Genomic DNA, 57671 nt, shown 5'->3' with positions numbered 1-57671 from the left:
TCGCCCGGGCGCGTCGCGGACCTCGCCGCGGCGAGCACGGCGGCGGGCGCACGGGTGCGGTCCGGTCGGCCCGACGACGTCACGTCGGTCGATGCCGTGATCGTCGCCCACCGCGCGGGCCGGCTCCACCGCACGGCGGCCCTGCCCTTCGTCCGGGCGGGGCTGCCCGTGCTGGTCGACAAGCCGTTCACCGCCTCGGTCGCGGACGCCGAGGAGCTCGTGGCCGCGGCACGCGCGAGCGGGGCGGTGCTGTTCTCGTGCTCGGCCCTGCGCTTCGTGCCCGGCGTCGCGCGGCTGCGCGCCGAGGCGGCCGGGCTCGGGGAGGTCACGGACCTGACGGTCACCGGCCCCGCCGACCCCGGGTCGGCGCACGACGGCTTGTTCTTCCTGGGCATCCACCTCGTCGAGACGGCCCGCGCCCTGCTGGGCGGCGACGCCGGCCTCGCGTGGGGGGAACCCGCCGTCGGGCGGGACGAGGACGGCGTGACCGCGACCGTGAGGGTGACCGCGGACGGGCGCGACGTCGTCGTGCGCCTGCGGTTCGTGGACCCGGCCCTGCACCCCGCGCAACCGTTCCACGCGGCGGTGACCACGACGGGCGGGTCCGTCGAGGGCGAGCTGGAGGTCGGGCCGGACTACCTCGAGCCGGTCCTCGCGCACTTCCTGGCGCAGGTCACCGGGACGGCAGCGTCCGAGGCGGCGGACGGGCTCGTCGGGCCTGTCGCGCTGCTCGCCGCGATCACCGCGGGACTCGAGGGGCCTGCCCATCTCGTGCCGGGCGAGCCCGCCGCGCCTACCGTGAGGGGATGACGACCCCCACCAGCGACGCGACCGCCTACGACCACGACGACGTCCAGGCCTTCCTCAACTCGTACGGCGTGGCGCTCGCGGCCGGCGACCTCGACACGATCGCGGAGACGTACGCGTTCCCTGCGCTGGTCGTGACCGACGAGGCCTCGGTCCTCATCAGCGACGCCGAGACCGTGCGCGAGTCGTTCCGCGGTGCGGCAGAGAGCTACCGCGAACGCGGACTCGTCGGCGCGGTCGCGCAGATCCGGTCGTTGGGGACCACGAGCGCCGGCCTCGTGTGGGTCGACGTGCGCTGGAGCTACCGCGACGAGTGGGCGGGCGAGGCCGACACCGAGAGCTTTCGCTACCTGCTGCGGCGCGGCCGGGACACGTTCCAGATCTGCGTCGTCGTGCCCGTGGACCCGTTAGCGTGAGGGCTGCGTCGTGCGGTGAGGCGCGGAAGGACGGGGCCGGGCCGGGAGGTGCCGGGCCGGGAGCAGTGCTGACGAGCGAGGTCGGCTGAGCGGGAACGGTGTGCGCTGAGCGGGAGCCGATCCCGCTCAGCGCACACCCCTCGTCGGCGATCCCGCTACGGACGGACGGAGAAGCCCGAGAGGTCCGGGACCACCCACCGTCCGTCGGCGCGTCCGAGCTCGACGACCGCCGGGACCGTCCGACCGTCCATCGGGAACGCACCGAGGATCCGCGGGACCGGGGCGCCGGCTCCGTCGGCCGGTACCCACGCGACCTCGATGCCCTCGTCCGCGAGGGAGTCCTCGTCGATCACGGCCAGGACCAGCGGGATCGAGGCGTCGGCGTACGGGCCGTGCAGGACCGACGGCAGGCCGGACAGGGTCGTCGCATGCACGAACCCCGCGACCTCGTACAACGTGTTGCGCGTGGCGACGTTGTACTCGCCGAAGCGCTCGCAGGCCTCCCAGTCGTCGCTGAAGGCGACGTGCAGCACTCTGTGTCCAACCACCGGCGTTCTCCTTGCGTGCGATAAATGAAACGTGACCGTATCATTAACGCATGACGACGACGGACGACGGATCGACGAGACCTCCCGCGACGCGCGGCCCTGGGCGCCCACGCAAGGGCGAGCAGGCAGCCCGCCGCGCCGAGCTGCTCGACGTCGCGACGCGGCTCTTCGGCGCTCGCGGGTTCGACGCCACGACGATCGAGGCCGTCGCGAAGGAGGCCGGCGTGACCAAGCGGACGATCTACCAGCAGTTCACGGACAAGGCCGGGCTCTTCGTCGCAGCGGTCGAGAGCCTGCACGCGCACGAGCGCGAGGCCCAGCCCGGCGGCGAGGACCTGGAGGCGCTCGCGACCCGGATCGTCCACACGCTGCACAGCGACCAGGCCGTCACGCTGCACCGGCTCGTCATCGCCGAGGCACCCCAGTTCCCCGACCTCGCCGCGACGTTCTACGCCCGGGGGCCGGCCGGCTCGATCGAGGCGCTCGCCGCGGCGCTGGCCGGACCGCTCGGCGACGGCTCGGCCAGCAGGGTCGCTCGGTCCCGGGCAGAGGCCCTGTACACGCTCCTCCTCGGCGAACCCCACCGGCGACGGCTGCTCGGACTCCAGGGAGCCCCGACGCTCGCGCAGGCACGCGAGCACGCCCAGAGAGCGATCCAGGTGGTGAGGGGTCCTGAACCCCCTGCGCCCTGACCTCCCGCCCCGGCCCGCGACGTGCACCGAGCCCGTCGGGGATCGCGACGCGTCTCGATCCCCGGACTCTGCGGAGCCTGGAGGTCGACACGGGGCCTGTCGGCGATAGGGTCGACCAGCACCCCGCCGGCGACCGCCCCGCACGGAGCGAGGCCCGCCGGAGCTTCCCCCACCGAGAGCGAGATGCAGGACACCCATGACCCGCCGACGACTCCTCTGGCTGGCTGCCATGAGCCCCTTCGTGCTCGCCTCGGGCGGCGCGGCCGTCTACGCCCTCGTCGTGCTGCTCACGCAGGGCCCAGACGCCGAGGTCTGGGTACCGAGCCGGGGCGACGCGTCCGCTGCCTCGTGGATCGCCCTGATCATGTACTCCGTCCTCACTGCACTCACCGTGAGCATGGTGTGGTCGCTGTCGGCGGGTGCGGACCGCGCACGACCGGGCGCGTCTGCGGGCTAGGCTCGACGCCATGATCCTGCGCGCCTACGACGAGTCCGACGCGGAAGCGACGCTCCGCGTGTTCCTGCGCGCGGTGCGTGTCACGGCGAGCAAGGACTACTCGCCCGAGCAGATCGCGGCCTGGGGCTCGGACGACATCTCGCTCGACGTCTGGGCGGTCAAGCGCCTGCAGACCGACACGGTCGTCGCGGTCGAGGGCGACGAGGTCCTCGGGTTCAGCGACGTCGACGACCGCGGGTACGTCGACATGATGTTCGTCGACCCCACGGTGACCCGCCGCGGCGTCGCCTCGGCGCTGCTCGACCACGTGACGCGCATGGCCCGCGAGCACGGCGCCGTCGAGCTCACGACGTACGCGAGCCTCACGGCCCGCCCCTTCTTCGAGAAGCACGGGTTCGTCGTGGTCGAGGAGCGCCAACCCGTGCTCCGCGGGGTCTCGCTGACGAACTTCCGCATGCGCAAGCCGCTCGCCTGACGGTCACGGCCTGCGGTTGGCTGCCGAGCACGAGGTTGTGGCCGTTCTGGCGCCCAGAGCGACCACAACCTCGTGCTCGGCCTCGCGGGCTCGCTCGAGACGCCGGCCTCCCACTGGGAAGGGGGGCGCCGGGGCCGTGTTCCTGGACGGTGCGCACGGCAGGACCCTGGAGATCGGGGCCAAGCGGGGTGGGCCGCGTCCGGCCGATCGAGATGCGGCCATTGGGGGTTCTTCCGGCGAGACGACCCCCGTCAGCCGCATCTCGATGGCCCGGACCCGCGTCACAGCACCCTGAGCCACGCCCGGTCCTCGACGGTGCGGTCCACGGCTCCTCGCCGGACCTTCACCGTCTCGAGATCCGTCAGCTCGTCCAAGACATGGGCGTTGTCCAGGGTGCCGCTCCGGTGAAGGACGAGTCGCCGCAGCCTCGAGCACGCAGCCAGGGACCTCAGGTCGAGGTGCTGCTCGAGCCCCGCGTCCTCCCGCGGGAGGATGGTGAGCCCGCGGAGCCTCGGCAGGGCTGCGATACCGTCGAGGCTACGGGCCCCTCCGTCCATCAGGGTGAGCCTTTCCAGAGGGAACTCACCCTGGGCCGAGAAGTCCCAGCCGGGGTTGGCCGCCCGATTGTCGGCGGTGACGAACGCGCTCCGCAGCGTGGCGCACCCCTCGAAGATGCTTGACGAGAACCTCGTCGCACTTTCCAGACCACAGTGCTCGAGCACCGGCGCGGACGACAGGGCCTCTACCTGGTCCTGTGCGAGCGTGAGGCTGCGCAGTCGTTGCGCCCGAGCCAGGTCGAGCTCTGCGTGGAGTCGCCCCTGCACGTGAAGGATCTCGAGCCCGCCGACGATGCTCGCCGGGACCGCCCCGACGGGCCGAGGGCTCACGATCTCCAGGTACCGCAGCGGTCCGAGGCCTCCACCCAGTTCAGCGGAAAGACCCGGCGCGTACCTCGCGGGGGCCTGATCGAGAGTCCGTCGACGTCTCGGGCCCGCATCCACGCGAGGTCTTCGGTCGTCGGTTCGTCGTGGACCTCGCCAATCCGACAGGGGCGCTGCCCGTCCTACGCGGCCGCGGTGCGCAGCGACGGCACCCCTGTCAGCCCGCCTGCTCGACCAGCACCGACATCGCCACGGCCGCCCCCGTGTCCGCCTCGACGGTGACGCCATGGCCGAGGCGCAGGTCCATCTCGTCCCCGGTCGTCAGTGCGACGTACCCCGTGTCACCGCGCCGAAACCCGCACGAGACCGTCCCGAGGGGGACACCGTCGACCGCGACGTGCGCGTCGCCGTCGCCCTCGCACGTGACCGCCACGGTGAGCGGCGCAGCGCTCGGTGCGTCCGCCCCGTCCGCGAGCGCGCCGGGCTCGACCGTCAGATCGATCGCGGAGCGCCCGATCGAGGACACGAACGCGACGCCCGACGTCAGGTCGCCCTGCGCCTCCAGGAGATCGTCGGGCGCGACGGGGGTCGCCCCGCACCCGGTCAGCAGGACGAGGGTGGCGACGGTCCCGGTCAGGAGCGCGGGCATCGATCGACGGCGGGTGCGTGCAGGTCCGGTCCTCATGGGCCCCGAGTATGCCAGCGAAGGTCTACTGGAAGTCCCGCGACCGGGACGCGACCTGCAACGACAGCGGCGTGAGGTGCTCCGCGAGGAGGTTCGTGGCGCCGTCTGCCCGTTCGAGGCGCCCCCGCACCACGAGCGCGGGCGACGACCGCGCGACCCGCCGGAACCGCTGCCACAGGCCGGGCGTGCAGATGACGTTGAGCAGACCCGTCTCGTCCTCGATCGACAGGAACGTCACGCCGCCCGCCGTCCCGGGGCGCTGGCGGTGGGTCACGACTCCCCCGACCGCGACCTGCCGACCTGCCTCGTGCTCGACCGCCTCCGCAACCGTGATGACCCCGGCCCTGCGCAGCCCGGGGCGCACGTACTGGGTCGGGTACGAGTCGGTCGAGACGCCCGTGGCCCACACGTCCGCGACCGCGGTCTCGACCTCGCTCATGCCCGGCAGCGTGGGCGCCTCGACCCCGACCGAGACCCCCGGCAGCGTGTCCGGGCCCTCCTGGGCGAGCGCTCCCGCGGCCCACAGCGCCTCGCGCCGGGCCACGCCCAGGGGTTCGAGCGCGCCGCCCGTCGCGAGCGCCTCGAGCTGGGCCGTGGTCAGGTCGACGCGACGCACCAGGTCGCGCAGGTCCGTGAACGGTCCGTCCGCACGCGCCGCGACGATCGCCTCCGCGACCGGGTCCCCCACCCCGCGCACGCTCCCCAGCCCCATGCGCACCGCGAGGGACAGGTCGGGGTGCGGGGCGCCGTCGGGCGGGGCGGGAGAGCGCGGGGCGAGGGGACCGCGTCGGGGCGCGGCGCCGTCGGGCCGCACGTCTCCGCCCGACGGCGTCCCCTCCCCGGCCGCCCGGCTCGCCGACACCCCGGGCAGGCGCTCGACCCCTGCCTTCACGCCCGACGCGTTGACGTCCGGGCGCAGCGCCGTGACCCCGTGACGACGCGCGTCCGCGACGAGCGACTGCGGCGAGTAGAACCCCATGGGCTGCGCCGCGAGCAGGCCAGCGTAGAACGCGGCCGGGTGGTGCACCTTGAGCCACGCGCTCGCGTACACGAGGTACGCGAACGAGTAGGCGTGCGACTCGGGGAACCCGAAGTCCGCGAACGCCTTGAGCTTGTCGAAGATCTGCTCGGCGACGTCCGGGGCGACCCCGTTCCTCGCCATGCCCGCCAGGAGCCGCCCGTGCAGCGCCTCCATGCGCTCGACCGACCGCTTGGAGCCCATCGCGCGGCGCAGCTGGTCGGCCTCGGCCGCGCTGAAGCTCGCGACGTCGATCGCCATCTGCATGAGCTGCTCCTGGAACAGCGGCACGCCCAAGGTCTTGGCGAGCGACTTCTCGAGCAGCGGGTGCAGGTACGTGACCTTCTCCCGTCCGCGCGCCCGGTTGATGTACGGGTGCACCGAGCCGCCCTGGATGGGGCCGGGGCGGATGAGCGCGACCTCGATCACGATGTCGTAGAACGTGCGCGGCTGCAGGCGCGGCAGCGTCGCCATCTGGGCGCGTGACTCGACCTGGAACACCCCGACCGTGTCCGCCGCGCACAGCAGGTCGTAGACCGCGGGGTCCTCGTCGGGCAGCGAGTGCAGCTCGAGGTCCAGGCCCTCGTGCTCGGCGATCAGCTCGAACGCCACCCGGATCGCCGTGAGCATCCCCAGGCCCAGGAGGTCGAACTTCACGAGCCCCGCGTCCGCGCAGTCCTCCTTGTCCCACTGCAGGACCGTGCGCCCCTCCATGCGCGCCCACTCGACCGGGCACACCTCGATCACGGGCCGGTCGCACATGACCATGCCGCCCGAGTGGATGCCGAGGTGCCGGGGCAGACGCAGCATGCGCTCCGCGAGGCTCAGCACCGGGGCCGGGATCTCGCCCTCCTCGGCGGCCGACGGCGGCCGGTGGGCGGGCACGACGTCGTGCGGGTCGTCGGAGCGCAGCGTGGGGTCGTCCCGCCGGTCCGCGTCGTCGTGAGCCAGCGGGTCGACGACGCGACCCGACAGGTCCGGGGTCCAGTCGGGGTGACCAGCGTGCGGGCGGTCCGGGCGCTGCTGTGACGGGCCCTGCCGGCCCTGCTGACGTGGCCGGGGTTCGCCGGTCCCCCAGACCTCGGCCATGCGGGCGTCCTTGGCCGCGGTGCGGGTCACGACGACGGGCGGGCCGGCGGGCGTCGAGGCCGCCCCTGCGGGGGCCTTGGTCGAGGCCCCCGCCGGGGCTCCAGCCGGGGCCGCCCCGTGCGCACCGCGCCGGGCGATGGCACGCTCCCGGGCCGCGCGGTCCGCCGCGGGGCTCGACGGGTCCGGCCCCCGCAGCGACCCCCACCGCTCGATCGACTTGCTCCACGCGTCCTGCTGCCCGACGTCGTGCCCGAGGGCCCGCGCGGCGTCCCGCACCGCGGACTTCGGTCGGTAGGAGATGACGTTCGCGACCTGCGCCGCGTGCGTGCGCCCGAACCGCTCGTACACGTACTGGATGACCTCCTCGCGGCGCACCGACTCGATGTCGACGTCGATGTCCGGCGGCCCGTCGCGCTCGGGCGCGAGGAAGCGCTCGAACAGCAGACCGTGCTTCACGGCGTCCACGGCCGTGATGCCGAGCGCGTAGCAGACGGCCGAGTTCGCGGCCGAGCCGCGCCCCTGGGCGAGGATGCCGCGCGCGCGGCAGAACTCCACGAGGTCGTAGACGATGAGGAAGTACCCGGGGAACCCGAGCTGCTCGATGATCCCGAGCTCGTGGTCGATCTGGTGCCAGGCACCGGGCTCGTGCTCGGCGTCGCGCGGGCCGTAGCGGTCGGTGGCCCCCCTCTCCACGAGCACGCGCAGCCACGACCTCTCGTCATGCCCGTCCGGGACCGGGTACGGCGGCAGCTCGGGGGCCACCAGGCGCAGGTCGAACTGGCACTCGGCGCCCAGCTCCGCGGCCGTGGCCACGGCCTGCGGGTGGCGGCGGTGCCGGTCGAGCATCTCGGCTGCCGAGCGCAGGTGCGCGGTGGGGGCTCCCGGCAGCCAGCCGTCCATGTCGTCGAGCGACGACCGGGCGCGCACGGCCGCGAGCGCCCCCGCGAGGGGTGCGTCGCGGGGACGTGCGTAGTGGACGTTGCCGGTCGCGACGAGCGGCAGGCGGGCGTCCGCGGCCAGCCCGGCGAGCGCGTCGCACAGGTCGCTGTCGCGGGGGTCGCCCGAGTCGGTGATCTCCACGGCCACGTTGTCCGGGCCGAAGACCTGGACGAGCCGGTCGAGCTCACGGCGAGCGGCCTGCGGCCCCTCGGTGAGCAGCGCCGAGCGCACCGCGCCCTTGCGGCAGCCCGTGAGGACCAGCCACTGGCCGCCCGACTGCTCCCCGAGCTGGTCGAGCCGGTAGTCGGCCGCGCCCTTGCGACCCGTCGCGAGGTGCGCGGTCGCGATCGCGCTCGACAGGTTGCGGTACCCGTCCGGGCCGCGGGCCAGGACGAGCAGGTGGGACGCCCGCGGGTCCGGCACGCCCGTGGGCGCGTCCAGGACGGGGGCCGCGCCGGGGGTCGGCGCGACGGGCAGGTGCAGCTCGGCACCGAACACGGTCGGCAAGGACACCGCGCGCGCCGCGGTCGCGAAGCGGACCACGCCGTACAGGCCGTCGTGGTCCGTCACGGCGAGCGCCGACAGGCCCAGGTGCGCCGCCTCGGCCGCGAGCTCCTCGGGGTGGCTCGCGCCGTCGAGGAAGCTGAACGCCGAGTGCGCGTGCAGCTCGGCGTAGCGGGGCGCCCCGCCCGCACGGGCACCCGAGCCGGTGGGCCTAGTCATAGACCGCCTCCACGGTCCAGCGCCCCTGGGCGCTCGCGAGCAGCACGCCCCGGCCGTCGTCGAGCAGCACCTGCAGGTACGCCCGCCGGCGCGGCGCCTGGCTCCACCACCGTTCGGCGAGCGGCCACGGCCCGGCCCAGCCGAGCACGCGGGCCGAGCGCGGACGTCCCGACTCCCACCGCACGGTCGCGGGCGGTGCGCTCATCGCGAGGCGCACGTCCACGCGGACGGGCGCTCCGCCGTCGTCCAGGACGCTGACGTCCTCCGGGACGTCCAGCACGAGGGCCGGCGCGGGCTCGGGCAGGCGCCCCGGCCACGGCAGGTCCGCGCGCCGCGGCGCAGGGGCCGCGTCGCCCCACGGGGCGAGGTGCACCTGGTCGTGGACGTCGCGCCCGCCCTGCGTGACGACGCTCAGCACACCGTCCCCGCCCAGGAGGCCCTGGACACGGCCCAGCGCGCGCTGGGCGCGCGCGTCCTCGCCGCTCGACGCGCCCCACAGGCGCGGCTGCTCGACCCCCGCGGCCACGACCTCCTCCGCCGTGATCGCGAGCCGCACGAGCGGCGAGGGCCGGTCCTCGGGCAGGTCCGGCGGGTCGTCGTACGCCACGTCGCCGTCCGGCCCGGTCCCCCGAGCCCCCCGCCGCGGACCTCGTCGTCGCTGCTGCTCCTGGCGCTGCCGCTGCCCCAGTGCGACGCGCGACGCCGTGAGCCACCCCTCGAGCTGCCAGCGCACGCGGTCGGTGATCCGGGCCGCGGTGAGCCCGCCCATGGCCCCGTCGTCACAGCGCCAGGTCCGTTCGAGCTCGCGCCCGTCCTCGGTGCGGGCCGTGATGCGCAGCCGACCGCACGACGACGACCGCTCGACGAGCTGGGCGTGCAGGTCCTCGGCGAGGCGCCGGGCCGCGAAGGTCGCGACGTCGACGCGCTCGGCGGGCGGGTCGAGCTCGCACTCGACGGCCACGTCCGCCTCGACGCGGCGCCTCGCGGGCGGGCGCAGGTCCTCGCCCTGGGCCAGGCGCTGGGCCCACGCACCCAGGTCGCCGAAGCGGGACAGCACGCTCGCGGCGGGCAGGGCCGCGAGGTCCGCGAAGGTCCGCAGCCCGAGCCGTCCCAGGAGGTCGACGAGCTGCGCGACGGGCTGGGCGTCACCCACGACGACGTGCGCGAGCTCGCCCAGCGGGCGCGGGGCGAGGTAGGCGCGCGAGGTCCCGGCGGGCACGACCGACGAGGCCCGCGCCGCGAGCACGGCCGCGAGGATCCCGTCGGCGACGCCGACCTGGCTCTCGTGACCCGTGTCCCGCGCGACCCGCTCGACGAGCACCTGGGCGAGGCGCTCCTCGGTGCCGTGGTAGCGCGCGGGGCCGCCCGAGGGCAGGAGCAGCAGTCCCGGGCGCGCGACCTCGATGCCCGCGACCACGGTCTCGGCCGCGAGCGCGACGGGCTCGAACTCGCGCGCGTCGCGGCCGTCGTCGGCGTCGAGCAGCTCGATCTCGGGGCAGCACTCCTGCGCCCGACGGCGTCGCATCCCCCGGCGCACGCCCTGCGCCCGGGCGGTGGCCGAGACCGCGAGGACCCGACGGCCGTCGTGCGTGGCCGCCGGCACGTGCGCGGGGACCTGGGCCGACCCCATGGCCGCGACGACCGGCCAGTCCGGCACCCACAGGACCGCGGTGCGGGTGGCCGTGGCCTCGGTGCTCATCCGACGAGCCGGAGGCCGGGCGGGGTCTTCTCGACCTGCCGCGGGTTCTTCACGGCGTGCGCGCGCAGCGGCAGCTCGACCTGGCGCTCGATGCTGCGGGCCGCCCCGGCCCGCCCGCTGCGCTCGACCGTCAGCCGGCGCCGGCGCAGGTACCCGGCGCCCTGGTCCATGCCCGACCACGTCCCCGCGCGGACCGTGAGGACCACGTGCGCACCGGCCCAGGGCTGCGCCGCGACGAGCAGGTTGCCGCGCTCGCGGGCACGCGAGGTCAGGCGACGGCGGTCGGCGTCGGTCAGTGCGGCCTGCGGCCCGACCACGACGACGTCGATCCCGTCGAGCAGGGCCGCGACGGCGGCCGCGGCGTCCGGTCCCGGGGACGGGACGAGCGCGACGCGGCCGAGGTCGATCCCGGCCTCGGCCGCCGCGAGGACGCCGAGGCGGGGGAAGCCGACCATCGCGGTCCAGGCCCCCGTGCGCGAGGCCTCGGACAGCAGCGCGAGCAGGAGCGAGGTGGAGCCGTCGACCACCACGGCGGTACCGCGCTGGAGCCCGCCGAAGGGCAGCAGGCCGGACAGCTCCTCCGGGACCGGCAGGAGCTTCTCCTCCCCCGTGGCCCCTGGCGCCCGCCGGGCAGAGAGCTCGGCGCGGCGCAGCACCGACCGGGCGAGCAGGGCCCGCTCCGCGTGCGTGGAACCTGCGGGACGTGCGGGCGTGAAGGAATCGGGGACCTCGGTCGCCGCGCGCGCAGCGGTGACCGCGGAGCGGCCCAGGGCCTCCAGGAGGGCGTCGTCGACCAGGGTCATGACACCTCCTGCACGCTCGAAAGACATTCGAACAGGTGTTCGAACACTTCCAGTACACGCCCTCCTCGAGGGGGTGTCAACTCGCCCGGGCCGCTCCGCACAGGGGGTCAAGTGGTGGTTGATAGTTCGACGAGCATGCAACTATCGACCGGACATCCGGGCATTCCGGAAGCCTCACTCGCCACCTCAGCCTTGGTCGGGGATCGGCGCCGTTCCAACGATTCCAGCCCTTCGCGCACGGCATGGACGAGGCCAGACCCTCAAGCAGCGCTCGAGAGAACGACGACCGACGTCACTCGGGGCGCGGAAGGGCCCGGATCGCGAGCATCGCATAGACCCCGACCGCGACGAGGCCGGCGAGGACCCCCAGGACCGTGAGCACGGTCGGCCCCTCGTCGAACGTCCGCCAGCCCCCGAGCACGGCCCCCACCGCCGTGAACACCCCCAGGAGGACGAACGCGGCCCGCTCCCCGAAGAGCGGTCCCCCACGGCGCACCGTGATCGCGATGCCGAGCGCTGCCACGAGGGCCAGGGCACCGAACAGCTCCACGGCGATCGTGGTGTCGTGGATGAAGTACCCCCTGCCTCGCCGCTGACTCATCAGCACGATGGGGGCGATGACCGCCAGGATGATCAGGACGACGCTCTGCGTCGTCCCCTTGCGTCGCTTGTGCACCCGCACATGGTGGCAGACGTCGCACCGACGGCACCCTCGTGTCCTCTGAGCCCGCCCGGCGGCTCTCGGCGGACCTGGGCGGACGGCACGACGACCGAGGGGTCCGGCCCGTGCGGGCCGGACCCCTCGGTCGTCGTGCTCGGCAGGCGTCAGCCGCAGTCGGCACCGGTGAACGGGACCTCGACGGGCACGGCCTGCTCGGACGCTCCCGTCGGGGCCACCTCGACGACGGCCGTGCCGCCCTCGACACCCACGGCACGCGTGCTGAACGCCGCGTGCGCGCGCTTCTCGGGCGAGAGCGCGGAGAAGCTCCGGCTGCCGTACGGCGTCGAGACCACGAGGTCGACGGGCACCACGTCGTCGTTGACGACGTCGACCGAGACCTGGGCCCGCCCTGCCACGCACCGCACGGTCGCGGTGGCGGTGACCTGTGCCTCCTCGGCAGGCGCCGCCCCCCGCACCTCGAGGTCGTAGAGCGACAGGTACGGGCTGAGGCTCTTGGTCGTCGTCGTCACCCTGACGTACCGCGCGGTGGTCGCCGCGACGGTCAGGACGTCGGTGCGCGCACCACCTGCGAGCCCGGTCCTGGTCACCAGAGGCGACCAGGACGCGCCGTCCTGCGACACCTCGACGCGGTAGGCCGTCGCGGACGCGGCCTCCCAGCGCAGCGTGATCTCGTCGACCGTGCGGGCCGTGCCGAGGTCGACCTGGACCCACGGCTGTGCGCCGTAGTCGGCCGACCAGCGCGTCGAGGGGTCACCGTCGACGACGTTGGCCGCCGTCATGGTCGTCCCCGCCTCGACGCCCGAGGCCGTCGCGACGGCACCCAGGGCAAGGTCCGGACGGCCGAGGACGCTCAGCCGCCACGCACCGACCCCGTCAGGACCGCCGACGACCGCGCTCAGCCGGACGTACCGGGCCTCCTGGGCGGCGAACGTCGCCCGGTCCACCCCCGCCCCGGTCGCGTTGCGGTGCCGGGACGCCCGCGTCCAGGTCGACCCGTCGACCGAGACCTCGACCGTGTAGCTCGCCGCTGCCGCCGCAGTCCAGTCGGCCTCCACGGCGCCGACCGTCTGCACCGACCCCAGGTCCACGGTGAGCGAGGCGGGCTCGGTCGACCGGGTGCTCCAGCGCGTGGTCGTCTGGCCGTCCGTGAGGTGCTCGGGACCGTTGCCCTCGTCCGAGGACGAGGCCGTCACGGTCGCACCGTGGCTCAGCTCGCCCGCGAGCTGGCCGCCCCGCGTGAAGTCGACCACCTCGATGCCGGGACCCAGGCCCAGGGTGCGGGTGAGGGCAGAGAACTGCGCGAACGTGAGCTCGGGCGTCGCCCCGTCCCAGGTCTTCTGCGCGATCGTCGGGAAGGACAGCTCGACCAGGCCGTGCACGTCCTGCTGCGAGTAGTCGGCGTGCACGAGGTCGTTCCAGACCGCGAACATGGCTCCCTCCGCGGCCCCCTCGGGCACGGTCTTGTTCCCGGTCCTGTTGGGCGCCCAGGACGAGTAGAGCCACTGGTTGTTCAGCCCGTTGCCGTGGTAATAGCTCGCGAACGGGACGACGTACAGCGTCGAGTCGTCGGTGTTGAGGAACCGGTAGCCGTCGGCGTACGCCGACTCGATCGAGTACCAGCCGCCGTTCCAGGAGTTGATCGTGACGTCACGGTCGTACCCGTTCGCGTTGCCGTGCATCTGGGTGAAGCTGCCCCACGCGCGCGGATGCTTGCCGAGGCTGCGGACGTGGGCAGCCATGGTGTTGAAGTAGTCCCGGAAGAGCGCGGGCGACGCGTAGTACTCGTCGACGCCCATGTGCACGTCGGGTCCCTCGAACCACGGTGCGAACTCGGTGAAGATCGACTTCATGACGGCCGTCGCCTCGGGCTTGCTCAGGTCCAGGTGGTCGGAGTTGCCGCCGTTCGTCCCGAGCTCGGGCTTCCACCGGACGACCGAGCGCGCATGGGCCGGCCCCTCGATCTCGGGGATGATCGTCACCGCGTGAGCCGCCGCGGTGTCCTCGAAGGACTGCCAGTCCGCGCGGTCGTAGGCGCCGTCGGTCGAGGCGAGGCCCGCGAACGCGGGGTTGTCCGACTCGAGCCGGAAGCCCGCCTGGGCGTTGGCCCAGTTGCCGCCCGCCGGGCTGATCTCGTTGTCCATGAGGTGGATCTGGAACTCGTTGAGCTTGAACCAGCTCATCATCGAGATGTAGTCGCGGACGAACTCGGGCGTGAAGAAGCGCCGCCCCACGTCGAGCATGAACCCGCGCGAGGCGTAGTCGGGCCAGTCGACCGACTCCCCGACGGGCACGCTGCCGCGACCCGGGCTCTGGACGAGCACCTGCAGGAAGCTCCGGGTCCCGTAGAAGGCACCCTGCTCGGTCGGTGCGGTCACGGTGAGACGCTCGGGGTCGACGTCGAGGACGTACCCCTCCTCGGCGAAGCGCTCGCCGCCCGCGGCATGGACGAGCCCGGGATCGACGACGAGGACGATGTCACCGTCGTCCGGCGCCGCGTCCAGGGCGACGGGGACGGTGCGGGCGGTGAGCTCGGCGATGTCCGTCGCGACCTGCCGGCCCATCTCCTCGAGCGCGGCGGGGACGACGATCCGGGTCGAGGCGTCGAGATCGAACGAGCCGCTGCCTCCCGTCCACTCCTTGAGCGTGGGGACGACCGCGGGCTTGGCGTTGGTGGCGTCGGCCGCGGCGGGAGCCGTCAGGGCGACGCTCCCGGCAGCCGTGCCGAGCGCGAGGGCGAGGGCGGTGGCCGAGGCGACCGTCCGCCGTCGGGCAGCGGACGGCCGGCGTCCGGGCAGGAGCCCCCTGGCGAGGCTCACGGGTGGTGGAACTGCGTGCATGGCGACCTTCTCTCTGGTCGGCGATGCGCCCGGGGTCTGCCGGGACCGGCGGCGATCGACGCTCGTGACATGGCATCTGTGGCACTCACTGCGTGGCCCGAGGATCGCCCGGGCAGTCCTCAGATTTGCGGGTGGTGACGGAGTTTGTCAATAGCGGGGCCTAAACGCGCACAAACCTGCAACATGTGATTTCCTGGGGCGGACAAGCGGGACGCATCACCGGCCGGCGCCCGCCCGTGCCGGCCCCACCACCCCTGGCTCCTCGCCGTCCCACCGGGCACGATGGGACGATGAACCTCGCCGACCGCCCCCTCGCCCCCGACCCCTACTCGCTCCTGCCCCAGGTGCCGCGCTTCACGGTCACGAGCGACGACGTCGTCGACGGCGAACCCCTGGCGCGCACGCACGCGGCCGACGGCGACAACCGGTCGCCCGAGCTCTCCTGGAACCACTTCCCCGCGGCCACGCGCTCGTTCCTCGTGAGCTGCTTCGACATGGACGCGCCGACCCCGGCGGGCTACTGGCACTGGACCGTCGTCAACGTGCCCGTGTCCACCGTGACCCTCGCGCAGGGCGCCGGGTCACCCGGGGGCGGCTACCTCCCGCCGGGAGCCGTGCAGACCCGGCACGACGGCGGAGGGCCGGGCTACCTGGGTGCCGCACCCCCGCGCGGCGACAGACCGCACCGGTACGTGTTCGCGGTGCACGCGCTCGACGTCGAGACGCTCGACGTCACCCCCTCGACGACCGCGACCGCGGTCGCCATGAACGCCGTGTTCCACACGATCGGGCGCGCGACCATCACGCCGACCTACCAGGTCCTGGTCGACGCATGAGCCGCCCCACGAGCGGCCCGCTCGCCCTCCCGACGCTCGGCGACCTCGACTGGGTCCCGGCGACGAGCCGGCCCGAGCTCCTCGCCCCCTCGGTCGCCGCGGCGCTCGCCCGGTGGGCCGAGCAGGACCCGCGCGTCGCCGAGCAGGTCGCGGTCGTCGAGATCGACCCGGACCTCGCCGACACCGCGACGCTCAACGCCGCCCACGACCTTCCCCCGGCGGCCTCCGCGAACTGCGTCCTGGTCGCCGGACGACGCGGGGGCGACGAGAGGATCGCCGCAGCGGTCGTGCGAGCCACGACCCGGGCCGACGTGAACACGCGCGTGCGGTCGCTGCTCGACGTGCGCAAGGCGTCGTTCCTGCCCATGGACCGCGCGGTCGCCGAGTCCGGCATGGAGCACGGCGGGATCACCCCGATCGGGCTCCCCGACGGGTGGCGCGTGCTGCTCGACGCGGCTGTCGCCACGGACGGCGAACCCGCGCTGATCGGCAGCGGGCTGCGCCGCTCCAAGCTGCTGCTGCCGGGCGCGCTGCTCGCACTGCTGCCCGGGATCGAGCTGGTCGAGGGGCTGGGCGTGCCGGTGGGGTGAGCGAGGACGCGGGTTCCCGCGGCGAGGGGGTGCGGGCGCTCGGCCCGGCGGCGCGGCGCCCTCGAGCCTCAGCCCTCGGCGCGGCCCTCTCGCCAGTACCCCATGAACGCGACCGACCGGCGGTCCACACCGCGCTCGGACACGAGGTAGCGCCGCAGCGTCTTGATGACCGACGCCTCGCCCGCGAGCCACGCGTAGAGCTCGGCGCACGCGACGAGGGGCGCGCCGTCGTCGTCCACGGGGACCTCCCAGAGGATGCCGGTGTCGATGTCGACGTCCTCGAGCTCGGCCACGTCGCCGGCCCCGTCGGCGCGCCGCTCGAGCCCGCGCGCGGCGCACGTGAGCGAGTGGGTCGCCCCGCACACGTTGCGCTCGAGCAGACGGTCTGCCGCCTCACGGACCGCGGGGACGAGCAGGTCGCCGTGGGCGCGCCCCTCGCGGGCGAGCCAGGTGACGTTCACGCCGGCGGGCGCCGTGACGGGCAGGACGTCGCCCGCGTGCGGGACCTCGAGGAAGACCTCGCCGACCTCGTCCGCAGGCAGGGCCCCCAGGATCGAGGCGATCGCGGGGACAGCGGTCTCGTCGCCCGCGAGGAGCAGCGCGTGGCTGCGGACGGGGCGCGAGAACTCGACCCCGCCGTGCGCGCCCGTCCACAGCCCGTTGGGGCCCAGCAGGACGACCTCGGTGCCGGGGCGCGCCGCGAGCGCCCACCGGGACGCGGGGCCGGCGTCGCCGTGCAGGACCAGGTCGACGTCCACCTCGGCGAGCTCGGGGCGCACCGCGCGCACGGTGTAGGTGCGCAGCGGGTTGCGACGCTCCTCGGGCTGGGCACGCCAGGCGGCATACCACTCGCCCGTGCGGTCGAGGTGCTCGTAGCCGCCGTCGGCCGCGGGCAGGACGAGCTTGATGCGCTGGTCCAGGCCGTTGTCGGCGAACTCGTGCAGGTCGTGGCCCGTGAAGGTCACGCGCAGGAAGCTGGGAGCCAGACGCTCGACCCGTCGCACCTGCACGTCGAACATGCGGAACGGGGAGATCTCCTGCTCGGTCACGACACTGGTCTGGCTCACGTAGGCGAGCCTAACCAAACATCGGGCCCGGGTGAACCCCCGGACCCTCACCTGTGGCCGGGATCACTCTCACGCCTCGCGGCCTCGGCTGCGCCACAGGAGCCACACGAAGTACGGCGCACCGATGAGCGCGGTCGTCAGGCCCGCGGGGATCTGGGCGGGCGCGATGACCGTGCGTCCCACGGTGTCGGCGACGCTCACGAGGACGGCCCCGAGCAGCATCGAGACCGGGATGACGCGACCGTTGCGGGAACCGACGAGGGCACGCGCGGCATGCGGGGCGACGAGCCCCACGAAGCCCACGACGCCGACGGCGCAGACCGCCGCCGCGGTCAGGACCGCGCTCGCGCCCAGGAGCAGCAGGCGCGTGCGGTCGAGCGGCAGGCCCAGGACCCGCGGGGTGTCCTCGTCGAGCGCCAGGACGTCCATCTCGCGCCGGTGGAGGACCGCCACGGGCACGACCACGAGCAGCGCGAGCACGACGGGGACCACGTGCTCGAGCGTGCGCCCGTACGTGGACCCGGACAGCCAGGTGAGCGCGAGGTTGAGGTTCCACGGCGCCACCACGACGATCACGAGCGTCGTCAGGGCCGTGGCCCCCGCGCTCATGCCGATGCCGATGAGCACGAGGCGGTCCGAGCTCAGCCCGCCCCGGTAGGCCAGGCGGTAGACGATCGCGAACGTCCCGAGCGCGCCGACCACGGCCGCCGCGGACATGCCCATGATGCCGACGCCGGGCACGAGCAGGACGACCGCGACGGCCCCCAGGCCCGCACCCGCGGTCACGCCGAGCAGCCCCGGTTCGGCCAGCGGGTTGCGGCACACGGCCTGCACCACGGTTCCCGCCAGTCCCAGGGCGGCACCCGCGAGGATCGCCGCGAGCGCACGCGGGAAGCGCTGGTCGAGCACGAAGGAGACCTGCTTGCCCGCCCGGTCGGCGGCCCAGTTGAGGACGTCGCCCGTGAGCAGGAGCCGGTCGCCCAGCAGGAGCGCGGCGATCGTGGCCGTGACCAGGAGCGCGACCAGGACGGTCGTCACGACCAGGGTCCGACGCGCGGTGCGCGGCCGGACGTGCGTGGCCCGGGTCCCCGCGGCGGGGCCCGAGTCCTTGAGGCGGCGCGCGAGCCACACGAGCGTCGCGGCGCCGAACACGGTCGTGATGACGCCCGTCGGGACCGCGACACCGTAGGTGCCGGGAAGCACCAGCCGCAGCAGGACGTCGGCACCCAGGATGACGATCACGCCCGCGATCCCCGAGAGGGGGATGAGCACGCGGTGCCGGTTGAGCCCCGGCACCTTGCGCGCCACGAGGCGCACGATCACCGGGGCGCACAGGCCGACGAACCCGACCGGGCCCGCGACCGTGACCGCCGTCGCGGACAGCAGGACCGCGAGCAGGATCGTCACGACGCGCGTGGCGCGCACGTCGATCCCGAGGACGGTCGCGGTGTCGTCCCCCAGCGCCAGGAGGTCCAGGCGGTGGGCCACGAGGATCAGGCCGCCGAGGCCCACGACCACGAGCGGGGCAGCGAGGGCGACCTGCGACGTGCCGGACTGGACGATCGAGCCGCTCCCCCACGCGAAGAGCCCCATGGTCTCCTGCTGGAACAGCACGAGCAGCACGGTCGTCAGGGAGTGCAGGGCCAGGGTGATCGCGGAGCCCGCGAGGATCAGCCGGGTCGGCCCGGCGGCACCACCGCGGGCCAGGACGAGCACGAGGCCCGAGGCCGCGAGGCCACCGACCAGCGCGAGGGTCCCCGAGAGGTAGAACGGCAGCGTCACGCCGATCACGGCCGCGCCCACGACCGCGACGTAGGCGCCCGCGTTGACCGCGAGCGTGTCGGGCGAGGCGAGCGGGTTGCGCGCCACGGACTGCAGCGCGGCTCCGGCCGCACCGAGCGAGACGCCCACGAGCAGGCCCGCGAGCAGGCGGGGCAGTCGCGAGGCGACCAGGACGGCCGCGACGGTCCGGTCCGTGTCGCCGCCGGCCTCGCCGCCCACGACGAGCCTCAGCAGGTCGCCGAGCCCGACGTCGGCCGTCCCCTGCGTGAGGTGGATCGCGGCCAGCACCAGGACGACGAGGATCGCGACGACGAACGCCGAGGCGACCGTCAGGCGGAACCGGACGCGCGAGCGCCCCGGGGGAACCGGCGGGGCCAGGAGTCCCGAGGCGTCGTCCGGGACCTCGTTCCGGGCCGTCGAGAGCTCCCCCGGGGCGCTCGTGCTCACTGGGTCAGTGCCGCGACGAGCGCGTCGACGTAGGCGCCCGCCGAGGCCGGGCCGCCGAACATCCAGATGCCGTCGGGGATGCGGTGCACGTCACCGGCCGCGACGAAGGGGAGCTGCTGCCAGATCGCGTTGTCCTTGAGGCCGTCCGCGAACGGGTCTGCCTCGGAGTCGCTCGCGGCGTAGACGAACTGGACGTCGCTCAGCGCGGTCAGGCCCTCGACGTCGGTCTGCGCGAGGCCGTAGTCGGGGTCGCCCTCGCCGGTCCACGCGTTCGCGAGGCCCAGCTCGGCGCCGATCGCGCCGAGGAACGAGCCGGGCGTGTACATGCGCACCGAGACGGTGCCGTTGTTGACCCAGCCGTCGGCCATGACGTACGAGGCGCCCGCGACGCCGGCCTCGTCGAGGGCCTTCTTGCCCTCGGCGACCTTGGTGTCGAAGCCCGCGAGCAGCTCGGCGCCCTCGTCCTCGGTGCCCGTCGCGGTCGCGAGCGTCTCGACGGTCTGGCGCATGTATCCGATCGGGTCGGTGCCGTCCGAGCCGCGCAGCGTCACGACGGGCGCGATGTCCGCGAGCTGGTCGATCACGTTGTCGGGCGTGTCGGTGGTGACGGCGATGAGCTGGGGCTCGAGCGCCGAGATCGCGTCGAGGCTCGGCTCGCCGCGCATCCCGACGTCCGGGGTCGACGCGTCGAGGGGCACCGAGGTGTCCCAGGTGTTGTAGCCCTCGACGTCGGCCTGACCCACCACGTCCACGCCGAGCGCGAGCAGGTTCTCGGTGAGGCCCCACTCGAGCGAGACGACCTCGGTCGCCGGGGCGTCGAGCGTCTGCTCGCCGCGCTCGTCGGTGAACGTGACGGGGCCCGCGTCGGAGGCTGCGGTCGCGTCGGCCGAGCCGGCGTCGGCCTCCTCCGTCGTGCCGCACGCGGTGAGGGTGAGCGCTGTCACGAGCAGGACGGCGGGCAGGCCGGTCCGGAGGGTCGTTCGCATGGGGGTCCTGTGTCCTTGAGGTGCGGCCCGCGCCGTGGCGGCGTCGGGCTCGGTGGGCCACCGCGCGGGGGTGCGCGGCGGCACGGGGTTCGTCGGCTCGGTCGTCAGGGGACGGCGACGAGCCTGCGGGTCGTGTGCCGCCCGACGGGCGCGGTCTGCACCGTGCCCGTCAGCGGGTCGTGCGTGACCTCGATGCGGATGCCGTAGGTCTCGCTCAGGGCGTCGGCCGTCAGGACGTCCACGGCCTCGCCCGCGGCGCGGACGACGCCGCGCTGGAGCAGGACCACGTGGTCGGCGACCGCGGCCGCCTGGTTGAGGTCGTGCAGCACGACGCCCACGGCCACGCCGTGGTCGTCCGCGAGGTCGCGCATCAGGTCGAGGATCTCGACCTGGTAGCGCAGGTCCAGGTAGGTCGTGGGCTCGTCGAGGAGCAGCACGCCCGTGTCCTGCGCGAGGCACGTCGCGAGCCACACGCGCTGGAGCTCGCCGCCCGACAGCTCGTCGACGCCGCGTCCCGCCATGGCCGCGACGCCCGTGACGTCCATGGCCCAGGCGATCGCGCGGGCGCCGTCGGGGTCCGTGGAGCGGAAGCGTGCCCGGTGCGGGTGGCGCCCGTACCCGACGACGTCGCGCACGCTCACGCCGTTGGGCGTGGGCCTGCTCTGCGAGAGCAGCGTCACGCGGCGCGCGAAGTCCTTGGGGTGCAGCGCGAGCGCGTCGGGGACGTCGGGCAGGCTCACGGTGCCTGCGAGCGGCTTGTGGAGCCGGGCGAGCGAGCGCAGGAGCGTCGACTTGCCGCTCCCGTTGGGCCCGATCAGCGCGGTGACCTGTCCGGGGAGCAGTCGCAGCGAGGCGTCGTGCACGACGGCGTTCCCGTCGTACCCGAGGCTCAGCCCGGCACCGGCGAGGGCCGGTCGGGCGGGGTCCTGGGCTGCCGTGGCGTCGTCGGCTCCCGGTAAGGTCTGGCTCACAGAGGTGAGCCTAACCAAACATCTGGACCGGGTGAAACCCTCGGACCCGAAGATGTGGTCGGGATCACTCGAGAAGGGCGGTCGCGCTCAGCGCACGATCGTCACGGGGCAGTGCGCCTCGCGTACCAGCGCGTGGCTCACCGATCCCAGGACGAGAGCCGCGAACCCTCCCCTGCCGCGCGAGCCCACGACGAGCCGCTCGGCCCCCTCCGAGGCCCTGACCAGCGCGGGGGCCGGGTAGGCCTCGACCGTCTGTCCCTCGACCTCGATGCCCTCGAACGCCTCGCGCACCTGCGCGAGCGCCGCGGCGAGCTGCCGCTCGGCGCCCTGCTCGGCGCGCTCGCGCGGGAACTCCGCAGCGACGTAGCTCTCGAGATGCGCGGAGGCCCGCGTCCACCAGGCGACCACCACTCGCAGGGACGCCTGCCGCGAGACGGCCACCTCGGCCGCGTGGAGCAGCGCGTCGGTCGAGGCCGCCGACCCGTCGACCCCCACCACGACGGGCAGGTTGACGTCGCGCAACGCCTCGACGTCGCCGTGCACCACGACGACCGGGCAGTGCGCGTGGGCGGCGACCGCGAGCGCCACCGAGCCGCCGAGCTCGCCGCGCACCCGCCCGTGGTCCCCGGAGCCGACGACCACGACCGAGGCGTCGAGCGACGCCCCGACCAGGGTCGCCGCAGGGGTCGTGTACTCGACGGTCGCCTCGACCTCGAGGTCCGGCTCGACCTCGAGCGCCTTGCCACGGCCGCGGTCCGCGAGCGCCCGGGCTCCGGCCTGCGCGTCGTCCCCTCCGCCCGGCAGCGAGGGTTCCAGGTGGGAGTCGTGCGCGTCGCGGGCGAAGACGACCTCGAGGTGGGCGCTGCGCCGTCGGGCTTCGCGCGCAGCCCAGCGCACCGCAGAGGTCGCCGAGGGCGACCCGTCATACCCGACAACGACCGGTCCGACGCTGGACATACGTCCATCGTCACCCCGTGGGCGTCCTGGCGCGAGGGCTGGGGCGTCGCCAACGGACGCGTCGCAGCCGGGTCACGTGCTGGGCGTCCGCCGCGCGACGGCCCGGACGACGGCACGTCCGGCCAGCCCCACGAGGAGCACCGCCCCGCCCGCGAGCACGGACGCCGGCGGGAGCGAGGCGGCGAGCACCACGCACCCGACGAGTCCCAGGACCTGGAGGACGCGGGGCCGGCGACGGTCGTCGGGCCCCTGCGTGAGGGCCGCGAGGTTGGCGACCGCGTAGTACGTCAGCACCGCGAAGGACGAGAACCCGACGGCCGTGCGGAGGTCGGCGACCAGGACGAGGACGACGAGGACGACCCCCAGCACGGCCTCGGCGCGCGCGGGCACCCGGTGGACCGGGTGCACCACCGCGAGCGGGCGCGGCAGGTCGCCCTCCCGCGCCATCGCGAGCGTCGTCCGCCCCACCCCGGCGACGAGCCCCAGCAGCGCTCCCCCGCAGGCCGCGGCGGCGCCGACCCGCACGATCAGGTCCCCGCCGGGCCACCCGGCCGCGCCGACGAGGTCGGCGAGCGGCGCCGTCGACCCGGCGAGGGCGTCCACGCCGAGCGCCCGCAGCGCGCCGAACCCGACCACCGCGTAGACGACCACCACGATCCCGAGCGCGAGCTGGATCGCCCGCGGGATCGTCACGCGCGGGTCGCGCACCTCTTCCCCGAGCGTCGCGATCCGTGCGTACCCGGCGAACGCGAAGAACAGCAGTCCCGCGCTCTGGAGCACCCCGTACGCCCCCAGGGGTGCTCCCGCCCCCGGCGCGGCCCCTGCGACGGGGGCCTGCCACGCGACGACGACCACGAGCACCAGCACGAGCGCCGTCACGGCGCCCAGGAGGCGCGTCACCTGGGCCGTGCGGGTCACGCCCCGGGCGTTGACGGCGACCAGCGCCACGACGACGAGCGCGGCCACGGGTCGCTGCGCGCCGGGGGCGGCATAGGCCGCGAAGGTCAAGGCCATGGCCGCGCACGAGGCCGTCTTCCCGACGACGAACGACCACCCCGCGGCGAACCCCCACCACGGTCCCAGGCGTTCACGCCCGTACGCGTAGGCCCCGCCCGACGTCGGGTAGCGAGCCGCGAGCTGCGCCGTGGACGTCGCGTTCGCGTAGGCGACCAGGGCCGCGAGCGCGAGCCCCGCGAGGAGCCACCACCCGGCCGCGGCGGCCGCCGGGGCGAAGACCGCGAACACTCCGGCGCCGAGCATCGAGCCGACGCCGATCACGACGCTGTCGGCCAGCCCCAGGCGCCGGGCGAGCGGGGCGGGCCGAGAGGGCGGGGCGGGCTCTGCGGTCATGGTGCGACCGTAGCGAGAGCGGGTGAACGGGAGGTGCCGCGCACGCTGGGTGCATGGTTCGGCTGCGACACGCCCGGCGAGTCGCAGCCGAACCATGCACCCGGCGTCCGCCCGGAGAAATCCCGCGACGCCCCGGCTGCACCATGGGTAGGGTCGGGACCGGTGGACGTGAGGCGTGACGACCCTCGGCCCGGCTCTCGCAGCACGGGCGGACGTCCCCCGCGCGTGCGGCGTACCGACGAGAGGCCGGGACCTCCCGGCGAAGGAGTGGTGGCACAGCGACCTAGCCCCCGCCCGCTCCTCCCGGGCCTTCGCCTGCTGGAGGAACCATGAGACCACCCACCCCACCCGTCGCGCTTCCCGGCTCCCGCACCCTCGCCGCCGACCTCTCGTCCGTGCCGCCCGGCACCTCCGTGACGCTCCGTGGCTGGGTGCACCGCCGCCGCGAGCTCGCCGCGGTCACCTTCCTGGTCCTGCGCGACCGGTCGGGCCTCGCCCAGGTCGTCGTGCGCGCGGGAGACGGGCAGGACGTGCCGCCCGAGGAGACCGTGGTCGAGGTGACCGGGGTCGCCACGGCGAACGCCCAGGCGCCTGGGGGGATCGAGGTCACCGCGCCGACCGTCGTCCCCCTGACCGACCCGGCCAGGACCCCTCCCGTCGAGCTGTGGCGTCCTGCGCTCGACGTGGCGCTGCCGACCCTGCTCGACCACGCGGCGGTCGCGTGGCGCCATCCCGCCCAGCGCGCCCGGTGGGAGGTCGCGGCCGCGTCGCTGCGGGGCTTCCGGGAGGTGCTCGACGCGCAGGGGTTCACCGAGGTCCACTCTCCCAAGATCGTCGCGTCGGCGACCGAGTCGGGGGCGAACGTGTTCGCGGTCGACTACTTCGGCGGTCCCGCCTTCCTGGCGCAGAGCCCTCAGTTCTACAAGCAGCAGCTCGTCGGGGTGTTCGAGCGCGTGTACGAGGTGGGGCCGGTCTTCCGCGCCGAGCCGCACGACACGGTCCGCCACCTCGCCGAGTACGTCTCGCTCGACGTCGAGCTCGGGTTCGTGCACGACCACCGCGACGTGCTGCGGGTGCTGCGCGACGTCCTGGCGGGCATGGTCGCGGGGGTGCACGAGCTCGCGGCAGGGGCGGTCGCGACCCAGGGGTTCGAAGTCCCGGTCGTGCCCGACCAGATCCCGGTGATCCACTTCGCCGAGGCCCTGGCCCTGGTCGGCGCGCCCGCGGACGAGCCCGACCTGGCCCCCGAGCACGAACGCGCCCTGGGGAGGTGGGCGCTCGCCGAGCACGGCAGCGACTTCCTCGCCGTCGAGGGCTTTCCGATGGCCAAGCGCCCCTTCTACACGCACCCCCAGCCCGACGACGCGCGGTGGAGCAACAGCTTCGACCTGCTCTTCCGCGGTCTCGAGCTCGTCACGGGCGGTCAGCGGCTGCACCGGCACGCGGACTACGTCTCAGCGATCACGGCCCGTGGCGAGGACCCGGCCGCGTACGCGACCTACCTCGAGGCGTTCGAGCACGGCATGCCGCCGCACGGCGGGTTCGCGATCGGCCTCGAGCGCTGGACGGCTCGCCTGACGGGGGCGGCGAACGTCCGGGAGGTCACGCTGTTCCCGCGCGACCTGCACCGGCTCGTGCCCTAGCCCGACGTCGAGTGCATGGTTCGGCCGCGACTCGCCGGGCGTGTCGCAGCCGAACCATGCACTCAGCGCTCGGGAGCCCGCTCCGGCACGTGCAGCCGCCGCAGGAAACGGTCGGTGCGAGGCTGCGGCCCGCGCCGGTCGCGCAGGGACACGACGACCGTCGTGGCGGTCGCGAGCGGGATCGTCCAGGCCGCGGGCTGGGCCAGGAGGCTGCGCGCGAGCCCGTCGCCGGGCCCCAGCGCCGAGGTCACGAGGAGCGCGACCGCGCACAGCGCGCTCCCGACGACCATGCCCGCGATCGCGCCGCGCGCCGTGAGCCGACGCCACCACACACCCAGCAGGATCGTCGGGGACAGCGCCGAGGCCGCGAACACGAACACCGTCCCGACGCTCGTGACGAGCCCCTGCGGGATGGTCACGAGCGCGAACGCGAGGGGCACGATCGTGCACGCGACCGCGGACCAGCGGAACGAGCGGACCGTGCCGCCGAACAGGTCCTGGCTCACGACCCCCGCGAGCGAGACCACGAGCCCCGAGGACGTCCCGAGGAACGCCGCGAACGCCCCGGCGATCACGAGCGCCGAGAGCAGCTCGCCGCCCAGGCCGGGCACGAGGCGCGCGGGCAGCACGAGCGCCACCGTGTCGGCGACGCCGGGCTCGGCCAGGTCGGGCGCGACGACCCGGGCGACGAGCCCCATGGTGCTCGAGACCATGTAGAAGACGCTGATCATGACGATCACCACGACCGTGGTCCAGCGCGCCGAGACCCCGTCGGGGCTCGTGTAGAAGCGCACGAGGACGTGCGGCAGTCCGATCGTGCCGAGCAGGAGCGCGAGCAGCAGCGAGACGGTCGTGTACGTGTCGTAGGAGCGTGGCCCGGCCTCGGGCGGGAAGACCTGGGCCGGGTCGAGCGCCAGGTCCTGCCCGCCGAGCACGACCAGCAGGAAGACCACGGGGATCGCGAGCGCCGTGAGCTTGACCCAGAACTGGAACGCCTGGACGAACGTGACCGAGCGCATGCCGCCCGCGGCGACCACGGCGCTCACGACTGCGGCGACCCCGACCGACCCGACCCACGGCGGCACGGGGGCCACGGTCGTGATGACGAGCGCGGCGCCATGGAGCTGCGGGACGACGTACAGCCACCCGATGACGAGCACCAGGACGCTCGTGACGCGCCGGGCGGCGAGCGAGTCGAGGCGTGCCTGGACGAAGTCGGGGATCGTGTAGGCCCCGCTGCGGCGCAGCGGCCCGGCCACGAACAGCAGCACGAGCAGGTACCCCGCGGCGTACCCGACGGGGAACCAGAACGCCTCGGCCCCGGAGAGCAGCACGAGCCCGGACAGGCCCAGGAACGTCCCGGCCGACAGGTACTCGCCGCTGATGGCCGACGCGTTCCACACGGGCTGCACGGTGCGCGAGGCGACGAAGAAGTCGCTCGTGGTCCGCGAGATGCGCAGCCCGTAGAACCCGATGAGCCCGGTCGCGAGCAGCAGCAGGCCGACCGCGACGAGCGGCAGCGCCGAGGTCACTCGTCCTCCACGAGGGCGCGGAAGCGTCGTTCGTTGCGCGCGGCGGCGAGCGCGAACACGAGCGCGAACGCCGCGATGACCGGGTAGAACCCGTAGGCGTGCAGGAGCCACGGGAGCGGCACGCCCAGCAGGTGCACGTCGCCCAGCGTCGGCACGGCGCTCATCGTGACCGTGAGCAGCGCGACGACGGCAAGGAACGACACGACGCACGCGAGCGCGAGCCGCAGCTGCGCCCGCGCGAGGCTGCGGGCGTACACGGCCGCGGGTTCGCTGCCGCCGTCGGGCCCGGAGGTCTCCGCGCCCAGGGGCGTCACAATGCCCGACGGCGCCCGCTCCCCCGGGTGCGTCGCGGCGGCCGGTTCGGCGGCCGGTTCGTCCGTCGAACGGACGACGACCCGCGGCGGGGGCTCCTCGGTGCTCACGGACGTCCTCCGGGACGGCCGAGGAGCGCGTCGCGCACGGCCGGGGCCATGCGACGGCTCACGGGGACCTCGTGCCCCGCGACGACCACGACGGGGTGCGCACCGCCCAGGCGGACCGCGGTCACGGCCGAGCGGTCGACGAGGTAGGAGCGGTGCACGCGCAGGAAGCCCGCGGCCGCCCAGCGTTCCTCGAGGTCGGAGAGAGGCTCGCGCACCAGGTAGCTGTCGCTGTCCGTCACGAGGCGCGAGTAGTCGCCCTGCGCCTGGACCCACCGCACCGCGGAGCGCAGCACGACGCGCGTCGTGGTCCCGACCGTCACGGCGATGGTCTCGTCGGCAGGGGCACGGGCGTCGGGCGCCGCCCGGCCCGCGTCCCGCAGCGCGGGGCGGCCCCCGGCCGCGTGACCCGCGACAGCGCGCTCGACCGCCCGAGCCAGACGTTCGCGCCGCACGGGCTTGAGCACGTAGTCGACCGCCTCGACCTCGAAGGCCTCGATGGCCCGGGCCTCGTCGGCCGTCACGAACACCACGGCGGGCCGCACCGAGAACCGCGACAGCGCGCGGGCGAGGTCGAGCCCCGTGAGGCCGGGCATGTGGATGTCGAGGAACGCGACGTGCACGGGGTGCTCGGACAGCCAGCGCAGGGCCTCGGACCCCGAGGCGACGCCGTGCACCGAGCGCACGTGCGGGTCGCGGCGCAGGAGCTGGACCAGCTCGTCGAGCACGGGCCGTTCGTCGTCGGCCACGAGGACGTCGACGCCGTCGGGCCGGACCTCGCCCGGGCTCTCGCCCGGCGCACCGGACCCGGTGGCCCGGGGACCGTCGTCGTTCACGGCCTGCTCACCTCGGTCTCGTGCTGGGGCTGGGACTTGGGGACGCGCATCCGCACGAGGGTACCCGCGCCCTCGTTCGTCTCGATCTCGAGCGCGTGCTGGTCGCCGTAGAGCTGGCGCACGCGCGTGTCGACGTTGCGCAGACCGACGTTGGTCGCGCGCGAGCCCGACGCGAGCAGGGCCCGCAGCGTCTCGGGCGACATCCCGACGCCGTCGTCCTCGACCGTGATCTCCGTCTGGGTGCCCTCGTCGCGCGCGCTGATGACGATCGTGCCCCCGGCCTCGCGCGGTTCGAGGCCGTGGCGGACCGCGTTCTCGACGAGCGGCTGGACGCTCAGGAACGGGATGACGGTCGAGAGCGACTCGGGCGCGATCTGGAGCGTCACGGTGAGCCGGTCGCCGAACCTCGCGCGCTCGAGCTCGACGTACGAGTGGATGCTGTGCAGCTCGTCGGCGAGCGTCGTGAAGTCGCCGCGCCCGCGGAACGAGTAGCGCGTGAAGTCGGCGAAGTCGAGCACCAGGTCCCGCGCCCGCTCCGGGTCGGTGCTGATGAACGAGGCGATCGCGCCGAGCGAGTTGTAGATGAAGTGCGGGCTGATCTGGGCGCGCAGGGCGCGCAGCTCGGCCTGGGCCAGCGCGGTGCGCGAGGCCTCGAGCTCACCGAGCTCGAGCTGGGCCGCGCACCACTGCGCGACCTCGCCCGTGGCGCGCACGAGCGGCGGGCGCACGCGCGCCGCGAACGCGACCACGGCGCCGGCCACGGTTCCCCCGGCGAGCACGGGGGCGCCCACGGCCTCGAGCGGACCGTCCGGCGAGGGCGTGCCCGACGACGGCTCGCGGCCCCCGTAGACCTGTCGCCTGCCCGTCTCGACGGTCCGCGCCCCCACGCGCTCGGCCTCGGCCAGCAGGTGGGCCGGGCCGTCGAGGGCCACGACGCCGTCCGCCGTCACGACCGCGAGCGCGTCGCAGCCCAGCAGCGCACGCAGGTGGCGCGCTGCTCGGCCGACGTCGTCGCCCTCGAGGCCGTCACGCAGGTGCGTGGCGGCGCGCGACGCGAGGTGCAGGGTGCGGAACGTCGCGCGCTCCGAGTCGCTGCCGAGCTCGCGGGTGCCGCGGGCCAGCCGCCAGGCGAGGACCAGCGCGCCCGTGAGGAGGACGCCGACGACCAGGCCGACGACGGCTCCGGTGAACGCGGGTCCGGACATGTCGAGATCCTCTTCCGGGAAGTCGCGGGGCAAGGGCCGGTACGGGCGGGCACGGCGGTGACGCCGGGCCGGGAGGGCCTGCCACCGCAGGTGGCCGGTCCTCCCGACGATATCGCCGTCGTGCCCCTCGCCGTGGCGAGAGGGCGACCGTCGCCGTCCTCTCCGGCTCAGCAGCAGCGGGCGCCGGGGTTGCGGTCCTGGTCGTCCATGCGCTGGCGCCAGAACTGGCGCTCGGTCAGGACGGGGACGTCGGGCCCGTGCGCGGCGCGGCGGTGCTCCACGTACACCCGGTACGCGTCGTCGCCCATGAGCTGGCGGACGTACCAGGCCGCGCCCCTCGCCGCGCGGGCGAGCGCGTCGCGCACGGGCCCCACGTCAGTGCCCCGCGCCCGAGGACACGGGCCGCTTATCGGGCGGGAGCTGGGCCCACTCGGCCTCGATCTCCTTCTCGGTCGCGGTCGTCAGGAGCCCTGCGGGCGCGAAGCGGCGCGAGGCCACGGGCTCGTCCTCGTGGTTCTCCCCTCCGCCCGCACGCAGCGCCTTGACGGTCGTCACGAGGGCCGCGACCATCACGACGATCGCGAGGACCACGAAGATGATCGACAGCGTGCCCTGGACGAACGTGTTGCGCACGACCGCCTCCATGGCCTCGACCGAGGTCGCGGTGCCGAACGAGGTCTCGCCCGCGGCCAGGGCCTCCTTGAACGCGTTGTGGTTGGCCCAGTAGCCGACCGCCGGGACCGGCGAGAAGATCTTCTCGAACGACGCGGTGATGGTCACGACCGCGGTGAACGCGAGGGGCAGCGCGACGATCCAGAGCCAGCGGAAGTACGACCGTCCGCGCTTGGCCACGATCGCCAGGACGACCGCGAGCGCGATGGCCGCGAGGAGCTGGTTGGCGATGCCGAACAGCGGGAAGAACGTGTTGATCCCGCCGAGGGGGTCGGTCACGCCGAGGTAGAGGATGCTCCCCCACCCCGCGACCATGACCAGGGTGCAGAACCACACGCCGGGGCGCCACGACACGTCACGGAACCTGGGCACGACGTTGCCGAGCGAGTCCTGGAGCATGAAGCGCGCGACGCGCGTCCCGGCGTCGACGGCCGTGAGGATGAACAGCGCCTCGAACATGATCGCGAAGTGGTACCAGAAGCCCATCATCGAGGCGCCGCCGAACAGCTGCTGCATGATGTGCGCCAGGCCCAGCGCCAGGGTCGGGGCGCCACCCGTGCGGGACACGATGGACTCCTCGCCGACGGCCGCCGCGGTCGAGGACAGCATGTCGGGCGTGAGGTTCACTCCGGCCAGGCCGAGCGAGTTGACGAACGCGACCGCGCCCTCGATGGTCCCGCCCGTCGCGGCGGCCGAGGCGTTCATGGCGAAGTAGATGCCGCGGTCGAGCGAGATCGCCGCGACGAGCGCCATGATCGCGACGAACGACTCCATGAGCATGCCGCCGTACCCGATGAAGCGCGTCTGACGCTCCTTCTCGAGCAGCTTGGGCGTCGTGCCCGAGGCGATGAGCGCGTGGAAGCCGGAGAGAGCGCCGCACGCGATCGTGACGAACAGGAACGGGAAGAGCGACCCGGAGAACACCGGGCCGGTCTCTCCGCTCGCGAACTCGCTGACCGCGGGGACCGAGATCTCGGGGCGCACGATCACGATCGCACCCGCGAGCATCACGATCACGCCGACCTTCATGAAGGTCGACAGGTAGTCGCGCGGTGCCAGGAGCAGCCACACGGGCAGGACCGCGGCGATGAAGCCGTAGATGATGATGCCGATCGCGATCGTCGTGCGGTCGAGGTGGAACAGGTCCGCGCCCCACGGGGTGTTCGCGACCCAGCCGCCGCCCACGATCGCGGCCATGAGGAGCACGAAGCCGATGATCGAGACCTCGGTGATGCGCCCGGGGCGCAGGTAGCGCAGGTAGACGCCCATGAACAGGGCGATCGGGATGGTCATCGCGACGCTGAAGACGCCCCAGGGGCTCTCGCCCAGGGAGTTCACGACCACGAGCGCGAGGATCGCGACGATGATCAGCATGATGAGCAGCGACGCGACGATCGCGGCCGTGCCACCGATGCGCCCGAGCTCCTGGCGGGCCATCTGACCGATCGTGCGCCCGCCGCGACGCATCGAGAAGAACAGGACGACGTAGTCCTGCACCGCCCCCGCGAAGATGACGCCGACGATGATCCAGACCGTGCCGGGCAGGTAGCCCATCTGCGCCGCCAGGACCGGGCCCACGAGCGGGCCGGCGCCCGCGATCGCCGCGAAGTGGTGCCCGAACAGCACGCGGCGGTCGGTCGGGACGTAGTCCTTGCCGTCCGAGCGCACCTCGGCGGGCGTCGCACGGCGGTCGTCGGGGCGCGTGATGTACCGCTCGATGACCTTCGAGTAGAAGCGGTAGCCGATGAGGTAGCTGCACACCGCGGCGAACACGAACCAGATGGCGTTGACGGTCTCGCCGCGCACGAGCGCGAGCATGACCCAGGCCACGCCCCCGAGCAGCGCGATCCCGGTCCACAGCGCGACCTTCTGCCAGCTCCAGCGGGGCGCGAGGGCGGACTCGGGGACCGCGGTCGGCGGAAGGGTCGGGTCGGGCGAGAGCCCGTCGTCCGGGGCGGCCTCCGCGGTCGATCGGATGTCTGTGGTCATCGGTTCTCTCTCCCTCAGGTCGCGTCGTTGCGTCCGACCGGGAAAGGCTAGGGACACCGCAGGCCCGTGATCCACGTCACGTCGACGGGCGGTCGAGGTGTGCGACGAGCGGTAGGTCACGTGCGACGAACGGTTGCCGTACGGCAGCCCGCAAGGGTGCGGACAGCCCGCCCGCGTAGTGTTCGGGGTCGTGCCGACGTGCGGCACGGAGCCCGAGAGGACCCCTGTGAGCCTGATCCGCCTGAACGCCGTGAGCATGCAGTTCGACGACAAGGTCGTGCTGCGCGACGCCTACCTCAAGCTCCGCGAGGGCGAGCGCGTCGGGCTCGTGGGCCGCAACGGCACGGGCAAGACGACGTTCCTCGAGCTCATCCTGGGGCGCAAGGAGCCCACGGCCGGGACGGTCGACGTCAACCTCGGGGTCACGATCGGGTACTTCTCGCAGTTCTCGGAGCTCGCGGGCCACCGCAGCGCGGCCGAGGAGCTCAGCGCGTTGTTCGCCGACGTCCACGCGACGCAGGAGCGCCTCGACGCGATCGGCGAGCGCCTCGCCGAGCCCGACCTCATGGACGACGGCGGCGACGAGATGACGCGGCTCCTGACCGAGCAGGCCGACCTGTTCGAGCGCATGGACGCGATCGACGGGTGGTCGTACGAGAACACGATCGACACGGTCCTCACGCGCCTCGGGTTCGACGCCGAGCGCCGCGACCTGCCCGTCGACCAGCTCTCGGGCGGTTGGCGCAACCGCGCGGCGCTCGCACGGATCCTCGTGCAGCGTCCCGACGTGCTGCTGCTCGACGAGCCCACCAACTTCCTCGATCTCGACGGCGTGCGCTGGATCGAGAACTGGCTCCAGACCTACCCGGGCGCGGTGCTCGTGGTCTCGCACGACCGTCAGTTCCTCGACGGGGCCGTCAACCGGATCGTCGAGATCGAGAACCGCCGCCTGCACGAGTACGAGGGCGGGTACTCCGACTACGTGCACGCCAAGCAGTCGCGCCTCAAGACCATCGAGCGCCAGTTCGCGCACGAGGAGGAGCTGCTCGCGTACGAGGTCGAGGCCAGCGACGCCCGCAAGCAGGCCGCGAAGGACAAGAGCCGCGGGCTCAAGCGCAAGCTCGCCGACATCAAGAAGCGCCAGGCCCCTCGCCCGGTCGACCAGATCATCACCACGATCTACGCGGACCTCCACGTGAGCGAGCGCCTGGTCGAGGTCGAGGGCCTCACCAAGGGGTTCGGCGGTGACCCGTTGTTCAGCGACCTGACGTTCGCGCTGCACCGGGGCGACCGCGTGGCCGTCGTCGGGGCGAACGGGTCCGGCAAGTCGACGCTCCTCGACGTGCTCACCGAGGTCGTCCCGCCCGACGCCGGGCAGATCACCTGGAAGAAGAACTCGACGTTCGTCTCCTACAACCAGGTCGTGGCCGACCTCGACCTGGACGACACGGTCGCGCACGCCGTCAGCGCGGCCCCGGGCACGCTCGCCTACTCCGCGACCAAGAAGAACGTCAACCGGTTCCTGACGATGCTGCAGTTCTCCGAGATGGAGCTCAAGCAGAAGATCGGCACGCTCTCGGGCGGGCAGCGCGCCCGTGTCGCAATCGCGCAGTGCCTGCTGTCGGGCGCCTCGGTGATCGTGCTCGACGAGCCGACCAACCACCTCGACCTCACGAGCGCACAGGTCATGGAGCGCGCGCTCGCGCACTTCCCCGGCGCCGTGGTCGTCGTGAGCCACGACCGCTACTTCATCGACAAGGTCGCCGACCGCCTCCTGACGTTCGACGGCGCGGGCGGCGTCGACGAGACGGCCGCGAGCGGCGCTCTCTGACTCAGCCCTCCGGGACGGGGGCGGCGGTCCGGGCCGTCGGCGCACCGGCGCTCGCCGCCCGGGCGGTCGCGATCCGCACGACCGCGGCCATGCCGCCGTCGCCGTAGGTAGAGTCGTCGACCGGGACCTCCGGGTGGTCGAGCACCAGCTGCTCCCAGGCGTCGAGCCGCGCGATCGACGCCGCCTCCTGGGCCAGCAGCACCGCGCGCAGGTGCTGTTCGAACAGGGGGCGGTGCCGGTCGACCAGGTGACCGTAGAGCGCGATCCGTTTGTCCATGCTGCGCACGTTGGCCGAGGTCGGGGACGTGCGGTACTCGACGAGCGCCTCGGGCACGATCTCGATCCGGCCGCCCGCCGTGAGCAGCGCGAGGAAGAAGTCCCAGTCCTCGAACCCGTCCCGCATGCGCTCGTCGTAGCCTCCGGCCGCGCGCCAGCGGTCACGGCGCAGCATCACGGTGGCCGGCGAGGCGTTGCGGTGGAGGAAGTCGACCGCCGCTCCCCCGGCGGGGCGGGCGACCGCGTGGGCGACGCCGTGCATGCGCAGCCAGGACGAGGCGCCGACGACGTCGGCATCCTCCTCGAGGAGGGCTGCGGTCCGCTCCACGAAGGTCTCGGCCAGGCGGTCGTCGCCGTCCAGCACGACCGCGAGCTCGGTGGTCAGCCGGGACAGCCCGGCGTTGCGGGCCGCGCTCACGCCCGCGTTCTCCTGGCGCAGGACCTGCACCTCGCCCTCGGCGCGGAGCACGTCGAGGACCGCGAGCGACCGTGCGTCCGTCGAGCCGTCGTCGACCACGACGACCTGGTCGGGTGCCCGGGTCTGCCTCAGCACCGACTCGACGGCCTCTCGCACCAGGTCTCCCTGGTCGAACCCGGTCACGACCACGCCCACGGTTGCTCGCACGCGACGATGCTAGCGGCTACCCACCGCACGTCGGTGGCCTCCCCTTGAGCGCGGCCGTGACGGCGCCGACCAGGCGCTCGGCGGGCGCGCATCAGGTGCATACCAGGTGCACGCCGGGTGCATGTCAGTGGTGGCCCCTACATTTCCCGCCATGGACCACGACACCTTCTGGCAGCTCGTCGACGACGCTCGGACCCGCGCAGGGCAGGGGGCCGACGACCGCGGCGCGCAGGACGACCCGCTTCCCGGCACGCTGACCGCCCTGCTCGTCGAACGGCTGGCGCCCGACGAGATCCTCGCGTTCGCGGCCGTGGCCGACGAGATGAGCGCAGCCGCCTACGCCTGGCCCGTGTGGGGCGCTGCCTACCTGATCGAGGGCGGGTGCAGCGACGACGGGTTCATGGACTTCCGCGACGGGCTCGTGCTCGCAGGGCGAGACGTGTTCACCCGCACGGTCGCGGACCCGGACTCGCTCGCGGAGCACCCCGTCGTCCTCGGCATGGGCGGAGGGGGCTCCGGCTGGTTCGGGTACGAGTCGCTCGGCTCGCTCGTGGGCGAGGCCTGGACGCGGACGACCGGCCGCGACGACGAGGAGTACTACGCGGCCCGCGAGGCGGCGTCGTCGTCGCGCGACGGTGAGGACAGCGAGGAGAGCTCTTCGTCCGACCCGAGCGGCGAGAGCTGGGACTTCGACGACGAGGACGAGAACCGCCGTCGGCTCCCGCGCCTCGCGTCGCTCTTCGACTGACCTGCGCCCCACGGCCAACGCCCGCCGGCCGGTCGGTCGTTCAGGACGGCTCGGCAGGGGCGGGCAGGTGGCCGAGGCGGGGTGGCACAGGGCTGAGCCGGTCGGGATCCGGCCCAGCCCTAGCCGATCCCGGAGTCCTGCTCGTCGGCGTCGGACGCCGGCGCGAGCCCGCCCAGGATCGCCGCTGCCGCACCCAGCACCAGCCCCACGCGCGCGTGCGGCGCACGCACGCCGCGAGCGCGCAGGCGCTCACCCCACCGGTAGGCCACCTTCTCCCCGACCACCGCGAGCGCCGTCGTGACCCCGAGGACCACGACCGCCCCGGTGGCTACCGCGGTCCTCCCGGCAGGAGTGATCTCGACGGGCGTCAGCCCGTGCAGCGCCTTGTCCGGGACGTCGCTCGAGTCGGCCACGCTCGGGACGGCTGTGCCCACGACGGACACGGGCCCGCCCACGCGCGCGTCGTCGCGCCCGGGCTCGCGCACCGTGTCGCGCAGCCGCCGGACGCCCTCGAGCGCCTGCCGGCCTTCCTCGGTCCGCAGCAGCAGGGCGATCCCGGACACCCCGCACACGGTCTTGAGCAGAGCCCGGGTGCTGCGCCGCTCGACGAGGTCGGGCACGGTGTACCACGCGGCCGTCACGAGCCCGTAGACCGCGGCCGAGCGCGCGTCGAACGTCCATGGGCGAGTGGTCTCGGTCTGGTTCACCGGCATCGCTGTGTCCCTCGCTGTGCGTCGTCCGCACGTCGTCCGTCCCGGGCACGCGTCGATACCTGCGTACCGGTATGCGCCCACGGGCTGTCGTGTAGGCACCAACGAGGCACCCGCACGGATCGTTCCACCGACACGCCGCCCGGCCTCGCCCACACGGTGCGTGCCGGCTGGTCCGTTCACGCGGCGCACGCCCGACCCGTCCGTCCACGCCGTGACGCCAGCGCCGGGTGCCCACGCCGAGCGCGCCGGCGCCGGGTCGTGACGACCCTCACTCCCCCAGGGACCGCGCCTCGCACCGAGGTGACGCCCCGGCGTGTTCTCCTGGGACCTCGATCGTCAGGACGAGGGAGACCGTGGTGGGACAGGACGTGGCAGGGATCGTGGACGAGGCGGAGAGCACGGACCGGACGAGCGTCGCGGTCCTGGGTGCCGGTGGGGTCGGAGGGCTCGTCGGCGCGCTGCTGAGCCGTGCGGGCGACGACGTGCGGTTCGTCGCTCGTGAGACGACGGCCGAGTCGCTGAACGAGCACGGCCTCCGGGTCCGGAGCGGGCTGCTCGGGGACTTCGACGTCCCCGTCCGGGCGACGACGCACCTCGGTTCCCCCGTCGACGTGCTTCTCGTCGCGGTCAAGCAGACCGGCCTGGCGGACGCCCTGGACCTCGTCCCCCGGGAGGTCCTCGGGGACGGCGTCGTCGTGCCGCTCCTCAACGGCGTCGAGCACCTGGACGTGCTGCGAGCCCGCTACGGCTCCGAGCGCGTCGTGCCCGCGACGATCCGGGTCGAGTCGACGCGCGTCGCCCCGGGAGAGATCGTGCACGGCAGCCCGTTCGTCGAGATCGACCTCGCGGCGGGCGACGTGCCCCTCGAGGCGGTCGAGTCGGTGCGTGCCCTGCTCGCGGGCGCGGGCATCACGACGACCGTGCGTGCCAACGAGCCGGCGCTCGTCTGGGCCAAGCTCTCCTTCCTGGCCCCGCTCGCCCTGCTCACCACGCGGTACGCCGCGACCATCGGCGAGGTGCGTACGACCCACCGGTCCGAGCTCGAGACGCTCGTCGCCGAGGTCGCAGCCGTGGCGGCGGCATCAGGCGCTCCCGCGGACCCCGCTGCTTCGCTGGCCCTCTACGACAGGTTCCCCGCGGGCGCGCGGTCCTCGATGGAGCGCGACGCCCAGGCGGGGCGTCCCCTCGAGGTCGACGCGATCGGCGGCGCGGTCGTGCGCGCGGCGAGCCGCCTCGGGGTCGCGGTCCCGCTCACCTCGCGGCTCGTCGCCGAGCTCGGCTGACCGCCGGTCAGGATCCGTCGGGCGCCCGTCCGGCTACCAGTCGGCGGGCACGACCCAGTGCCGCGGCGCCGCCTCGTGCTCCAGGAGCCTGGCCTGGACCTGCCGGCAGTGCAGGTCCCTCCGTTCGGCCGTGAGCCCGTCGAGCCACGCGACGTAGCGTCGCTCGAGGCGCCGGAACCGCGCTCGCCCGAGCGCCAGGACGACGACCGAGACGAGCCAGGGGGCCGTGAGCAGCACCGCGGCGATGCTCACGGCCGCCGGGACCGTCAGGACCGGGTGGGCGCGGAGCCCGCACCACAGGACCACGACGGCCACGGCGAGCTGGCTCACGCTCGCCGCGAGCAGCCACCCGCTCGTGACCGGGCCGTGGAGCCCCCCGCGCCGGTGACCGCACGGCACGAACGTCGCGGCCGGCGCGTCGAGCGGCGGGAAGCGCTCGTGCGTCGGAGCGCTCTGCACGTCGGCTCACCCACCCGCGAACGGCGGGAGCACGTCGATCGTCACGGGCTCGGCGACGGGGGTGGCGGCGGCCTCCGGGCGCAGCGCGCGCCCGTCCTGGAGGTAGGACGAGACGACCTGCACCCGGCGCATCGCCTCGCCGTGGCGTCGCGCGCTCGCGCGGAGGGCGGCGGCCGGGCTCTCGGTCTCGATCACCTCCTCGTCCAGGCCGTTCGCTGCGGCGCGGGCCGCGGCGTAGTAGCGCAGGGTGATGGCGGGCATCTCGGTGCTCCTTCTCGTGGGCGGGTCGGGGGAAGGGTGGGTCAGCCGCCGATCGCGGACATGCCGCGGGCGGGCTGCTCGAAGCCGGCGGTGCCGACGGTGTGGCCGGCAGCCTTGGCCCGGACCGCGAGGCCGAGGGCCTGCGCGATCCGTTCGTCGTCGCCGCCCGTGCGCAGGATCGTGCGCAGGTCGGTCTCGTCACGGGCGAACAGACAGTTGCGGAGCTGGCCGTCGGCCGTGAGCCGGATCCGGTCGCACGCCCCGCAGAAGGGCCGCGTCACCGACGCCACGATCCCCACGACGGCGTCGGTCCCGTCGACCCGCCAGCGCTCGGCGGGCGCGGCGCCGCGCGTCGGCACCGGGACCAGGTCGAACTCCCCGGTGAGCGAGGCGAGCACCTCGTCGGCCGTGACCATGCCCTCGCGGGTCCAGGTCCGGCCCGCGTCGAGCGGCATCTGCTCGATGAAGCGCAGCTCGTAGCCTCGGTCGAGCGCGAACCGCAGGAGGTCGACCGTCTCGTCGTCGTTGACCCCTCGCACGAGCACGGCGTTGAGCTTGGTGCCCGTGAAGCCTGCCCGGTCGGCCGCCGCGAGCCCGTCGAGGGCCCGCCCGAGCCGGTCCCGGCGGGTCAGCCGCGCGTACCGCTCGGGGCGCAGGGTGTCGAGCGACATGTTGAGGCGGCCGAGCCCCGCCGCGCGGAGCGGCTCCGCGAGCGCCGCGAGGCGCAGCCCGTTGGTGGTCATCGAGATCTCGGGCGCCCCCGGGAGCGCTGCCAGGCCGGCAACGATCTCGACGATGTCGGGCCGCAGGAGCGGTTCGCCGCCCGTGAGGCGGATCTCCTCGACCCCGTGGCGCACCGCCACGGCCGCGACCCGTGTCATCTCGGCGACCGTGAGGAGCTCCTCGGAGGGCAGCCACGGCATGCCCTCGGCAGGCATGCAGTAGGTGCAGCGGAGCGAGCAGCGGTCGGTCAGCGAGATCCGCAGGTCGCGGTGGCGGCGCCCGAACCGGTCGACGAGCCCGGGAGCGTCCCGTCGGTCCGCGTCCGACGGCCGGTCCGTGCCCGACGGCGCCCCTCCCCCGGGCAGTGCGTCTCCCGACGGCGTCGCGCGCCCGGGGACCGCACGACCGGACGCGACGTGCTCGGCGGGTGCGGCGCCGTCGGGCAGGAGATTGCCGACCGGGCGCTCGACCGCGGGCGCGATGCTCACAGCGCCCCGACCCACTCGTGCGTGCCGTCGGCGAAGACCTGCCGCTTCCACACGGGCAGCGCCGCCTTGACCTCCTCGACCAGGTCGCCGCACACCGCGAAAGCCTGGGCGCGGTGCGCCGAGGACACGGCCGCGACGAGCGCGACGTCGCCGACCGCCAGGTCGCCCACGCGGTGGGACACCGCGACCCGGACCGCGCCCGAACGGGCCGCGACCCGCGCGGCGATCTCGCCGATGATCCGGTCGGCGTCGGGGTGCGCCTCGTAGGTGAGCGCGGCCACGGAGCGGCCGTCGTCGTGGTCGCGCACCACGCCCGCGAACGTCACGACCGCCCCGGCGTGGGCCGAGGCCACCGCGCGCTCGTGCTCGGCCACGTCGAGGACGGACTCGCCCACACCCGCGAGGACGACGAGCGCGTCGGCCGCCACCTCGGTCGCCGCGTCCGCAGGGAGGCCGGCCGCGCTCATGCCCGCACCTTGCCGCGCCCCGGCGCCGCGGAACGCTGTCGGTAGACCACGTACGGCCGGGCCAGGTACGCCACGGGCACCGACCACACGTGCACGAGGCGCGTGAAGGGCCAGATCGCGAGGAGCAGGCACGCGAGCACCGCGTGCCAGCCGTAGACCGCGGGCGCCGCGGTGATGAGCGACGGGTCGGGCTGGAGGACGAACAGCTGGCGGAACCAGACCGAGACCGTCCCCCGGTACTCGTAGCCCGAGCCGAACACGTTGATCGCGACGGTCTGCCACATGCCGACCCCGATCTCGACCGTGAGCAGGGCGTACAGGACCCGGTCCATGGGGGTCGTGACCACGCGCACGCGGTCCGAGACGTAGAACCGCCGCAGCAGCAGGATCACGAGGCCCGCGCACAGCACGACCCCCGCGACGGTCCCGGCCGCGACCGCGACGACGTGGTACGTGTGGTCCGAGATCCCGAGGGCCCGGGTCCACGACGTCGGGATCAGGAGCCCCGCGGCGTGGCCGAGGATCGCGAACAGCGCCCCAAAGTGGAACAGGGGCGATCCCCAGGCGAGCCAGCGCTTCTCGAGCACCTGGCTCGTGCGGGTCGTCCAGCCGAACTGGTCGTTGCGGTACCTCCAGACGTGCCCCACGACGAAGATCGCGAGGCAGACGTACGGCAGCACCACGAAGAGGAGGGTGTCCCACATGAGTCAGCGTCCTTCCGGGGCGCAGGTGAATTCCGAGGGGCCGAACGGCGCGCCGGGCGTGTCCGTCCAGCTCGCTCCCCCGTAGGGCATCGAGGCGATCTCGAGCCCCGCGTCGTCGGTGGGCGGTCCGCTGAGCGCGAGCTGGTCGACCTCGTCGCGCTGGTGGTCGGTGACCGGGCCCAGGAGGTCGCTCACGGCCTCGAGGATCTCGCGGTAGTGCGAACCGCGGTCGGCGAGCGAGCGCCGGATGAGCTCGATCCCGCCGCGGTGGGTCCGCAACGGCGCCTCGCCGGCCCCTGTCCCGGCCCGCGAGGCGAACTCGAGGACCATGGGCAGGTAGTCGGGGAGCTCGGACTCGTCGGGGGCGAACCCGCATGCGCGGTAGCGCTGCTTGAGCGCGAGGAGCGCCATGCCGCGCTGGCGCGTGTCGCCGTGCAGGTAGTAGCTGAGGAACAGCGACGACTTGCGGCGCAGGTCGAACGTCTCGACGTAGTGGGCGCGCGCGGCGCGCGGCTCCGTCCGCGCGTGCTGGTCCCAGAACGCGCGCAGGTGCGCGGCCGGGGCCGAGTCGGGCAGAGCCGCGACGGCCGCGGCCAGCTCGTCGGCGTCGGCGTACCAGGCGTCGTCGGGGTAGGCCAGCAGGATGCTGGCGAGGGCGAGGACATCGGACCGGGCGGGGACCTCGACGAGGTTCTTGCGCCGCGAGCGCCGCAGGAGCGGGACGAACGCGCGCCTGCCCGACGGCGGAGCCTGGGTCGTCATGACGGCCTCCGGACCTGCAGGGGCACCGAGACGGGTCCGCCGCGCGTCGCGGCCGCGCTCATGCCGGGTCCGCCCGGGTTGTCGAGCGAGCAGCCCGAGGCCCACGAGGCCATCTCGGCCGCGTCCTCCTTGTGCGCCGCGGGGATCACGTAGCGGTCCTCCATCTTGGCGATCGCCAGGAGCCGGTACAGCTCCTCGACGTCCTCGGCCGTGTACCCGACCTGGTCGAGCAGGGCCTGGTCGACGTCGCCGTCGAGCGTGCGCCGACGCATGTGGCTGCGCATCGCGGCGAGCTTCATGAGGACCCCCGCGACGACGTCGACGTCCCCGGCCGAGAAGAGGCTCGCGAGGTACTCGAGCGGGATGCGCAGCGACGCGATGGTGTGGAACACGTCGTCGGCGTCGGCGTCGTCCTTGCCGAGCTCGGTCGTGACGTCCAGGACGGGCGAGAGCGGCGGCACGTACCAGACCATGGGCATGGTGCGGTACTCGGGGTGCAGCGGCAGCGCGACCTTGAACTTCTGGATGAGCTTCCAGATGGGCGAGCGCTGCGCCGCGCCGATCCAGTCCTCGGCGATGCCCGCCGCCCGTGCCGCCGCGATCACCTCGGGGTCCGTGGGGTCGAGGAAGACGTCGCGCTGGGCGTCGAGCAGGTCCTTCGGGTCCTCGACGGACGCCGCGGCCTCGACCGCGTCGGCGTCGTAGAGCACGAGGCCGATGTACCGCAGCCGCCCGACGCACGTCTCGGCGCACACGGTCGGCTGGCCCGCCTCGATGCGCGGGAAGCAGAACGTGCACTTCTCTGCCTTGCCCGTCTGGTGGTTGACGTAGACCTTCTTGTAGGGGCAGGCCGAGACGCACATGCGCCACCCGCGGCACTTGTCCTGGTCGACCAGCACGATCCCGTCCTCGACGCGCTTGTACATGGCCGACGACGGGCAGGCCGAGACGCACGCCGGGTTCAGGCAGTGCTCGCAGATCCGCGGCAGGTGAAACATGAACGTCTGCTCGAACGAGAGCTGGACCTTGTCGACCATCGACGCGAGGTTGGGGTCCTTCGACGCGATCTGCGGCGAGCCGCCCAGGTCGTCGTCCCAGTTGGGCCCCCACGTGATCTTCATGTCCTTGCCCGTGATCGCGCTCTTGGGCCGGGCCACGGGGATCTGCGGAGAGTTCGCCGGCGCGGAGATCAGCTGGTCGAAGTCGTACGTCGCGGGCTCGTAGTAGTCGTCGAGCCCTGGGAGGTCGGGGTTCGCGAAGATCGACGCGAGACGGCGCAGCCGCCCGCCCGAGCGGAGCCGGAGCCGTCCCTTGCGGTCGAGCTCCCAGCCGCCGTGCCACCGGTCCTGGTCCTCGTACCCGCGCGGGTACCCCGTCCCGGGCTTGGTCTCGACGTTGTTGAACCACACGTACTCGACGCCGTCGCGGTTGGTCCACGTCTGCTTGCACGTGACCGAGCACGTGTGGCACCCGATGCACTTGTCGAGGTTCATGACCATCGCTACCTGCGACATGACCCGCATCTCAGTACTCCACTTCCTGGTTGCGCCGACGGATGACCGTGTACTCGTCGCGCTGGTTGCCGGTCGGCCCGTAGTAGTTGAAGGCGTAGGTGAGCTGGCCGTACCCGCCCAGGAGGTGCGTGGGCTTCATCATGATCATCGTCAGCGCGTTGTGGATGCCCCCTCGCTTGCCCGAGGCCTCGGCCTTGGGCACGTCGATGTTGCGGTCCTTCGAGTGGTACATGTAGACCGTGCCCGTGGGCATGCGGTGCGAGACCACGGCCCGGGCCACGACCACGCCGTTCCGGTTGACCGCCTCGATCCAGTCGTTGTCCGCGATCCCCGCGGTCCGCGCGTCCTCCTCGGAGATCCAGATCGTGGGGCCCCCGCGCGAGAGCGCGAGCATGTACGGGTTGTCCTGGAACTGCGAGTGCATGGACCACTTGGAGTGCGGGGTCAGGTAGCGCACCGTGACCTCGGTCGAGCCGGGCTCGCTGAAGCCCTGGTGACCGAAGTGGCGCGCCATGTCGAGCGGCGGCCGGTAGACCGGGAGCTGCTCGCCGAGCTCGGTCATCCAGTCGTGGTCGACGAAGAAGTGCTGGCGCCCCGTGAGCGTGTGCCACGGCTTGAGCCGCTCGACGTTGACCACGAACGGGGAGTAGCGCCGGCCGCCCTGCTCGGAGCCCGACCACTCGTAGCTCGTGAAGACGTTCTGCGGCCCGGTCAGGGTCTGGGCGAACGTGACCTGACGGTCGTGGTTCTCCTCGGCCAGGTCCGCGAGCGGCTTGCCGACCCGCTTCTCGAGGGCCTTGAAGCCCGCGACCGAGACCGCGCCGTTGGTCGTGCCCGACAGCGCGAGGATCGCCTCGCACATGTGCGCCGCGGTCTCGAGCGACGGGCGTCCCTTCGCGACACCGTCCTTGCGCACGCCGTTGGCCTTCGCGAGGAACTCGACGGCCTGCTCGGGCACGACCGTGACGCCCTTGGTCGTGGTCCCGACCTTCGAGATCAGCGGCCCGACGGCGCGCATCTTCTCGGCGATCTGGGTGTAGTCGCGCTCGATCACCACGAGGCGCGGCATGGTCACGCCGGGGACGGGCTCGCACTCGCCCTTGCGCCAGTCGAGGACGACGCCTCCGGGCTGGGCCATCTCGTCGGGGGTGTCGTGCGTGAGGGGGGCCGCGATCACGTCGGTGCGGGTGCCCAGGTGGATCTTGGCGAGCTCGGAGACCTTGTCGGCGAGCCCCAGGAACGCGTCGTAGTCGGTCCTGGCCTGCCACGGCGGCGCGATGGCAGCGTTGAGGGCGTGCACGAACGGGTGCATGTCCGTGGTCGAGATGTCTTGCTTCTCGTACCAGGTCGCGGCCGGGAGCACGACGTCGGCGAACAGCGAGGTCGAGGTCATGCGGAAGTCGATGTTGGTCAGCAGGTCGAGCTTGCCCTCGGGGGCCTCGTCCCGCCAGACGACCTCCTCGGGGCGACGCTCGGGCGGGGTCTCGTGCGCCCTCAGCGACGAGTCGGCGCCCAGCAGGTGCTTGAGGAAGTACTCGTTGCCCTTGGCAGAGTTCCCGATGAGGTTCGCGCGCCAGACCGTCAGGACGCGCGGGAAGTTCTGCGGGTCGTCGGGGTCCTCGACCGCGAACTTCAGAGCGCCGCTGCGCAGCTCGGACACCACGTGGTCGGCGACCGGCACGCCGGCGGCCGCGGCCTCGTCGCACAGGTCGAGCGGGTTGCGGTCGAACCCGGGGTGCGAGGGCGTCCAGCCCATGCGGGCCGCCTGGGTCAGGCAGTCCATCATGCTGCGGTCCTTGAGGGTGCCCGGACCGGTCGGCGAGGCGAGCTCGTCCGCGCCGAAGCCCTCGTAGCGCCACTGGTCGGTCGCGGTGTACCAGAACGCCGTGCCGGCCATGTGGCGCGTGGGGCGCTGCCAGTCGAGCGCGAAGGCCATGTGCTGCTGCCCCGTCACGGGCCGCGCCTTCTCCTGCCCGACGTAGTGGGCCCAGCCGCCACCGTTCACGCCCTGGCACCCGGTGAGGGTCAGGAGGGCGATGAACGTCCGGTAGATGGTGTCCGCGTGGTACCAGTGGTTGGTACCCGCGCCCATGATGATCATGGACTTGCCCTTGCTCACCTCGGCGTTGCGCGTGAACTCGCGCGCGATCCTGGTGCACTGCTCGGCAGGCACCCCGGTCAACGCTTCCTGCCACGCGGGGGTCCCGGGAGACTCGGCGTCGTCGTAGCCCGTGGGCCACGACCCCGGAAGCCCGTCGCGCCCCACGCCGTACTGCGCCATGAGCAGGTCGAACACGGTCGTCACGAGGCGGTCGCCCACGCGGATCGCCGGGACGCCGCGCAGGACCGAGGAGCCGCCCTCGGTCGCGCCGACGTCGAAGCGCGGCAGCTCGACGACGACCCCCTGCGCCTCGGCTCCCGCGTGCGTCAGGCCCAGCAGGCTCAGCGCCGGGTCGTGGTCCTCGAGGTCGAGGTTCCAGCGCCCCACGCCGTCCTCGGTCCACCGGTCGGCCAGCGTGCCGTTCGGCACCGTGAGCGCGTCGGCGGCCGTGTCGAGGAAGACCGGGCGGAACTCGGGGCGCTCGCCCGTCGCCCCCGCGACGGGCAGCCCGTCCAGGTCGGCTACCGTGAGGAACTTGGCGGGCCGGAAGACCGGGGCGGCTCCGCCGTCGGGCAGCGTGCCCTCCTGGCCTGCGCCCTGGCCGCCCTCCCCGGGAGCCTCGTCGAGCGTGACCAGGAACGGCGCGTCCGTGTACGTGCGCGAGTAGGCCTCGAAGTACGGGACCTGGCGGTCGCGGTAGAACTCGGTGAGCAGCACGTGGCCCATGGCCTGCGCGAGCGCGCCGTCCGTGCCCGGGGCGGGCGCGAGCCAGTCGTCAGCGAACTTCACGTTGTCCGCGTAGTCGGGGCTGATCGCGACGACCTTGGTCCCCTTGTAGCGGGCCTCGGCCAGGAAGTGGGCGTCGGGCGTGCGCGTCACCGGGACGTTCGAGCCCCACATCATGATGTAGCTCGAGTTCCACCAGTCGCCCGACTCGGGGACGTCGGTCTGGTCTCCCCAGATCTGCGGGCTCGCGGGCGGCAGGTCCGCGTACCAGTCGTAGAAGCTCAGCAGCGTCCCGCCGATCATCGACAGGAAGCGGGTCCCGACCCCGAAGCTCGCCATCGACATGGCCGGGATCGGCGTGAAGCCCACGCACCGGTCCGGCCCGTACGCCTTGATCGTGTAGACGTGGGCCGCGGCCATGATCTCGGTCGCGAGCTCCCAGTCCGCACGGACCAGGCCGCCCTTGCCGCGGGCGCGCTTGTAGAGCGTCGCCTTGAGGGGGCTCTCGACGACCTCGGCCCATGCGAGCACCGGGTCGCCCAGGCGGCAGCGCGCGTCGAGGTACATCTCGAGCAGGACACCGCGCACGTACGGGTAGCGCACTCGCGACGGCGAGTACGTGTACCAGGAGAACGACGCGCCGCGCGGGCAGCCGCGCGGCTCGTACTCGGGGCTGTCGAGCCCCGTCGTCGGGTAGTCGGTGCCCTGGTGCTCCCAGGTGATGAGGCCGTCCTTGACGTACACGTCCCACGCGCACGACCCCGTGCAGTTCACGCCGTGGGTCGAGCGCACGACCTTGTCGTGCGCCCAGCGGTCCCGGTAGAACCGGTCCCACTCCGAAGGGTTCGTCTCGATCATGGCGTGCGCCGAGTCGAACACCTCCGTCTGGGGGAAGTGGCTGCGCGTCGTGAGCAGCTTCTTCATCAGGGGCGACATGGCCGCCTGGTCGTCGATGGTCATGGCGAGAGCTCCTCGGGGACTGCGTGGGGGGCGTTCAGCGCACGGGCTACGGAGGCACCCGAGGGGGTGCTCCGTGCGGCGGACCGACCGCGCGTGCGAGAGTTGTCGTGCCGAGCACAGCGGGCGGGGGCAGCCCTGCGGCTCGGGACCAGAGATCCAGGAACGGGAAGAAGTGGGGCGAGCACGTGCCCAGACAGCACGTCAACGGTGGGTTCGACGGCACGACGGGTCGCAGCAACCACGGCGGACGGCGGACGCACGTCATCCAGCTGCTGCGCGACTCCAAGACGCCGGTGTCGGTCAAGGACGTCGCCGAGGAGGTGGGCGTCCACCAGAACACGGCGCGGTTCCACCTCGAGTCGCTCGTCGACTCGGGCCTGGCCGAGCGCACCCAGCAGACCCGGACGACACCCGGCCGGCCCAAGGTCCTGTACCGCGGCACCCTGCCCAACCAGACGCACGAGCGGGCCCAGGCCTACCGCCTCCTGGCCGAGGCACTGACGACCGCGGTCGCCGACAACGTGCCGGACGCGGGCGCCGTGACGTACGCCGTGGGACGCACGTGGGGCCGGAACCTCACCGAGCCGCCCGAGCCCGACGAGGCCATCGACGAGCACGAGGTCTCGGCCCGGCTCGTGTCCAAGCTCGACGCGCTCTGGTTCGCCCCCACGCTCGGCGGCGAGCCGTCGGCGCAGGTTGCGTCGCCGGGCGGCGCGGGCATGGACGCGCTCGTCCTCAACAACTGCCCGTTCGTCGCGACGGCCCGCTGCACCCCGCAGGTCGTGTGCTCGCTGCACGCGGGGTTCATCAACGGCGCGCTCGCCGAGCTCGGGTCGAGCCGGCGGGCGACCGCCCTGGTCCCCCAGTTCGGCGAGCACCACTGCGTCGCCCGCCTCGAGACCGTGGACGTGGGACGCCACGACGAGGCCGCGCAGATCCCGATCCTCGTGGCGGGCCGGGTCGCCCCCGCCTGACAGGGGCGCTCCCGGCCGGGGTACTTCCTGCGTGGCCGCACCCGGCGTGACCGCACCCGGCCGGGCCTCGCCCGAGGGGGCGAGGCCGGGCGCGGGGCGTGCCGGACGCACTGCTGACGGGCGCACGGTCAGCTCTTGGCCTCGGCGCCGGGGCGTGCGTAGAAGTGCCACGCGATGCCCGCGCACAGGAGCGCGTAGGCGATGATCCCGCCGAACACGGCCGTCCTCGGCAGGTAGTTGAACAGCATCGAGAACAGGAACGGTCCGAACGCGGCGATCGCGGCCGTCCAGCCGATCACGCCACCCGCCTGACGGGCCGGGAAGATCATGGGCATCTGCTTGAACGTCGCGGCGTTGCCGACCCCGCAGAAGAAGAAGATCAGGACCATCCCGGTCATGAAGATCGGGAGGCTGGGCGTCTCGCCGTCCGCCACCGTGACCTGACCGAACAGCACGAGCCCGGCCGAGGCCGCGACGCCGATCCCGGACACCACGGTCCAGACGCCCCCGCCGAAGCGGTCGCAGAGCGGCCCCCAGCACATGCGGGCGAGCGAGCCGACGAGCGCGCCGAGGAAGACCCAGGTCAGGTACTCGGGGCCGAACTGCTGCTTGAGGAGCATGCCGAACGTGCCGGCGAGCCCGGAGAAGATCCCGAACGTGAGGACGTACTCCATGGTCATGAGCCAGGTGTGCTTGTTCTGGAAGATGTCGAACTGCTGCTTGAGGTTGGCCTTGACCGGCACCGACTTGAGCAGGGTCCAGGCGAGCACGACGCCGACGACCGCGAACGGGATGAAGATGAGGCCCGGGTTCTGCAACCAGACCTGGCGCGGCTCGGCGTTCTGCGGGTGCGCGAGCTGGCCGGCGAGGCCGAACATCCCGAACCCGATGGCCCACGGGACGACGAACTGGACGACCGAGACGCCGAAGTTGCCGATCCCTGCCTGCAGACCCAGGGCCGTGCCCTGCTTGCTCTTGGGGAAGAAGTACGACGTCGAGGGCATGTAGCCCGAGAAGACGCCGCCGCCGAGGCCGGCTGCCAGGGCGAGCGCGACGAGCAGCGCGTACGAGGGCTGCGTCGGGAGCATCACGACCCAGGTCCACCCGACGAACGGGATGATCATGAGGAGCGCGGACAGCGTCAGCATCTTGCGGGTGCCGAGCATGGGCGGGAGCATCATCCAGACGATGCGGAGCAGGCCGCCCGTGAGGCCGGGCATGGCGAGCAGCCAGTACGACTGGCTCTCGCTCAGGTCCCACCCGGTGACCGTGCCGAGCGTGGGGATGAGCGCCCCGGGCAGGTACCAGATGATGAACGCGAGCATGAGGTTGAACGTCGTGACCCAGAGCGTGCTCCAGGCGACCTTCGAGTCCCAGCGCTGGGGGTCGTTGGGGTCCCAGTCGAGGAGGTCGCGGCGCGCGTCGGTGCTCACCTGGTGTGCTGGTCTGGGGGCTACGTCGGCTGTGACCACCGGGTGTCTCCGTCCGAGAAGTGGGGCTGGGGGCACCCACAACATATGGACGAGTTCACTCGTGCGTACCGGGACCTAGGTCCCGTCGCGGCGCCCTTGGTCCCGAACCGGGACAGCGGCGTCGACAGCCCTCTGACCTGCGGACTTGGCCGTCCGAGGCGTTGTTGTGGATCAACTCGGGCGGGCTCGTCCCCCGTGGCCCCGTGGTGCCCGACGGCGGGCCGCGCCAGGCGCGCGGGCGACGGTCGGAGCGGGCCGTTTCGCCCGAAGAACGGCGGTCGGCCGAGGGGTGCCGCGACAGGCCTTCGACTTTGTGCTTTCCGTCACAATCGACGTCCTGCGAGGTCAGGAGGAGTGTTCGGGGCTGCCGTCGGGGCTGGTGCCCGGGTGCCCGACGGCGTCGCGCACGTCAGGCGGGGGCCTCGCCTGCGCGGCGGTCAGCCCAGCCCGCTTGCTGCGGAGCCACCACGATTGTTGTAGCTCCATGGAAGGCACCTCCCGCCCTCGCGACCCGGCGCGGCACACGGGACTGCGCCACTCAGGCGACCTCTACGCGCGCGTCGCCCAGAACACCACCGCGGCGCTCGCCGCGACGTTGAGCGAGTCCACTCCCCCGCTCATCGGGATCTTCACGACGTGGTCCACGGCCGTGAGCGTCGAGCGCTGCAGCCCGTGGCCCTCGGTCCCGAACACGAACGCCGACCTCTCGTCGCCCCGCGCGACGTACTCGTCGAGCGTGAGCGAGTCGTCCGACAGCGCGAGCGCCGCGACCGTGAACCCGTGCTCGCGTAGCTCCTCGACGCCCTCCGGCCACGACTCGAGCCGCGTCCACGGCACCTGGAACACCGTCCCCATCGAGACCCGCACGCTGCGCCGGTACAAGGGGTCCGAGCAGCGCGGCGACACGAGCACGGCGTCCACCCCGAGGCCGGCCGCCCCGCGGAAGATCGCGCCCACGTTGGTGTGGTCGACGATGTCCTCCAGGATCGCGACCCGTCGTGCGCCCTGCCCGTCGCGGGCGGTCGTGAGCAGCTCGTGCACGCTCGGCAGGACCGGTCGGTGCATCGCGGACAGCGCGCCACGGTGCAGGTTGAAACCGGTGATCGACTCCAGGATGGCGGGCTCGGCGATGTACACGGGCACTGGCTCGCCCGTCCCTCCGGGCCCGTCGTCCAGCCCGACGGCGGAGATCGCCTCCTCGAGGCCCGGGAGCCACTTCTCGGCCATGAGGAACGACCGCGGCCGGTGCCCGGCACGGAGGGCCCGGTGGATCACCGTGGTGCTCTCGGCGATGTACATGCCCTTCTCCGGCTCGTTCTTCGAGCGGAGCTCGACGTCCGTGAGGTTCGTGTAGTCGGCGAGCCGAGGGTCGGCCGGGTCGGTCACGTGGATGATCTGCACGCTCAGATTCTCCCGCACCGACGGGGGCCGATCGGCATCGGGCGGCCATGACACCCGACCGCTCACCGACGCCGACCGGGGCTCCCCTCAGAGACCCACCGGTGCCGAGCACGAGGTTGCGGTCGTTCTGACGGCGTTCGCGACCTCAACCTCGTGGTCGAGCGCACGGAACCTCGTGCTCGGTGACCGGCCGCACGGCGGCAGCGACGCTCCCGCTCGCTCCGGACCGTCGGGACCGTCCGGCCACCGGAGCACCGTCCGGAGTGCCGTCCGGTGTGGTCCGGACCATCTGGGTCGCGGGCCCCGTCGTGTCCGTCGGCACCCCCGGACGGAACACCACGCGCCTCTGCACCTGATAGCTCGTCGCGAACAGCAGCACCTCGGTCACGACCTTGGCAGGCAGCAGCGCGAGCCCCAGCCCGGTCAGACCCCAGAGCATCCCGTATCCCGCGACCAGCAGCCCGACCGCGAGCGCCGCGTACCGCAGCGCGGCCCCCCGCCCGCGCCCGCTGTCGCCCGCAGCACCAGCACCAGCACCAGCACCAGCACCAGCACCAGCACCAGCGAACACCCGCCGGTTCACCACGAAGTTCACGGCCCCGCTGACCCCGCGCGCCCCCACGACGGACACCAGCAGGGACCCGGTCACGGCGTCGAGCACCAGCAGCGCCGCGGTGTCGATCCCGAACGCGAGGAGCGACGACAGCGAGAACGCGAGCAGCGGCGCGTAGATGCGGGCCGAGTCGGCGAGGGGCCGGAAGTGCGAGGACGCGTTGTCGTCGAGGTAGATGGTCTCGATCTCGACCTCGACCACGGGTCGCCCCTCGCGCGCCGCGGCCAGCAGCATGTTGAGCTCGTACTCGTACCGGTCGCCGCGCACGTCGAGGAGCCACCCGATCATCGAGGCGGGGTACCCGCGCAGGCCGGTCTGGGTGTCCTGGACCCGTAGCCCGGTCGCCGCGTGGAACAGCCACCGGGTCACGGTGTTGCCGAGCCGGCTGCGCACGGGCACGTCCCCGGCGAACGCGCGCGCCCCGAGGACCATGGCCCCCTCACCGGCGGACACCTGCTCCCCGACCCGCAGGACGTCAGCGACTCCGTGCTGCCCGTCGGCGTCGGCGCACACCACGTCCTGGCCGGGCCAGCGCCGCGCGACCTCGGCGAACCCGCGCCGCAGCGCCGCGCCCTTGCCGCGATTGGCGGCGAACCCGACGACGACCGCCCCGACGCGAGCGACGTCGTCGAGCACGGGGCGGAACCTCGGCCCGCTGCCGTCGTCGACCACGACGATCCCCTGCACAGCGCCCGTGGCACGCAGCTCGGCGACCAGCCGCACGAGCGTCGAGTCCGGCTCGTAGGCCGGGACCAGCACGATCACGGCCGTCACTCCCCGACGTACAGGATGTCGGAGGTGCCCCGCTCGGCGCCGCGGCCGAGGGGGTCGTTGACGAGCTCGCCGTCGTAGTACATGGTCGACGACCCGCCGCCGTCGAGGTTGTACGCGGTCGTGGCCCCCAGGTCCTGCATGATCTCGGCGAGCCCGGTCATGGTGACGCCGCGGCTGTACCCGGTGCTGCGCCCGTCGACCACGACGAACACCAGGTGGTTCGCGTCGACCACGCCCACGGCGGTGCGGGGCTGCTCGCCCTGGATCGAGTGGTTGCCGACGTTGGTGTCGACCTCGACGCCGTCGATCCCGTCGACGACCTCTCCGTCGTCGAGCAGCGCGGGCCCGAACGACAGCGTGTTCCACACGCCCGCGTCCACGAGCTCCTGTGCGGTCGTGGTCGTCTCGTCGTAGATCTCGACGGTCCCGTCGCGGTAGAACGCGAGGCCCTCGCGCGCGCCTTCGTCGCGGTAGACGACGCCGTTGCGGATCACGATGCCCGTGGACCGGAACCCGTAGTAGTCACCGTTGATCGCGAAGAGCGCGTCGTTGTCGGCCGCGATGTCGGAGGTCTTCTCGGTGATGTTCTCGCCGTACGCGTCCTGGGCGAACGCCGAGCGCAGGTCGGTCGCGTCCCCCAGGACGACGTCCGCGACGTAGTACGTCACGGTGTCGTCACCCGCGCCCTCGACGACCTGGCGCACGCTCACGCCCGTCCCGTCGGAGGTCGCGCTCGTGCCCGCGCTCGAGGTGCCCGACGACGTCGCCGCCTCCGCGGAGCCGCTCGCCGAGGCCCGGCTCGCCTCGTAGGCCGAGACGTCGGCGATCTCGACGTGCTCGACGACGAACCGGTCGAGCGCCCAGGCGGTCGTCCCGCCGAGGGCCAGGGTGAGCGCCAGCCCGCCGGCGAGCAGCACCCGCCGTCGGCGCCGTCGGGGTGTCGGCGCGACGACCGAGGGCTCGGGGGCGGACGAGGTGCTGGGGTGCGGTTCGTGGAAGGTCATGCCTCCGGTCTACGGACCCGGCGTGTGCCCTCCGCAGGTGCCGGCTGAGGGGTCGCTGTGAGGCCCGACCTGACAGCACCGCGTGATCCCGATCACGAGGGATCGCTCCCAGGAGGACCTCGGAATGAGACGTCGCTCACTCTTGGACATCCGTCCCCCTTATGCATACTTTCACCCGGGTTCCCGCGTGATTTCATGGATCCATGAGAAAGCAGATGCTGGCACTTGCGGCTGTGGGCGCTATCGCGCTCCTGAGCGCGTGCGCGACCGACACGGCAACCGACAGCGGTTCCTCGCCCGACGAGACCCCCACGGGCGCCACGAGCGCCGAGGTGTGCGCGAAGTACTTCGACGGCGGTGACCAGTCGCTCGCGCAGCGCGTCACCGACGAGCTCGAGTACGACATGACCGCCCTCACCGAGGACGAGTCGAACGCCATGCGCAGCACCAACATCCAGCTCGAGGCCGTCCTGCGCCTCGCTGGTCCGGAGGACGCCAACGCCCTCATCAGCAGCATCAAGACCCCGTTCCAGATGGCCGACGACCTCTTCAAGGGCACGGGCGACAGCATCGACACGACGGGCGTCACCGAGGCCGTGGCCGAGCTCGAGTCGCTCTGCGCCGGCGCGGGCTACACCGCTTCCTGACGCTCCACCCCAGATCACGCCCGCGACCCGGGCGACACCTCGAACGCCGGTCCCGCCCAGAAGGCGGTGCCGGCGTTCGTCGTCCTACGGCACGGGGCCTGTCACACCGGTACGGGCCCGTCACACGGCGAGGCCCCGGCGACGACGTCACCGGGGCCCCACGGGTCACCGCCTCAGGCGGTCACCCTCACGCGTCACCGCCTCGCACGGTCACGAGGTCACCGGGTCATCTCGCCCTCGACGGCCTCCTCGACCGCCGCGGCCGCGAACTGGCTCTCGTAGAGCCGCGCGTACGCGCCGCCCTTCTCGATGAGCACCTCGTGGTTGCCCATCTCGACGATCGCGCCGTCCTCCATGACGAGGATGACGTCGGCATCGCGGATGGTCGACAACCGGTGCGCGATCACGAACGAGGTCCGCCCGGCGCGCAGCGCGTTCATGGCCTGCTGCACGAGCACCTCGGTCCGAGTGTCGACCGAGCTGGTCGCCTCGTCGAGGATGAGGATCGCCGGGTCGGCGAGGAACGCGCGTGCGATCGTCAGGAGCTGCTTCTCGCCCGCGCTCACGCCCGAACCCTCGTCGTCGATCACGGTCGCGTAGCCGTCGGGCAGCGTGCGCACGAACGGGTCCACGTGCGTGGCACGCGTCGCCTCGAGGAACTGCTCCTCGGTGACCTCGACGCCGTCGGGCACGCCGTAGCGCAGGTTCTCCTCGATGGTGCCCTTGAAGAGCCAGGTGTCCTGCAGGACCATGCCGATGTTGGACCGCAGCCCGTCCCGGCTCATGGTCCGGACGTCGACGCCGTCGAGCGTGATGCGCCCGCCGTCGACCTCGTAGAACCGCATGATGAGGTTCACGAGCGTCGTCTTGCCGGCTCCCGTGGGTCCGACGATCGCGACGGTCTGGCCGGGCTCGGCCACGATCGACAGGTCGTCGATCAGCGGGCGGTCGGGCACGTAGCGGAACGAGACGTCCTCGAACGCGACCCGGCCCTGCACGTCCGTGACGACGGCCGCGGGCGAGGGGTCCGGGGACTGCTCCTCGGCGTCGAGCAGCTCGAACACGCGCTCCGCGGAGGCGACGCCCGACTGCAGGAGGTTCATCATCGACGCGATCTGCGTGATGGGTTGCGTGAACTGGCGCGAGTACTGGATGAACGCCTGGACGTCACCCAGCGACAGGGTTCCCGACGCGACGCGCAGGCCGCCGACCACGGCCACGATCACGTAGTTGAGGTTCGCGACGAAGCCCATCGCGGGCTGGATGATCCCGGAGATGAACTGCGCCTTGAAGCTCGCCTCGTAGAGCTCGGCGTTCTCGGTCTCGAACGTGTCGACGGCCGTCTGCTGGTGGCCGTAGACCTTGACGAGCGCGTGGCCCGTGTACATCTCCTCGACGTGCGCGTTGAGGCGCCCGGTCGCGGCCCACTGCTTGATGAACTGCGGCTGCGAGCGCTTGGCGATCAGGGCCGTGACGAGCACCGAGAGCGGCACGGTCACGAGCGCGATGACCGCGAGCAGCGGCGAGATCCAGAACATCATGGCGAGCACGCCGACCACGGTCAGGACCGAGGTCACGAGCTGCGACAGCGTCTGCTGGAGGGTCTGCGCGACGTTGTCGATGTCGTTGGTGACGCGGCTGAGGACCTCGCCCTTCTTCTGCCGGTCGAAGTACGACAGCGGCAGGCGACCGAGCTTGGCCTCGACCTCGGCGCGCAGGCGGCGCACCGTGCGCTGGACCACGGACGTGGTCACGCGACCCTGGATCCACCCGAAGAGGAAGGACCCGACGTAGATCGCGAGGACCAGCAGCAGGATCGTGCGCAGGGCCGCGAAGTCGATGCCCTGGCCGGGCACGACGTCCATGGCCGCGAGCATGTCGGCCTGCGTGCCCTGGCCGTTGGCGCGCAGGTTCTCGACGGCCTGCGCCTTCGTCACGTCCGCGGGCATCTGCGAGCCGATCACGCCCGCGAAGATCACGTTGGTGCCGTTGCCGAGGAGCTTGGGGCCCAGCACGGCGAGGGTCACGGACAGGATCGACAGGACCGTGATGACGACGACGGCGAGCCGCTCGACACGCAGGTAGCCCGCGAAGCGCTTGAGGGAGCCCGTGAAGTCCATGGCCTTCTCGGTGGGCATGCCCATGCCGCCCATGGGGCCGTGGCCGCCGCCCTGCGGGCGTCCCTTGAGGCGTGTGGTGGACAGGTCGGGCTTGTCGCCCGCAGCGTCCACCCCGTCCTGGGGTTCCGGAGCGTCGTGCGTCGGCGCGCCGTCCTGCACACCGCCCGACGACGTCACGAAGGTCTCGGCGTTCTTGTCGCCCGGGTTGTCGCCAGGGCGGGGGGTCTGGGTGCTCATGCTGCCTCCTGCGCCGAGAGCTGCGAGTACACGATCTCCTGATATGTCTCGCACGTCTCCAGGAGCTCGTCGTGGGTGCCGGTGCCGACGATGCGCCCGTGCTCGAGCACGACGATCTGCTCGGCGTGGCGGATGGTCGCGACCCGCTGGGCGACCAGGAGGACCGTGGCCTCGCGGGTGCGGGGTGCGAGCGCGAGCCGCAGGGCGGCGTCGGTCGCGTAGTCGAGGGCCGAGAACGAGTCGTCGAACAGGTACACGCTGGGCTTGCGCACGATCGCCCGGGCGATCGCGAGCCGCTGGCGCTGGCCGCCCGAGAAGTTGGTGCCGCCCTGGGACACAGGAGCGTCGAGCTGTCCTTCGAGCTGCTCGACGAAGTCGCGGGCCTGCGCGACCTCGAGCGCCTCCCAGACCTCCTCGTCGGTCGCGTCCTCCTTGCCGTAGCGCACGTTGTCGCGCACGGTCCCGGAGAACAGGTAGGCCTTCTGGGGGACGTAGCCGATCATCGACCACAGGTCCTGGAGCGCGACGTCGCGGACGTCGGTGCCGTCGATGCGGACCGAGCCCTTGGTCGCGTCGAAGAGCCGCGGGACGAGCTGGAGCAGCGTCGTCTTGCCCGATCCCGTGGACCCGATGATCGCGGTCGTGCCGCCGGGACGCGCCGTGAACGTGAGGTCGTGGAGCACGGGGTCCTCGGCACCGGGGTACCGGAAGTCCACGTCCTCGAACGTGATGACTCCGGTGCGGTCCTCGCGGGGCGCCAGGCGGACCGGCGTCGGGGACTCGACCACGGTGGTCTCGGTGTCGAGGACCTCGCCGATGCGCTCGGCCGAGACGGCCGCGCGCGGGACCATCATGAAGATCATGGTCGACATCATCACGGCCATGAGGATGTACATGATGTAGCTGAGGAACGCCGTGAGCGCCCCGATCTGCATCCCGTCCTGGACGCGGTACGCACCGAACCACAGGACCGCGACGCTGGTCGCGTTCATGACGAGCATGACGGTCGGGAACATCAGCGCCATGAGCTTGCCGACCCGCAGCGAGGTGTCGTAGAGCCGGTCGTTGGCGACCGCGAAGCGCTCCTCCTCGCGACGCTCGCGCACGAAGGCCCGGATGACGCGGATGCCGGAGATCTGCTCGCGCAGCACCCCGTTGATCGCGTCGATGCGCTTCTGCATCTTGCGGAAGTACGGCACCATGCGCGAGATGATCAGCCCCACGACGACCCCGAGCACGGGCACCACGACCAGGAGCAGCGCCGAGAGCTCGACGTCCTCCTGGAGCGCCATGATGACGCCGCCCACGAGCATGATGGGCGCCATGACCATGATGGTGAAGCCCATGAGCACCACCATCTGGACCTGCTGGACGTCGTTCGTGGTGCGCGTGATGAGCGACGGGGCACCGAGCACACCCATCTCCTGCGCGGAGAACGACTGGACGCGCGTGAAGAGCCCGTTGCGCACGTCGCGCCCGAACGACATGGCGACCTTGGCGCCGAAGTACACCGCGACGATCGCGCAGATCACCTGACCGAGGCTGATCGCGAGCATGACGCCGCCCGTGCGCATGATGTAGGCGGTGTCGCCCTGCGTGACGCCCTTGTCGATGATGTCGGCGTTGAGGCTGGGCAGGTAGAGGGTCGCGATGGTCTGCACGAGCTGGAGCACGAGCAGGATCGATATGGGCGTCCAGTACGGGCGGAGGTAGGTCTTCAGGAGACGTTGGAGCATCTGGGGTGTCCTGTCGGAG

At 73.0% G+C, this 57671-nt stretch carries 49 protein-coding genes (1 of these 49 only partly in view); 13 read left to right on the top strand and 36 right to left on the bottom strand.

Features of this window, described 5'->3' with window-relative positions; genetic code table 11:
• Both ACIPWA_RS19065 and ACIPWA_RS19060 read left to right on the top strand, forming a co-directional pair.
• Positions 1-810, top strand: partial view of a Gfo/Idh/MocA family protein gene (locus ACIPWA_RS19065; RefSeq protein ID WP_400292173.1) — the 3' portion only. It extends 123 nt beyond the left edge of the window; the window shows 810 of its 933 coding nt (coding positions 124-933); its start codon lies off the left edge, out of view; the stop codon is at positions 808-810.
• On the top strand, positions 807-1223 hold the full coding sequence (locus ACIPWA_RS19060; RefSeq protein ID WP_056646986.1) for a hypothetical protein: 417 nt from the start codon (positions 807-809) through the stop codon (positions 1221-1223). Before ACIPWA_RS19065 ends, ACIPWA_RS19060 begins: the two co-directional genes overlap by 4 nt.
• A gap of 155 nt (positions 1224-1378) precedes the next feature.
• Here the strand turns inward: ACIPWA_RS19060 and ACIPWA_RS19055 are convergent, their stop codons facing one another.
• Positions 1379-1771, bottom strand: coding sequence for a DUF952 domain-containing protein (locus tag ACIPWA_RS19055; RefSeq protein WP_400292172.1), 393 nt, complete (start codon positions 1769-1771; stop codon positions 1379-1381).
• Positions 1772-1821: 50 nt separating this feature from the next.
• Here ACIPWA_RS19055 and ACIPWA_RS19050 point away from each other — a divergent pair, with 50 nt between their 5' ends.
• The 3 genes from ACIPWA_RS19050 to ACIPWA_RS19040 all read left to right on the top strand — a co-directional run bounded on the left by ACIPWA_RS19050 (position 1822) and on the right by ACIPWA_RS19040 (position 3395).
• On the top strand, positions 1822-2463 hold the full coding sequence (locus ACIPWA_RS19050) for a TetR/AcrR family transcriptional regulator (protein ID WP_068625299.1): 642 nt from the start codon (positions 1822-1824) through the stop codon (positions 2461-2463).
• A gap of 196 nt (positions 2464-2659) precedes the next feature.
• Complete coding sequence (locus ACIPWA_RS19045) at positions 2660-2920, top strand: hypothetical protein (RefSeq protein ID WP_056764914.1); 261 nt, start codon at positions 2660-2662, stop codon at positions 2918-2920.
• Positions 2921-2930: 10 nt separating this feature from the next.
• The gene (locus ACIPWA_RS19040) at positions 2931-3395 is read left to right on the top strand and encodes a GNAT family N-acetyltransferase (protein WP_068625300.1); all 465 of its coding nucleotides are present in this window, start codon (positions 2931-2933) and stop codon (positions 3393-3395) included.
• Between the two features lie 281 nt (positions 3396-3676).
• Here ACIPWA_RS19040 and ACIPWA_RS19035 read toward each other — a convergent pair whose 3' ends face one another.
• The 7 genes from ACIPWA_RS19035 to ACIPWA_RS19005 form a co-directional block, all read right to left on the bottom strand.
• Positions 3677-4282 (bottom strand): hypothetical protein, encoded by a 606-nt coding sequence (locus ACIPWA_RS19035; RefSeq protein WP_400292171.1) that lies wholly within the window; start codon positions 4280-4282, stop codon positions 3677-3679.
• A gap of 211 nt (positions 4283-4493) precedes the next feature.
• Positions 4494-4961 carry a hypothetical protein gene (locus ACIPWA_RS19030; protein WP_400292170.1) on the bottom strand — a complete coding sequence of 156 codons (468 nt, stop codon included), beginning with the start codon at positions 4959-4961 and terminating at the stop codon, positions 4494-4496.
• Positions 4962-4986: 25 nt separating this feature from the next.
• Entirely contained in the window at positions 4987-8730 is a 3744-nt protein-coding gene (locus ACIPWA_RS19025) for an error-prone DNA polymerase (protein ID WP_400292168.1), read from the bottom strand.
• On the bottom strand, positions 8723-10429 hold the full coding sequence (locus ACIPWA_RS19020) for a DNA polymerase Y family protein (RefSeq protein ID WP_400292165.1): 1707 nt from the start codon (positions 10427-10429) through the stop codon (positions 8723-8725). The genes ACIPWA_RS19025 and ACIPWA_RS19020 overlap by 8 nt, the downstream gene beginning before the upstream one ends.
• Positions 10426-11232 (bottom strand): hypothetical protein, encoded by an 807-nt coding sequence (locus tag ACIPWA_RS19015; protein WP_056647015.1) that lies wholly within the window; start codon positions 11230-11232, stop codon positions 10426-10428. The genes ACIPWA_RS19020 and ACIPWA_RS19015 overlap by 4 nt, the downstream gene beginning before the upstream one ends.
• A gap of 292 nt (positions 11233-11524) precedes the next feature.
• Positions 11525-11908 carry a hypothetical protein gene (locus tag ACIPWA_RS19010; RefSeq protein ID WP_400292163.1) on the bottom strand — a complete coding sequence of 128 codons (384 nt, stop codon included), beginning with the start codon at positions 11906-11908 and terminating at the stop codon, positions 11525-11527.
• A 149-nt stretch (positions 11909-12057) separates the two neighbouring features.
• Positions 12058-14751, bottom strand: coding sequence for a discoidin domain-containing protein (locus ACIPWA_RS19005; RefSeq protein ID WP_400292162.1), 2694 nt, complete (start codon positions 14749-14751; stop codon positions 12058-12060).
• Positions 14752-15041: 290 nt separating this feature from the next.
• Between ACIPWA_RS19005 and ACIPWA_RS19000 the strand changes: the two genes are divergently transcribed.
• Both ACIPWA_RS19000 and ACIPWA_RS18995 read left to right on the top strand, forming a co-directional pair.
• Positions 15042-15587 carry a YbhB/YbcL family Raf kinase inhibitor-like protein gene (locus tag ACIPWA_RS19000; protein ID WP_068709676.1) on the top strand — a complete coding sequence of 182 codons (546 nt, stop codon included), beginning with the start codon at positions 15042-15044 and terminating at the stop codon, positions 15585-15587.
• Positions 15584-16177 (top strand): YbaK/EbsC family protein, encoded by a 594-nt coding sequence (locus ACIPWA_RS18995; protein ID WP_056764941.1) that lies wholly within the window; start codon positions 15584-15586, stop codon positions 16175-16177. Before ACIPWA_RS19000 ends, ACIPWA_RS18995 begins: the two co-directional genes overlap by 4 nt.
• A gap of 68 nt (positions 16178-16245) precedes the next feature.
• On the opposite strand, the gene ACIPWA_RS18990 is transcribed toward ACIPWA_RS18995, so the two are convergent.
• The 6 genes from ACIPWA_RS18990 to ACIPWA_RS18965 form a co-directional block, all read right to left on the bottom strand.
• Positions 16246-17196 (bottom strand): siderophore-interacting protein, encoded by a 951-nt coding sequence (locus tag ACIPWA_RS18990; RefSeq protein WP_056647297.1) that lies wholly within the window; start codon positions 17194-17196, stop codon positions 16246-16248.
• Positions 17197-17313: 117 nt separating this feature from the next.
• Positions 17314-19473: an iron ABC transporter permease gene (locus ACIPWA_RS18985; RefSeq protein WP_400292161.1), complete on the bottom strand. Its 2160-nt coding sequence runs from the start codon at positions 19471-19473 to the stop codon at positions 17314-17316.
• A complete protein-coding gene (locus ACIPWA_RS18980) occupies positions 19470-20459 on the bottom strand; it encodes an ABC transporter substrate-binding protein (protein ID WP_056647031.1) in 990 nt (329 codons plus the stop codon). The genes ACIPWA_RS18985 and ACIPWA_RS18980 overlap by 4 nt, the downstream gene beginning before the upstream one ends.
• 104 nt (positions 20460-20563) lie before the next feature.
• Positions 20564-21430 (bottom strand): ABC transporter ATP-binding protein, encoded by an 867-nt coding sequence (locus ACIPWA_RS18975; protein ID WP_082608569.1) that lies wholly within the window; start codon positions 21428-21430, stop codon positions 20564-20566.
• An 87-nt stretch (positions 21431-21517) separates the two neighbouring features.
• The gene (locus tag ACIPWA_RS18970) at positions 21518-22387 is read right to left on the bottom strand and encodes a universal stress protein (protein WP_400292159.1); all 870 of its coding nucleotides are present in this window, start codon (positions 22385-22387) and stop codon (positions 21518-21520) included.
• Between the two features lie 72 nt (positions 22388-22459).
• Positions 22460-23737: an APC family permease gene (locus tag ACIPWA_RS18965; RefSeq protein WP_400292158.1), complete on the bottom strand. Its 1278-nt coding sequence runs from the start codon at positions 23735-23737 to the stop codon at positions 22460-22462.
• A 329-nt stretch (positions 23738-24066) separates the two neighbouring features.
• Here ACIPWA_RS18965 and aspS point away from each other — a divergent pair, with 329 nt between their 5' ends.
• A complete protein-coding gene (aspS, locus tag ACIPWA_RS18960) occupies positions 24067-25380 on the top strand; it encodes an aspartate--tRNA(Asn) ligase (RefSeq protein WP_400292157.1) in 1314 nt (437 codons plus the stop codon).
• A 62-nt stretch (positions 25381-25442) separates the two neighbouring features.
• Here the strand turns inward: aspS and ACIPWA_RS18955 are convergent, their stop codons facing one another.
• From ACIPWA_RS18955 to ACIPWA_RS18930, 6 genes are all read right to left on the bottom strand, one after another.
• Complete coding sequence (locus ACIPWA_RS18955; protein ID WP_056647048.1) at positions 25443-26912, bottom strand: sodium/solute symporter; 1470 nt, start codon at positions 26910-26912, stop codon at positions 25443-25445.
• The gene (locus tag ACIPWA_RS18950) at positions 26909-27334 is read right to left on the bottom strand and encodes a heavy metal transporter (protein WP_400292156.1); all 426 of its coding nucleotides are present in this window, start codon (positions 27332-27334) and stop codon (positions 26909-26911) included. The genes ACIPWA_RS18955 and ACIPWA_RS18950 overlap by 4 nt, the downstream gene beginning before the upstream one ends.
• Positions 27331-28080: a LytR/AlgR family response regulator transcription factor gene (locus ACIPWA_RS18945; protein ID WP_400292239.1), complete on the bottom strand. Its 750-nt coding sequence runs from the start codon at positions 28078-28080 to the stop codon at positions 27331-27333. The genes ACIPWA_RS18950 and ACIPWA_RS18945 overlap by 4 nt, the downstream gene beginning before the upstream one ends.
• 83 nt (positions 28081-28163) lie before the next feature.
• The gene (locus ACIPWA_RS18940) at positions 28164-29372 is read right to left on the bottom strand and encodes a sensor histidine kinase (RefSeq protein ID WP_056764957.1); all 1209 of its coding nucleotides are present in this window, start codon (positions 29370-29372) and stop codon (positions 28164-28166) included.
• A 167-nt stretch (positions 29373-29539) separates the two neighbouring features.
• Positions 29540-29737, bottom strand: a complete 198-nt coding sequence (locus ACIPWA_RS18935; RefSeq protein ID WP_369800645.1) for a YbdD/YjiX family protein — start codon at positions 29735-29737, stop codon at positions 29540-29542.
• A gap of 10 nt (positions 29738-29747) precedes the next feature.
• The gene (locus ACIPWA_RS18930; protein ID WP_400292155.1) at positions 29748-32033 is read right to left on the bottom strand and encodes a carbon starvation CstA family protein; all 2286 of its coding nucleotides are present in this window, start codon (positions 32031-32033) and stop codon (positions 29748-29750) included.
• Positions 32034-32259: 226 nt separating this feature from the next.
• On the opposite strand from ACIPWA_RS18930, the gene ACIPWA_RS18925 reads away from it, so the two are divergent.
• A complete protein-coding gene (locus ACIPWA_RS18925) occupies positions 32260-33864 on the top strand; it encodes an ABC-F family ATP-binding cassette domain-containing protein (protein WP_056647060.1) in 1605 nt (534 codons plus the stop codon).
• A 1-nt stretch (position 33865) separates the two neighbouring features.
• On the opposite strand, the gene ACIPWA_RS18920 is transcribed toward ACIPWA_RS18925, so the two are convergent.
• Positions 33866-34765 (bottom strand): glycosyltransferase family 2 protein, encoded by a 900-nt coding sequence (locus tag ACIPWA_RS18920; RefSeq protein ID WP_400292154.1) that lies wholly within the window; start codon positions 34763-34765, stop codon positions 33866-33868.
• Positions 34766-34916: 151 nt separating this feature from the next.
• On the opposite strand from ACIPWA_RS18920, the gene ACIPWA_RS18915 reads away from it, so the two are divergent.
• Positions 34917-35513, top strand: coding sequence for a DUF4240 domain-containing protein (locus ACIPWA_RS18915; RefSeq protein WP_400292152.1), 597 nt, complete (start codon positions 34917-34919; stop codon positions 35511-35513).
• Positions 35514-35632: 119 nt separating this feature from the next.
• Here the strand turns inward: ACIPWA_RS18915 and ACIPWA_RS18910 are convergent, their stop codons facing one another.
• The gene (locus tag ACIPWA_RS18910; protein ID WP_400292150.1) at positions 35633-36220 is read right to left on the bottom strand and encodes a hypothetical protein; all 588 of its coding nucleotides are present in this window, start codon (positions 36218-36220) and stop codon (positions 35633-35635) included.
• Between the two features lie 362 nt (positions 36221-36582).
• Here ACIPWA_RS18910 and ACIPWA_RS18905 point away from each other — a divergent pair, with 362 nt between their 5' ends.
• Entirely contained in the window at positions 36583-37509 is a 927-nt protein-coding gene (locus tag ACIPWA_RS18905) for a ketopantoate reductase family protein (RefSeq protein WP_400292149.1), read from the top strand.
• Positions 37510-37542: 33 nt separating this feature from the next.
• Here the strand turns inward: ACIPWA_RS18905 and ACIPWA_RS18900 are convergent, their stop codons facing one another.
• The 8 genes from ACIPWA_RS18900 to ACIPWA_RS18865 are packed head-to-tail and all read right to left on the bottom strand — an operon-like array spanning position 37543 to position 46674.
• Complete coding sequence (locus ACIPWA_RS18900) at positions 37543-37968, bottom strand: hypothetical protein (protein ID WP_400292148.1); 426 nt, start codon at positions 37966-37968, stop codon at positions 37543-37545.
• Positions 37969-37974: 6 nt separating this feature from the next.
• Entirely contained in the window at positions 37975-38229 is a 255-nt protein-coding gene (locus ACIPWA_RS18895; RefSeq protein ID WP_400292147.1) for a MoaD/ThiS family protein, read from the bottom strand.
• 41 nt (positions 38230-38270) lie between these two features.
• A complete protein-coding gene (gene moaA / locus ACIPWA_RS18890; RefSeq protein WP_449870969.1) occupies positions 38271-39434 on the bottom strand; it encodes a GTP 3',8-cyclase MoaA in 1164 nt (387 codons plus the stop codon).
• Between the two features lie 2 nt (positions 39435-39436).
• Positions 39437-39907, bottom strand: a complete 471-nt coding sequence (locus tag ACIPWA_RS18885; protein ID WP_068709691.1) for a molybdenum cofactor biosynthesis protein MoaE — start codon at positions 39905-39907, stop codon at positions 39437-39439.
• A complete protein-coding gene (gene narI, locus ACIPWA_RS18880) occupies positions 39904-40611 on the bottom strand; it encodes a respiratory nitrate reductase subunit gamma (RefSeq protein ID WP_056647083.1) in 708 nt (235 codons plus the stop codon). The genes ACIPWA_RS18885 and narI overlap by 4 nt, the downstream gene beginning before the upstream one ends.
• Positions 40612-40614: 3 nt before the next feature.
• On the bottom strand, positions 40615-41373 hold the full coding sequence (gene narJ / locus ACIPWA_RS18875) for a nitrate reductase molybdenum cofactor assembly chaperone (RefSeq protein WP_400292145.1): 759 nt from the start codon (positions 41371-41373) through the stop codon (positions 40615-40617).
• Positions 41370-42896, bottom strand: coding sequence for a nitrate reductase subunit beta (narH, locus tag ACIPWA_RS18870; protein ID WP_056764974.1), 1527 nt, complete (start codon positions 42894-42896; stop codon positions 41370-41372). The genes narJ and narH overlap by 4 nt, the downstream gene beginning before the upstream one ends.
• Before the next feature lies 1 nt (position 42897).
• Positions 42898-46674 carry a nitrate reductase subunit alpha gene (locus ACIPWA_RS18865; protein ID WP_400292144.1) on the bottom strand — a complete coding sequence of 1259 codons (3777 nt, stop codon included), beginning with the start codon at positions 46672-46674 and terminating at the stop codon, positions 42898-42900.
• A 185-nt stretch (positions 46675-46859) separates the two neighbouring features.
• Between ACIPWA_RS18865 and ACIPWA_RS18860 the strand changes: the two genes are divergently transcribed.
• Positions 46860-47648: a helix-turn-helix transcriptional regulator gene (locus ACIPWA_RS18860; RefSeq protein WP_056647089.1), complete on the top strand. Its 789-nt coding sequence runs from the start codon at positions 46860-46862 to the stop codon at positions 47646-47648.
• 128 nt (positions 47649-47776) lie between these two features.
• Here the strand turns inward: ACIPWA_RS18860 and ACIPWA_RS18855 are convergent, their stop codons facing one another.
• The 4 genes from ACIPWA_RS18855 to ACIPWA_RS18840 form a co-directional block, all read right to left on the bottom strand.
• Entirely contained in the window at positions 47777-49081 is a 1305-nt protein-coding gene (locus ACIPWA_RS18855; RefSeq protein ID WP_056647091.1) for an MFS transporter, read from the bottom strand.
• A gap of 588 nt (positions 49082-49669) precedes the next feature.
• On the bottom strand, positions 49670-50521 hold the full coding sequence (locus ACIPWA_RS18850; RefSeq protein ID WP_400292140.1) for a TrmH family RNA methyltransferase: 852 nt from the start codon (positions 50519-50521) through the stop codon (positions 49670-49672).
• 145 nt (positions 50522-50666) lie between these two features.
• Positions 50667-51908: a glycosyltransferase gene (locus ACIPWA_RS18845; RefSeq protein WP_400292139.1), complete on the bottom strand. Its 1242-nt coding sequence runs from the start codon at positions 51906-51908 to the stop codon at positions 50667-50669.
• The gene (locus tag ACIPWA_RS18840) at positions 51905-52912 is read right to left on the bottom strand and encodes a phosphodiester glycosidase family protein (protein ID WP_400292137.1); all 1008 of its coding nucleotides are present in this window, start codon (positions 52910-52912) and stop codon (positions 51905-51907) included. The genes ACIPWA_RS18845 and ACIPWA_RS18840 overlap by 4 nt, the downstream gene beginning before the upstream one ends.
• Positions 52913-53115: 203 nt before the next feature.
• On the opposite strand from ACIPWA_RS18840, the gene ACIPWA_RS18835 reads away from it, so the two are divergent.
• Complete coding sequence (locus ACIPWA_RS18835; protein ID WP_157257392.1) at positions 53116-53559, top strand: hypothetical protein; 444 nt, start codon at positions 53116-53118, stop codon at positions 53557-53559.
• 218 nt (positions 53560-53777) lie between these two features.
• On the opposite strand, the gene ACIPWA_RS18830 is transcribed toward ACIPWA_RS18835, so the two are convergent.
• A complete protein-coding gene (locus ACIPWA_RS18830) occupies positions 53778-55712 on the bottom strand; it encodes an ABC transporter ATP-binding protein (RefSeq protein ID WP_369800648.1) in 1935 nt (644 codons plus the stop codon).
• A 200-nt stretch (positions 55713-55912) separates the two neighbouring features.
• Complete coding sequence (locus tag ACIPWA_RS18825) at positions 55913-57652, bottom strand: ABC transporter ATP-binding protein (RefSeq protein ID WP_068625937.1); 1740 nt, start codon at positions 57650-57652, stop codon at positions 55913-55915.
• Between the last annotated feature and the right edge of the window lie 19 nt (positions 57653-57671).

This window comes from Oerskovia enterophila, assembly GCF_044748475.1.
GTDB classification, from domain to species: Bacteria; Actinomycetota; Actinomycetes; order Actinomycetales; family Cellulomonadaceae; genus Oerskovia; species Oerskovia enterophila.
The sequence above is the reverse complement of the archived record's forward strand: the minus strand, read 5'-3'. Positions and strand labels throughout refer to the sequence as shown.

Bases quoted from the DNA above. Each gene is read 5' to 3' on its own strand.
- ACIPWA_RS19040 (WP_068625300.1), top strand. From the start codon at position 2,931: ATGATCCTGCGCGCCTACGACGAGTCCGACGCGGAAGCGACGCTCCGC.
- ACIPWA_RS19030 (WP_400292170.1), bottom strand. From the start codon at position 4,961: ATGAGGACCGGACCTGCACGCACCCGCCGTCGATCGATGCCCGCGCTC.
- ACIPWA_RS19060 (WP_056646986.1), top strand. From the start codon at position 807: ATGACGACCCCCACCAGCGACGCGACCGCCTACGACCACGACGACGTC.
- aspS (WP_400292157.1), top strand. From the start codon at position 24,067: ATGAGACCACCCACCCCACCCGTCGCGCTTCCCGGCTCCCGCACCCTC.
- ACIPWA_RS18940 (WP_056764957.1), bottom strand. From the start codon at position 29,372: ATGTCCGGACCCGCGTTCACCGGAGCCGTCGTCGGCCTGGTCGTCGGC.
- ACIPWA_RS18990 (WP_056647297.1), bottom strand. From the start codon at position 17,196: ATGTTCGACGTGCAGGTGCGACGGGTCGAGCGTCTGGCTCCCAGCTTC.
- ACIPWA_RS19020 (WP_400292165.1), bottom strand. From the start codon at position 10,429: ATGAGCACCGAGGCCACGGCCACCCGCACCGCGGTCCTGTGGGTGCCG.
- ACIPWA_RS18980 (WP_056647031.1), bottom strand. From the start codon at position 20,459: ATGCGAACGACCCTCCGGACCGGCCTGCCCGCCGTCCTGCTCGTGACA.
- ACIPWA_RS18965 (WP_400292158.1), bottom strand. From the start codon at position 23,737: ATGACCGCAGAGCCCGCCCCGCCCTCTCGGCCCGCCCCGCTCGCCCGG.
- narH (WP_056764974.1), bottom strand. From the start codon at position 42,896: ATGCGGGTCATGTCGCAGGTAGCGATGGTCATGAACCTCGACAAGTGC.
- ACIPWA_RS19000 (WP_068709676.1), top strand. From the start codon at position 15,042: ATGAACCTCGCCGACCGCCCCCTCGCCCCCGACCCCTACTCGCTCCTG.
- ACIPWA_RS18865 (WP_400292144.1), bottom strand. From the start codon at position 46,674: ATGACCATCGACGACCAGGCGGCCATGTCGCCCCTGATGAAGAAGCTG.
- ACIPWA_RS18825 (WP_068625937.1), bottom strand. From the start codon at position 57,652: ATGCTCCAACGTCTCCTGAAGACCTACCTCCGCCCGTACTGGACGCCC.
- ACIPWA_RS18970 (WP_400292159.1), bottom strand. From the start codon at position 22,387: ATGTCCAGCGTCGGACCGGTCGTTGTCGGGTATGACGGGTCGCCCTCG.
- ACIPWA_RS18895 (WP_400292147.1), bottom strand. From the start codon at position 38,229: ATGCCCGCCATCACCCTGCGCTACTACGCCGCGGCCCGCGCCGCAGCG.
- narJ (WP_400292145.1), bottom strand. From the start codon at position 41,373: ATGACGACCCAGGCTCCGCCGTCGGGCAGGCGCGCGTTCGTCCCGCTC.
- ACIPWA_RS19050 (WP_068625299.1), top strand. From the start codon at position 1,822: ATGACGACGACGGACGACGGATCGACGAGACCTCCCGCGACGCGCGGC.
- ACIPWA_RS18915 (WP_400292152.1), top strand. From the start codon at position 34,917: ATGGACCACGACACCTTCTGGCAGCTCGTCGACGACGCTCGGACCCGC.
- ACIPWA_RS18835 (WP_157257392.1), top strand. From the start codon at position 53,116: ATGAGAAAGCAGATGCTGGCACTTGCGGCTGTGGGCGCTATCGCGCTC.
- ACIPWA_RS18885 (WP_068709691.1), bottom strand. From the start codon at position 39,907: ATGAGCGCGGCCGGCCTCCCTGCGGACGCGGCGACCGAGGTGGCGGCC.
- ACIPWA_RS19005 (WP_400292162.1), bottom strand. From the start codon at position 14,751: ATGCACGCAGTTCCACCACCCGTGAGCCTCGCCAGGGGGCTCCTGCCC.
- ACIPWA_RS18830 (WP_369800648.1), bottom strand. From the start codon at position 55,712: ATGGGCGGCATGGGCATGCCCACCGAGAAGGCCATGGACTTCACGGGC.
- ACIPWA_RS18995 (WP_056764941.1), top strand. From the start codon at position 15,584: ATGAGCCGCCCCACGAGCGGCCCGCTCGCCCTCCCGACGCTCGGCGAC.
- ACIPWA_RS19015 (WP_056647015.1), bottom strand. From the start codon at position 11,232: ATGACCCTGGTCGACGACGCCCTCCTGGAGGCCCTGGGCCGCTCCGCG.
- ACIPWA_RS18840 (WP_400292137.1), bottom strand. From the start codon at position 52,912: ATGACCTTCCACGAACCGCACCCCAGCACCTCGTCCGCCCCCGAGCCC.
- narI (WP_056647083.1), bottom strand. From the start codon at position 40,611: ATGTGGGACACCCTCCTCTTCGTGGTGCTGCCGTACGTCTGCCTCGCG.
- ACIPWA_RS19045 (WP_056764914.1), top strand. From the start codon at position 2,660: ATGACCCGCCGACGACTCCTCTGGCTGGCTGCCATGAGCCCCTTCGTG.
- ACIPWA_RS18930 (WP_400292155.1), bottom strand. From the start codon at position 32,033: ATGACCACAGACATCCGATCGACCGCGGAGGCCGCCCCGGACGACGGG.
- ACIPWA_RS19025 (WP_400292168.1), bottom strand. From the start codon at position 8,730: ATGACTAGGCCCACCGGCTCGGGTGCCCGTGCGGGCGGGGCGCCCCGC.